49 protein-coding genes (2 of these 49 cut by a window edge) are annotated in these 57,671 nt (G+C 38.5%); 19 read left to right on the plus strand and 30 right to left on the minus strand.

The features are described from left to right. The 4 genes in view from creC to aroE are tightly spaced (at most 53 nt apart) and all read right to left on the minus strand, a layout consistent with a single transcriptional unit that may run on beyond the window. On the minus strand, positions 1-1,482 hold the 5' portion of the coding sequence (gene creC / locus ACZBKJ_RS01345) for a two-component system sensor histidine kinase CreC (RefSeq protein ID WP_463199118.1). The gene continues 60 nt to the left of window position 1, outside the view; the window shows 1,482 of its 1,542 coding nt (coding positions 1-1,482); its start codon is at positions 1,480-1,482; the stop codon falls past the left edge of the window. Beyond that, positions 1,476-2,240: a response regulator gene (locus tag ACZBKJ_RS01350; RefSeq protein WP_463199119.1), complete on the minus strand. Its 765-nt coding sequence runs from the start codon at positions 2,238-2,240 to the stop codon at positions 1,476-1,478. The genes creC and ACZBKJ_RS01350 overlap by 7 nt, the downstream gene beginning before the upstream one ends. A gap of 1 nt (position 2,241) precedes the next feature. Next, positions 2,242-3,108, minus strand: a complete 867-nt coding sequence (locus ACZBKJ_RS01355) for a hypothetical protein (protein WP_463199120.1) — start codon at positions 3,106-3,108, stop codon at positions 2,242-2,244. A 53-nt stretch (positions 3,109-3,161) separates the two neighbouring features. Further along, complete coding sequence (aroE, locus tag ACZBKJ_RS01360; RefSeq protein WP_463199267.1) at positions 3,162-3,992, minus strand: shikimate dehydrogenase; 831 nt, start codon at positions 3,990-3,992, stop codon at positions 3,162-3,164. A gap of 25 nt (positions 3,993-4,017) precedes the next feature. Between aroE and ACZBKJ_RS01365 the strand changes: the two genes are divergently transcribed. Then, positions 4,018-4,656 carry a hypothetical protein gene (locus ACZBKJ_RS01365; protein WP_463199271.1) on the plus strand — a complete coding sequence of 213 codons (639 nt, stop codon included), beginning with the start codon at positions 4,018-4,020 and terminating at the stop codon, positions 4,654-4,656. Here the strand turns inward: ACZBKJ_RS01365 and ACZBKJ_RS01370 are convergent. Further along, on the minus strand, positions 4,631-5,056 hold the full coding sequence (locus tag ACZBKJ_RS01370; RefSeq protein WP_463199121.1) for a DUF2799 domain-containing protein: 426 nt from the start codon (positions 5,054-5,056) through the stop codon (positions 4,631-4,633). The genes ACZBKJ_RS01365 and ACZBKJ_RS01370 overlap by 26 nt on opposite strands. An 87-nt stretch (positions 5,057-5,143) precedes the next feature. Next, the gene (locus ACZBKJ_RS01375; RefSeq protein WP_463199122.1) at positions 5,144-7,996 is read right to left on the minus strand and encodes an ATP-binding protein; all 2,853 of its coding nucleotides are present in this window, start codon (positions 7,994-7,996) and stop codon (positions 5,144-5,146) included. A 124-nt stretch (positions 7,997-8,120) separates the two neighbouring features. Here ACZBKJ_RS01375 and cysM point away from each other — a divergent pair, with 124 nt between their 5' ends. Together cysM and ACZBKJ_RS01385 are read left to right on the plus strand one after the other, a co-directional pair. After that, a complete protein-coding gene (gene cysM, locus ACZBKJ_RS01380) occupies positions 8,121-9,002 on the plus strand; it encodes a cysteine synthase CysM (RefSeq protein WP_463199124.1) in 882 nt (293 codons plus the stop codon). Positions 9,003-9,062: 60 nt separating this feature from the next. Further along, a complete protein-coding gene (locus ACZBKJ_RS01385; RefSeq protein ID WP_463199125.1) occupies positions 9,063-9,578 on the plus strand; it encodes a hypothetical protein in 516 nt (171 codons plus the stop codon). Here ACZBKJ_RS01385 and ACZBKJ_RS01390 read toward each other — a convergent pair. Then, complete coding sequence (locus ACZBKJ_RS01390; protein WP_463199126.1) at positions 9,562-10,233, minus strand: phosphoglycolate phosphatase; 672 nt, start codon at positions 10,231-10,233, stop codon at positions 9,562-9,564. The two genes, ACZBKJ_RS01385 and ACZBKJ_RS01390, sit on opposite strands and share 17 nt — an antisense overlap. Positions 10,234-10,546: 313 nt before the next feature. Here ACZBKJ_RS01390 and ACZBKJ_RS01395 point away from each other — a divergent pair, with 313 nt between their 5' ends. Then, positions 10,547-11,098, plus strand: a complete 552-nt coding sequence (locus tag ACZBKJ_RS01395; RefSeq protein ID WP_463199128.1) for an outer membrane beta-barrel protein — start codon at positions 10,547-10,549, stop codon at positions 11,096-11,098. An 84-nt stretch (positions 11,099-11,182) separates the two neighbouring features. Here the strand turns inward: ACZBKJ_RS01395 and ACZBKJ_RS01400 are convergent, their stop codons facing one another. Beyond that, positions 11,183-11,866: a hypothetical protein gene (locus tag ACZBKJ_RS01400; protein ID WP_463199129.1), complete on the minus strand. Its 684-nt coding sequence runs from the start codon at positions 11,864-11,866 to the stop codon at positions 11,183-11,185. Between the two features lie 210 nt (positions 11,867-12,076). On the opposite strand from ACZBKJ_RS01400, the gene argA reads away from it, so the two are divergent. Continuing rightward, entirely contained in the window at positions 12,077-13,369 is a 1,293-nt protein-coding gene (gene argA / locus ACZBKJ_RS01405; protein WP_463199131.1) for an amino-acid N-acetyltransferase, read from the plus strand. A 91-nt stretch (positions 13,370-13,460) separates the two neighbouring features. Then, entirely contained in the window at positions 13,461-15,206 is a 1,746-nt protein-coding gene (locus tag ACZBKJ_RS01410) for an autotransporter domain-containing protein (RefSeq protein ID WP_463199132.1), read from the plus strand. Positions 15,207-15,406: 200 nt separating this feature from the next. Here ACZBKJ_RS01410 and ACZBKJ_RS01415 read toward each other — a convergent pair whose 3' ends face one another. Continuing rightward, the gene (locus ACZBKJ_RS01415; protein ID WP_463199134.1) at positions 15,407-16,207 is read right to left on the minus strand and encodes a sulfite exporter TauE/SafE family protein; all 801 of its coding nucleotides are present in this window, start codon (positions 16,205-16,207) and stop codon (positions 15,407-15,409) included. Positions 16,208-16,276: 69 nt separating this feature from the next. On the opposite strand from ACZBKJ_RS01415, the gene ACZBKJ_RS01420 reads away from it, so the two are divergent. The 5 genes from ACZBKJ_RS01420 to ACZBKJ_RS01440 all read left to right on the plus strand — a co-directional run bounded on the left by ACZBKJ_RS01420 (position 16,277) and on the right by ACZBKJ_RS01440 (position 20,808). Beyond that, positions 16,277-17,149, plus strand: a complete 873-nt coding sequence (locus ACZBKJ_RS01420; protein ID WP_463199135.1) for a biotin--[acetyl-CoA-carboxylase] ligase — start codon at positions 16,277-16,279, stop codon at positions 17,147-17,149. After that, positions 17,142-17,906 (plus strand): type III pantothenate kinase, encoded by a 765-nt coding sequence (locus ACZBKJ_RS01425; protein WP_463199137.1) that lies wholly within the window; start codon positions 17,142-17,144, stop codon positions 17,904-17,906. Before ACZBKJ_RS01420 ends, ACZBKJ_RS01425 begins: the two co-directional genes overlap by 8 nt. Positions 17,907-17,963: 57 nt before the next feature. Continuing rightward, complete coding sequence (locus ACZBKJ_RS01430; protein ID WP_463199138.1) at positions 17,964-18,791, plus strand: DsbC family protein; 828 nt, start codon at positions 17,964-17,966, stop codon at positions 18,789-18,791. Between the two features lie 120 nt (positions 18,792-18,911). Continuing rightward, a complete protein-coding gene (locus ACZBKJ_RS01435) occupies positions 18,912-20,216 on the plus strand; it encodes a homoserine dehydrogenase (protein ID WP_463199139.1) in 1,305 nt (434 codons plus the stop codon). Between the two features lie 130 nt (positions 20,217-20,346). Continuing rightward, complete coding sequence (locus tag ACZBKJ_RS01440; protein ID WP_463199140.1) at positions 20,347-20,808, plus strand: hypothetical protein; 462 nt, start codon at positions 20,347-20,349, stop codon at positions 20,806-20,808. 89 nt (positions 20,809-20,897) lie between these two features. Here ACZBKJ_RS01440 and ACZBKJ_RS01445 read toward each other — a convergent pair whose 3' ends face one another. Together ACZBKJ_RS01445 and argS are read right to left on the minus strand one after the other, a co-directional pair. After that, positions 20,898-21,656 (minus strand): SPOR domain-containing protein, encoded by a 759-nt coding sequence (locus tag ACZBKJ_RS01445; protein WP_463199141.1) that lies wholly within the window; start codon positions 21,654-21,656, stop codon positions 20,898-20,900. A 9-nt stretch (positions 21,657-21,665) separates the two neighbouring features. Beyond that, positions 21,666-23,507, minus strand: coding sequence for an arginine--tRNA ligase (argS, locus tag ACZBKJ_RS01450; RefSeq protein WP_463199142.1), 1,842 nt, complete (start codon positions 23,505-23,507; stop codon positions 21,666-21,668). Positions 23,508-23,819: 312 nt separating this feature from the next. Here argS and ACZBKJ_RS01455 point away from each other — a divergent pair, with 312 nt between their 5' ends. Further along, positions 23,820-24,041 carry a DUF2788 domain-containing protein gene (locus ACZBKJ_RS01455; protein WP_463199143.1) on the plus strand — a complete coding sequence of 74 codons (222 nt, stop codon included), beginning with the start codon at positions 23,820-23,822 and terminating at the stop codon, positions 24,039-24,041. Positions 24,042-24,060: 19 nt separating this feature from the next. On the opposite strand, the gene cmoB is transcribed toward ACZBKJ_RS01455, so the two are convergent. Then, positions 24,061-25,065 carry a tRNA 5-methoxyuridine(34)/uridine 5-oxyacetic acid(34) synthase CmoB gene (gene cmoB / locus ACZBKJ_RS01460; protein ID WP_463199144.1) on the minus strand — a complete coding sequence of 335 codons (1,005 nt, stop codon included), beginning with the start codon at positions 25,063-25,065 and terminating at the stop codon, positions 24,061-24,063. Positions 25,066-25,094: 29 nt separating this feature from the next. After that, complete coding sequence (gene cmoA / locus ACZBKJ_RS01465; protein ID WP_463199145.1) at positions 25,095-25,844, minus strand: carboxy-S-adenosyl-L-methionine synthase CmoA; 750 nt, start codon at positions 25,842-25,844, stop codon at positions 25,095-25,097. 168 nt (positions 25,845-26,012) lie between these two features. Between cmoA and ACZBKJ_RS01470 the strand changes: the two genes are divergently transcribed. Beyond that, positions 26,013-27,440, plus strand: coding sequence for a lytic murein transglycosylase (locus ACZBKJ_RS01470; protein WP_463199146.1), 1,428 nt, complete (start codon positions 26,013-26,015; stop codon positions 27,438-27,440). Positions 27,441-27,493: 53 nt separating this feature from the next. On the opposite strand, the gene ACZBKJ_RS01475 is transcribed toward ACZBKJ_RS01470, so the two are convergent. Continuing rightward, a complete protein-coding gene (locus tag ACZBKJ_RS01475) occupies positions 27,494-29,344 on the minus strand; it encodes a DUF7840 domain-containing protein (RefSeq protein ID WP_463199147.1) in 1,851 nt (616 codons plus the stop codon). 105 nt (positions 29,345-29,449) lie between these two features. Between ACZBKJ_RS01475 and ampD the strand changes: the two genes are divergently transcribed. Further along, the gene (ampD, locus tag ACZBKJ_RS01480) at positions 29,450-30,055 is read left to right on the plus strand and encodes a 1,6-anhydro-N-acetylmuramyl-L-alanine amidase AmpD (protein WP_463199148.1); all 606 of its coding nucleotides are present in this window, start codon (positions 29,450-29,452) and stop codon (positions 30,053-30,055) included. Between the two features lie 45 nt (positions 30,056-30,100). Continuing rightward, on the plus strand, positions 30,101-31,651 hold the full coding sequence (murJ, locus tag ACZBKJ_RS01485; protein ID WP_463199149.1) for a murein biosynthesis integral membrane protein MurJ: 1,551 nt from the start codon (positions 30,101-30,103) through the stop codon (positions 31,649-31,651). Between the two features lie 74 nt (positions 31,652-31,725). Here the strand turns inward: murJ and dnaK are convergent, their stop codons facing one another. The 3 genes from dnaK to grpE all read right to left on the minus strand — a co-directional run bounded on the left by dnaK (position 31,726) and on the right by grpE (position 34,873). Then, a complete protein-coding gene (gene dnaK / locus ACZBKJ_RS01490; RefSeq protein ID WP_463199150.1) occupies positions 31,726-33,663 on the minus strand; it encodes a molecular chaperone DnaK in 1,938 nt (645 codons plus the stop codon). Positions 33,664-33,853: 190 nt separating this feature from the next. After that, positions 33,854-34,345: a hypothetical protein gene (locus tag ACZBKJ_RS01495; protein ID WP_463199151.1), complete on the minus strand. Its 492-nt coding sequence runs from the start codon at positions 34,343-34,345 to the stop codon at positions 33,854-33,856. Further along, positions 34,346-34,873, minus strand: a complete 528-nt coding sequence (grpE, locus tag ACZBKJ_RS01500; RefSeq protein WP_463199152.1) for a nucleotide exchange factor GrpE — start codon at positions 34,871-34,873, stop codon at positions 34,346-34,348. 123 nt (positions 34,874-34,996) lie between these two features. Between grpE and rlmB the strand changes: the two genes are divergently transcribed. After that, the gene (rlmB, locus tag ACZBKJ_RS01505) at positions 34,997-35,779 is read left to right on the plus strand and encodes a 23S rRNA (guanosine(2251)-2'-O)-methyltransferase RlmB (RefSeq protein ID WP_463199153.1); all 783 of its coding nucleotides are present in this window, start codon (positions 34,997-34,999) and stop codon (positions 35,777-35,779) included. A gap of 6 nt (positions 35,780-35,785) precedes the next feature. Here the strand turns inward: rlmB and ACZBKJ_RS01510 are convergent, their stop codons facing one another. After that, entirely contained in the window at positions 35,786-36,469 is a 684-nt protein-coding gene (locus ACZBKJ_RS01510) for an HAD family hydrolase (protein WP_463199268.1), read from the minus strand. 36 nt (positions 36,470-36,505) lie between these two features. Beyond that, a complete protein-coding gene (gene ubiG, locus ACZBKJ_RS01515; protein ID WP_463199154.1) occupies positions 36,506-37,279 on the minus strand; it encodes a bifunctional 2-polyprenyl-6-hydroxyphenol methylase/3-demethylubiquinol 3-O-methyltransferase UbiG in 774 nt (257 codons plus the stop codon). 284 nt (positions 37,280-37,563) lie between these two features. On the opposite strand from ubiG, the gene ACZBKJ_RS01520 reads away from it, so the two are divergent. Beyond that, the gene (locus tag ACZBKJ_RS01520; RefSeq protein ID WP_463199155.1) at positions 37,564-38,184 is read left to right on the plus strand and encodes a thiol:disulfide interchange protein DsbA/DsbL; all 621 of its coding nucleotides are present in this window, start codon (positions 37,564-37,566) and stop codon (positions 38,182-38,184) included. 91 nt (positions 38,185-38,275) lie between these two features. On the opposite strand, the gene ACZBKJ_RS01525 is transcribed toward ACZBKJ_RS01520, so the two are convergent. The 3 genes from ACZBKJ_RS01525 to ACZBKJ_RS01535 all read right to left on the minus strand — a co-directional run bounded on the left by ACZBKJ_RS01525 (position 38,276) and on the right by ACZBKJ_RS01535 (position 41,954). Further along, entirely contained in the window at positions 38,276-39,211 is a 936-nt protein-coding gene (locus tag ACZBKJ_RS01525; protein ID WP_463199156.1) for an OmpA family protein, read from the minus strand. Positions 39,212-39,443: 232 nt separating this feature from the next. Next, positions 39,444-40,817, minus strand: a complete 1,374-nt coding sequence (locus ACZBKJ_RS01530) for an FAD-dependent oxidoreductase (RefSeq protein WP_463199157.1) — start codon at positions 40,815-40,817, stop codon at positions 39,444-39,446. 12 nt (positions 40,818-40,829) lie between these two features. Beyond that, a complete protein-coding gene (locus ACZBKJ_RS01535; protein WP_463199158.1) occupies positions 40,830-41,954 on the minus strand; it encodes an acyl-CoA dehydrogenase family protein in 1,125 nt (374 codons plus the stop codon). Positions 41,955-42,331: 377 nt separating this feature from the next. On the opposite strand from ACZBKJ_RS01535, the gene crcB reads away from it, so the two are divergent. Then, positions 42,332-42,715 (plus strand): fluoride efflux transporter CrcB, encoded by a 384-nt coding sequence (gene crcB / locus ACZBKJ_RS01540; RefSeq protein WP_463199159.1) that lies wholly within the window; start codon positions 42,332-42,334, stop codon positions 42,713-42,715. Between the two features lie 101 nt (positions 42,716-42,816). On the opposite strand, the gene ribB is transcribed toward crcB, so the two are convergent. The 8 genes from ribB to pilG form a co-directional block, all read right to left on the minus strand. Then, positions 42,817-43,905, minus strand: a complete 1,089-nt coding sequence (ribB, locus tag ACZBKJ_RS01545) for a 3,4-dihydroxy-2-butanone-4-phosphate synthase (RefSeq protein ID WP_463199160.1) — start codon at positions 43,903-43,905, stop codon at positions 42,817-42,819. A gap of 130 nt (positions 43,906-44,035) precedes the next feature. Next, positions 44,036-44,545 (minus strand): hypothetical protein, encoded by a 510-nt coding sequence (locus ACZBKJ_RS01550; RefSeq protein WP_463199161.1) that lies wholly within the window; start codon positions 44,543-44,545, stop codon positions 44,036-44,038. 54 nt (positions 44,546-44,599) lie between these two features. Next, complete coding sequence (locus ACZBKJ_RS01555) at positions 44,600-45,550, minus strand: chemotaxis protein CheB (RefSeq protein WP_463199162.1); 951 nt, start codon at positions 45,548-45,550, stop codon at positions 44,600-44,602. 4 nt (positions 45,551-45,554) lie between these two features. Next, on the minus strand, positions 45,555-53,063 hold the full coding sequence (locus ACZBKJ_RS01560) for an Hpt domain-containing protein (RefSeq protein WP_463199163.1): 7,509 nt from the start codon (positions 53,061-53,063) through the stop codon (positions 45,555-45,557). 390 nt (positions 53,064-53,453) lie between these two features. Beyond that, entirely contained in the window at positions 53,454-55,532 is a 2,079-nt protein-coding gene (locus ACZBKJ_RS01565) for a methyl-accepting chemotaxis protein (protein WP_463199164.1), read from the minus strand. Between the two features lie 116 nt (positions 55,533-55,648). Beyond that, positions 55,649-56,179: a chemotaxis protein CheW gene (locus ACZBKJ_RS01570; protein ID WP_463199165.1), complete on the minus strand. Its 531-nt coding sequence runs from the start codon at positions 56,177-56,179 to the stop codon at positions 55,649-55,651. 2 nt (positions 56,180-56,181) lie between these two features. After that, positions 56,182-56,544, minus strand: a complete 363-nt coding sequence (locus ACZBKJ_RS01575) for a response regulator (RefSeq protein ID WP_463199166.1) — start codon at positions 56,542-56,544, stop codon at positions 56,182-56,184. A gap of 44 nt (positions 56,545-56,588) precedes the next feature. After that, positions 56,589-56,963, minus strand: a complete 375-nt coding sequence (gene pilG / locus ACZBKJ_RS01580; protein ID WP_463199167.1) for a twitching motility response regulator PilG — start codon at positions 56,961-56,963, stop codon at positions 56,589-56,591. Between the two features lie 360 nt (positions 56,964-57,323). Here pilG and ACZBKJ_RS01585 point away from each other — a divergent pair, with 360 nt between their 5' ends. Continuing rightward, positions 57,324-57,671: the beginning of an efflux RND transporter periplasmic adaptor subunit gene (locus tag ACZBKJ_RS01585; RefSeq protein ID WP_463199168.1), read on the plus strand. It continues 798 nt past the right edge of the window; the window shows 348 of its 1,146 coding nt (coding positions 1-348); the start codon lies at positions 57,324-57,326; the stop codon falls past the right edge of the window.

A 57,671-nucleotide genomic window follows, 5' to 3' on the forward strand; every position in this document is an offset into this window, starting at 1 on the left:
ATATTGATTTTTTAATTCATGAGCGGAAACTTGCATAAATTCAACTGATGCTTGGTGTAATTGAGCAACTTGTTTTACCAAAGTCAGTCCCAACCCCGTTCCTTTTTTTTGATGAATGTTTGGCAAGCTAAAATAACGTTCAAATGCTCGCTCACCAACATACTCTGGTAATTTCTGACTGTCATTGATAACAATAATTTTGGTTTGTTTCCTAGACTGTATCACCTGAACAAATACCGATGAAAGCCCATAATAAATGGCGTTATCCAGTATATTTTGAAAAGCTTGCGCCAGCCAAAATTCATCTGCCATGATATAAACATCTTGGGGTATATAATCAATGTTTTTGTGAAGTTTGGTACAAAGTGCTGATAATTGGGCGATTTGGCTGCTGATAATTTGACCAATATTACAGGAAGTTTGGTTTAATTTAAAACTGGGTTGTTCTATTTTTGCCAGTGTTAATAGCTGATTTACCAAAACAGTGAGTTTATCTGCTTGCTCAGTAATGATGGCACTAAACCGTTGTCGCTCCTCATCATTCAAATCCCAAGCTAAAAGTTCACCACTGGCACGAATGGCAGTTAAAGGTGATTTTAATTCATGGGTTAGTGTATGAACATACTCGGTAACGTAGGCTTTATTTTCAATGATATTTTTCATATCATAAATATTATGTGTCAGTTCATTTAATTCTTTGCCTAGATAAAAATGAGGTGGCATTTGCTGAGCTAGATTTTTTGTATAAAGATTAACCATAGCAATGCTATGCCGAAGCCACCATGCCATCAATATGGATAATGCCAATGCTGAAATCATAATCGTTAAGATGATTTTAATAACTTCTTCTTGGCTTTTTTTGATGTATGGTAAAAGTGTTGGGGTGGGCTTGCCAACAGATACAACACCCAAGATTTTACCATCTTTGACAATAGCACTAGCCACATACATTACGCCATAATAGGCATCTTTGCCACTTTTGTCTCTAGGCTGATAATCCTTACAATGTCCCAATCTATTGCTACTTCTTGCCCCATATTTTCCCTGCAAAGTCAAACGTACATCATTCCAGCGACTAAAGTCAGCGCCTACATCCTTATGACAACTATCATAAATTACTTTACCAACGTCATTGGTGATATAAATATGGAATTGGCTTTTGTTTTTTTGGTCGTACCAAAAAAGTACTTGGCTGCCATCATCAAAAGCTTGCGATAATTTATTGCTCATTTTATGACCAAAATCATCGCCCATTTGAGCCATATCATCAGCAACCAATGCTGACAAAAGTCGTGCTGTATCTGCCAAATCATCTTCAACTACCCGTTTAGCAGAAGGGCGTAATGTTTTTTGGGTGTAATACAAAGCAAAACTACACGCCACAATAATGAGTACGGCAAAGGTTAGCCAAATACGAAAAAATATGCTAAAACTAATTTGTTTTTTAAAGATTTTATCCAAAAACTGATGAAATGTCAGCATAGACTATAGCCCAAACCACGATGTGTTAAAATAATTTCATCGGCTGAAATGCACGCAAGTTTTTGTCTTAATGTTTTAATATGGCTATCAATAGTACGCGCTAAACGGTGTTCAGGATGCTGACTGATATGGTTTAAAATTTGTTCGCGGGTTAAAATACGTTCAGGGTTTTGTAAAAGTGTCAGCATAATTGCTAATTCGGTTTTACTAAGCGCAATTGCTGTATTATTTAGCATCAAAGAATAATCGCTTTGCTGATATGTCCAAACGCCTACTTGGGTATGACGCACAAAATCGCCAACCGATGACAACAAATTGGGCAAATCCGCAGGCTGAGAATTTGTTTTTGCAGCAACAGACTGTATTTTTTGACTGCCAGGAATGTAATTTTGTCGCCGCCAAATGGCTTTAATTCTGGCAATTAATTCTCGAGAACTAAATGGCTTAGCAATATAATCATCCGCCCCCATCTCAAGCCCGATAATAGTATCCACTTCATCATCTCTAGCAGTCAAAAATAAAATGGGTACAAAGGGGCATAAATCCCCCTGCCGAATCATTTTACATACATCAAAGCCGCTGCCATCAGGCAAGCCAATGTCTAAAATCACTGCATCAATATTTTGATGATGTTTTAATAAAGGAAGAACTTTGGCAACCATATCCGCCCAAAGAACTTGCCAGCCCTCTCGTTGCAAGGAAAATTGCAGTGTTGCAGCAATGGCTGGGTCATCTTCTAATAACAAAATTGTAGTCATATCAACTGCCATATTTGCCATAACGCTGATAATCAGAAAAATATAACACCGCAACCACTTTGCCATCAATCTGATATGGGTAAAGCATTTCATAACGCCCATCAGATGCACTAAAATAAGGTTCAGTGAAATTTTTACTAAACACTTTATCCAAATATTCTCTTTGCACTGCATCTGCTTTATAGATAAAATCTATTTTTTGCAAATAAATCGTAGTTGGCTGGCTGCCTTCGGTAGTGGTAACGCCAATCATATCGCCTATTGCTAAAGATTTTGCATCTTGAGCAGCCTGTTTGTTCAAATAATTATCAGAAAAACCCAAATAAGCATCTTTACCATCAATGGTATCAGGTACAATCACCATAGCATAATTAATCCCATTACTGGTATTTTGCAAATATCGAATGGTTTTGGCAATTTGCCCGATAAATTCTGAATCAAACTTATATTTAGTCAATTCATCCAAAGGTTCTTTGTAAGTTTGTGCGATGGTTTGAGCTGAGTCGAGCAAATACTGCTTTTTTCGCTGGCTACTTAGATAATCGCCATAAAATAATAAACCCGTTAATACTGGAAAAATCATCAAAAGAATAACCGATATCAATTTTCCATGTTTAAAAATTATTTTATCATCTTCGTTTCTTTGGGCAATGCGTGTTAGGTTTAGCATAATATTAACAATCAGTGAACTTGCCAATATTGCCAAAATGCCCAAAATACTAAAACCAAAAATTTCTGTAATATTCTCACGGAAAATTTTGATACCAAAAACGACTGCGATAATAAAAATAAACACCCAATACACAAGCAAAATAATGCTGATGAGTGCAATGATATTACTTATCTTAACCAGTTGCTTGATATTCATATTGTAAAACTCTTTTTATTTACTGTATTTGCTCATCATTTAACACAAAAAAACTATTTTTTATTAAACAGTAAACCATTTGTATTTATCTGGGTTAAGTCCACAGCCGCCCCCGTCCAAAGCTCAAAAGCAAGCTTAGCTTGCTGAATCAACATGCCAAAACCATCAAAGGTTTGGCTATTTTGCTGGCAAAAATATTTTAAAAACTCTGTTTTTTGACCATACATCATATCATAGGCAGTATTAGCAATTATATCTGACTGCGCCAGTGGCAGGGTTTGACCTGTGGCGCTCACCGATGTTGCGTTAATCACAATATCAAAATAGCCTGTTAAATTATCTGCACTCAGTTCATAAGCAGATAAACTTTGATTATTTTTTAGATGATTTTGAAATTCTTGCACCAACATTTGAGCTTTTGATAATGTGCGATTAAAAATCGCTATATTTGCCCCTTGATTTAATAAAGGTAAAATCGCCCCACGGGCTGCACCGCCCGCCCCTAAAATGGCAATGTTTTTACCCACCAAACAAACATCCTTATCTAAAAAATCAGCAACCAATCCGCGACCATCGGTGTTGTCGCCATATAATTTGCCATTTTTTAAAAAAAGCGTATTAACTGCTTTTGCTGCAAAAGCATCATCGCTTAACTCATCGCACAGTTCAAACGCCCACTCCTTAAAAGGTAAAGTAACATTTATACCACGTCCGCCACCTGCAAAAAACGCTTCAATCACCGCGGTCAAGCTTTTTTTATCATTTGGACAAAATTGTCTTTGATAACAAATATCTATTCCAGTTTGAGCAGCAAAAGCCTGATGAATTTGGGGGCTTTTTGAATGAGCGATTGGGTTGCCGATGACGATAAAATGATACATAATATGCCTTTTGTAATTTGTTGTGATGATGATGACCCCAAAAAAGCCATTAGATAAAAAAAATCTTATCAAGCCATTGATTTGGGCTGTTTTTTTGCTATTTTTGGTGGTAATTGGAATAAATTTAAGTTCTTTTGTTAGTTATTTTTTTAACAAAAAAGTCACAGCTGAAAAAATATCCACGCCAAAAATCTATGAACCAGTCGTTTACCCCATCCAAGATTGGCAAAGCAGTAAAAAAGCTAACCGACTGTACACTGATGAACTCATCCATTTAATCGGACAAAATCCCACTACGGATAAGACTTTGGATTTTTATGGTAATGAAGCCGTATTGCACCGATTTTCAACATTATCTGAGCCTGAACTGTCTTTAGCTAATAGCGACGATATATTGGAATTAAGCTGGTATTTTGCCCACCCAAAAGACAATGAAACTGATAAAAATTTAAGTGTTCGTTACGCTCAAAAAGCCTACTTATTAGCCAGCCATATCTATGGTAAAGATGGTAAAACGCTAATCAATGCAATGCTGAACAAAAAATCCAACCCCAAACTAATGGGTTTGTTATTAGCGCAGTGCCAAGGGTACATCTGCAAACTTATTTTAGATAAAAAAGCTTTACACATTCGTGATAAATCTACCACCAAATCCACCAAGGATTAAAATACCCATAACGATAATAATCCAAACGCTGACCCATTTCATACTGCTCAAGACCAAGCATATTAGCATGGTGCAGTTCTTCAAAATTATCATCACACACAGGATTTAACGCATAACCCATACGACCTAAATGGTAAGCGTTTGATTTGGTGCAATAGTGTTTTAAACCAATTTGCCGACCAGTTTCCCATAATGCCTTATCAGGAACGCTTTTACCTTGACAGGTTTTGATGTGTTTTAGAATTTTTTGGCTATCTGACCCTTGTTTTCCATCCAAAATACCCACTTCTTGCCAATTAGCGTTTTGGCAATCACCCTTTTTTAGTGTTGATAAAGACACGCAGCTACACAACGTCAAAATCAATAATAATAATGACAACAATCGCATACCACCATTCATTATGCCTCCTATTTATGTTCTAGCTGATGATTTTATTGTATCATTTTTGAATGGACTATGGTTTATCTTAGTGCTATATGCGCAAAACTATGATAAATCCGTTTGTATCACATATTCATCCAAATTTACATCGCAAAGTTCTTGTAAGGCAACAATAAAACGATGATAGCTTGTCTTTAAAACCACCATGCTCTTTTGATTATCAAGACAGTCTTTTTCTAACATCTCAGCAGCAAAACGCAATTTGGGTGTACCTGCATATCTTGCCCCACCAATCAATTTATGAGTAATATCGCTCAATGTTTTTTTATCTTGCTGTTGCCATGCTTTTTGTAGTGCTGCTCGTTCTTTTTTGGCATCGCAAATCATCATTTTTAATAATTTTATTGCCAAATCCGCCTTATAAGATGACAGTTGCAGGGCTTCTTGCCAATCAATCACAGGCAATTGAGCAAAATCTGCTGGGGCGCAATTTTTGGATAAATCATCTACTATGGGTGCAGACAATTGATTGTGAGTTAGCCATTTTTGAAGTATCTGAATGAGTTGATTGTAAGCAATGGGTTTACTAATATAGCCATTTAATCCAGACGACATCAGTAAATCTTTTTCATCTGCCAAACCATGAGCTGTCAATGCAATGATTGGGATGGGTGTGCTGTTATGGGTTTCTTCAATTTTACGAATCTGTGTAGCAGCTTCAAATCCTGACATTTTTGGCATTTGGATGTCCATAAAAATCAGGTTAATTGGCTCATCCTGCCCTGTAATGGCGAGCGTGGTGCGATGAATGGCATCAAAACCATTTTTGGCGGTAACTGCGTCTACATTTAGCTCTGCTAAAAATGCCTGCATTACCAAAATATTAGGCAAATGGTCATCCACCACAAGCACTCTAAAACCTGAAAAGCTAACTTTATCGTCTTTTTTTGGAGCAGTTTGATTGGCAAGCATTGCCAAAAGTTGCCGACTATCCATTGGCTCATACAATGCATAAGTCTGATAAGTGGTTAGCAAGCTATTATCCATGCTCACCTGATAACCATAAGTGGCTAAATTTCCCTGATAACGCTGACGAATTTGCCGTAAAATTGCAGGGATATCATCTTGAGCAGCGTCTTGTCCAAAATAGTCCACCATTACCCAATTAAAACCGTGGTTGGGTTTATCCAATTGTTCTAATAAATCAGCAAGTCCGATGGTGATGTAAATTTTAGCTTGTATGTGGTTTAAACTTGCTTTTAATGCTTGAATAGCAGGCGGGTGATTAATCCATACCAAAATATTGATTGGCTGAGCTGGTATTTGTCTGGGCAAATCATCCAACATTGCGCCTTTTGTTGGCAGTTCAAACCAAAATGTTGCTCCTTGTTTAGCAATATTTTGACGGCTGTTATCAAAAAAACCAATTTTACCGCCCAGTAGCGTTATCAATTTTTTTGAAATCACCAAACCCAAGCCTGTTCCACCGTAACGACGCGTTACCGATAAATCGCCTTGGCTAAAACTTTGAAATAATTGAGCCTCATCGGCTTGACTAATACCCTTACCAGTATCTTCTACCAAAATACGAATTGCATCGTCTTCATCGCTCAGTCGCACCTGAACAACAACCGAGCCTGAATCGGTAAATTTGATGGCATTGCCTACCAAATTGGTTAAAATTTGTTTTATTCGCAAACCATCACTTTGAATGTGCATTGGCACATCATGATAAAACAGCACCGATAGGCGCAAATGTTTTTCTGATGCCACAGGCGACAACATATCCACAACATCATAGATAGCGGCATACAAATCAAATTTGTGATTATCCAGCACCAGTTTTCCAGCTTCTATCTTGGAAAAATCCAGCACATCATTAATCAATGCCAAAAGATGGGCAGATGATTTTTTGATGGTTTGAACGTATAAGTTTTGCTTGTCAGATAAGTCTTCATCTCGTGATAACAAATTAATAAAACCATCAATGCTATTTAAAGGAGTTCTTAATTCATGACTGATATTCGCCAAAAACGCTGATTTTGCTGTGCTGTTACTCACCACAATATCATAATTGCTGCGAATCTCAATATTTCGCATTTCCATCTCGTCCATGGACTGTCTTAAATCCGCCTCAGTTTCTGCAGCGTGATTTTTTAAATCATCCATGCTATTTTTTAAACGACCAATGGCTTTTGATAAATCGTTTTGCAATAATAAAAATTCACCCTCTGTTAAATGGTGCATGCTTTTATCTAAATTATCAACAGTCAATCCTTGTAGATAAAGACGCATTTCGTAAATGGGGGCAACCCAACGTTTAGCATAGATATTTAATACCAAAAGCAGCAATAAAAGTGTAATCAACCCTGTAACAGCCAGTGCCAATGCCACTCGGTAGTAGGTAATAATTAAAGGCTTATTATCCATCTGCACCACCAGCCAAAACTCCCCAAGTTCGGCGGCGATAGGCATACCATACAGAGTGTGCTCATAAGTATAGAGCTGCCAAAATTTTTTATTAGAAATTTCCCATTGAGGTAATTTTTGTGATTTGCTCATGGTGCTATCTAATAGCACATTACCTACTTTATCCACCACCATAACTTTTTGTAGCCATTCTTCACGTGATAAAGTATGGGCGTGTAAAAACCCCCAAAACCCTTTTCCAATATCAGTTGGTTGGTTGGTAGAATCAATAATGTTTTTATCATTATTCAGATAAGTTTGATAATCTTTTGGTTTGCCAGCCATGTTGTCTAAAAGCATTGGACGCATGACAGGCTCATAACGAATCAGCAAAGCCTGAGCAAAGGCTTCTTGTTCAAAACGTGTTGATTTTCTAACTTCTGAAAAAACCAAATAACCACCAACTGCCGCCAACAAAACAATTGGCAAAAATACCAACAAAATCAATTGTCCATAAACACTTTTTCGGCTAAAAATTGATTGTTTCATAGTTTATATTATGTTAGAAGAAACAGCAGTGTAGCATGATTGCCCAAAAAAACAAGCCGTCTTGGGCGGTTTTAGGCAAGTATGCTATAATTTAGACATTATTAATTATTTTATCAGTTGTTTTATGAATAAAATTAAAAAATTAGCTGATTATGTTGGCAATACGCCTTTAGTGTGTTTAAACCATTTGCCAAATAATCGCAATAAAATTTTTGCTAAATTAGAAGGAAATAATCCAGCAGGTTCAGTTAAAGATAGACCCGCTTTAAATATGATACGTCAAGCCCAGATGCGAGGCGATATTAAAAAAGGCGACAAACTCATAGAAGCCACCAGTGGCAATACAGGAATTGCATTGGCAATGGCTGCTGCGATTGAAGGCTATCACATGACACTTATCATGCCCAAAAACTCCACTCAGGAACGAAAAGATGCCATGCGAGCGTATGGGGCAACCTTGATAGAGGCTGAAAATATGGAAGTGGCACGCGATTTAGCTCTAAAAATGCAGCAAAATGGCGAAGGTTTGGTATTGGACCAATTTAATAATCCTGATAATAAAAACGCTCATTATCACAGTACCGCCCCTGAAATTTGGCAACAAACTCAAGGTAAAATCACGCATTTTGTCAGCAGTATGGGAACCACAGGCACCATTACAGGAGTTGCTAAATTTTTAAAAGAAAAAAATCCTGATATTCAAATCATTGGACTTCAGCCTAGTGATGGTTCTAACATTGCAGGCATTCGTCGCTGGTCAAAAGCTTACCTTCCAAAAATTTTTGAGCCTGAGCTGGTGGACACCATTATGGATGTTCACCAAGCAGATGCTGAGAACTATACTCGCAAACTCGCCAAAGAAGAGGGAATTTTTTGTGGGGTGTCATCAGGAGGCGCAGCATGGGCGGCTTACCAAATCGCTCAAACCACTTCTGATGCCAATATCGTATTTATTGTTTGTGATAGAGGCGATAGGTATTTATCAACGGGACTGTTTAGTTTATAATCATCATGATTAATAATTAATCAGATAAAACTTCAATTTTGTTGATACATTGGAAAATTTATGAAATTATTCGCTCCACTCATAGCTTTGAGTATAACCCTAGTTATGTGCACAACTGCTTTTGCGGGTGCTTCGTATTATGAAAATGCCCAAATGCACTGTATGATTCTTAAAGATGGCACAATCAAAAAACAAACCGATTGTCAAGCTGATGGTATAGAATATGGCGGGGCAGGTTATGGCGGAGGCATTGATTGGACTTTTGATGAAATCAAAGGGTTTGGAGTGTTTGTAGTCAGTCGAGGCTTGATGTTTGCTCAAGACCAAGGTGGCGACATACTGGTGGATGAAAATGGTTACGCCAAACTTAGCCGTGAATGGCTTACCCTAAATGATAAGCCTGCATTGATGTTTCATAGATTTCCCAATAATCATCAGCGATTTACTGACAGCCAAGAACAGCTTTATCATGCCAACAAATTACTTGACGTCAAAGGCAATGCTATTGCGCCCTATCACTGTTTGGCATATACTCAAAACCCAGACATTGAATTTTGCTTTAATGGTAAGTTTTAAGAATAAAATTCGTCAATTCATCAAAATCATCAAACACCCCATCAGGATTACTATGACTGATGGGAGTGTCATAATTATAGCCATAAGTCAAAGCCAAAGTGATAATATGAGCGCTTTTCCCGGCTTCAACATCATTTTTTGAATCACCTATCATAATGGCTTGATTTGTGCTAATACCTAGTTTTTCACAAATATGCAGCAGTGGCAGCGGGTCAGGTTTTTTAACTGGTAAGCTGTTACCGCCCAAAACCAACTGAAATTTATCTTGCCAACCAAGCCCCACCAAAATATCAGGCACAAACTCCACAGGTTTATTGGTCGCGATGTTTAAACAAAAACCTGCTTGGATTAATTTATCTAAATTTTTGGTAACGTTGGGATATTCTTTGGTTTGGTTAAACACATTTTCCCGATAATAGTCCAAAAAAACTCTATGCGCTGCCTCAATCTCATCAGGCGTTCTTGGTAAATTCGCCCAATCCAAAGCTCGCTGAACCAATTTTAATGAACCATTGCCCACCCAAGTACGAACATCGTTTTCACTTGGAATTTTATCAGATAAAGTCTGCATCATTTTTTTGACTGAAATGGCAATATCAGGCACACTATCAATTAACGTACCATCTAAATCAAAAATGATTGTATTTTTTTTCATGGTTTTTCTCACGTTGTCAATCTTGGATTGTTAATTGTAATTTATGGTTATCATAGCCCAAAACTATCAGCAAAAAAACCTTTATCAATAAATTTTGGCGATATTTGTAACAATTAAGTTACGCAAATTGGCAAAAAATTTAAGTAAAAGCAATATATTATCCTTATTTTAAATCATTCTATCCCAAGTCAATATTTTTTTGCAAAAGTTTACAAAACACACCATAAACCATGCACATTCTTTTAGAAATAATTTGTTACTATAAAACCATCAAGGTTGTTAAGCAAACAGCCAAATTCGTTGGAGAAATTTTATGAAAACATCAATCAAAACATTATTAGCCGTTGCTGTTGCGTCTTTATTTGCTATCAATGCCAATGCTGGCGTTAGCTATGGCTCAGCGGCAGGTTCTGTATCGCCTTATATTGGTGTTAAAGCGGGTCAATTTAATCCAGGAATTGACAAGGCAAAAGGTGCAACTGTTTATGGCGTATATGGCGGGGTGAATTTTGACCAAAATTTTGGGGTTGAAGGTGAGTACGCCAGCACTGAAGACAAAGATTACACCAACACTCAAGGGATAGCCCGTAATTACAAAGCAAAAACTTATGGTTTGTATGGTACTTATCGTTATAACTTTGTTAGTACGCCTGTCTATGCTAAAGCCAAACTTGGGCTAGCTAAAACAGAAGTTACTGATAAAGCCAAAGTTGGCATCAACACCAAAGAAACCGATAAAACCAGCATCGCAGGTGGTGTCGGCATTGGCGTCAAAGCAACCGATAATTTTGGTGTCGAAGCCACTTACAACTACCTAAATGGTGATGACAAAATGTGGGGTGTTGGGGCGCACGTCAATTTTTAATCAAAACCATCGTAAAACCAGAAAGACGCAATTTTGCGTCTTTTTGTTGTTTTGATTTAAATTTTTTAATTTTTTGATGGGTGTTTATTTAATCTTGGCACGATATTTCACAACTGCTGTTCCACCAAGCCCCACATCTTCAACCGTCCAACGCAATGCTTTGTAGCTACCAAAAGCCAAATTTTGTACTTGACCACCAACATTAATGCGAATTGGCATATTAACAAAACGCTGACCATCAGCGCTGCCTTTGGCAGTTTTTGGACTTAAAAATCCCGTAAATTCAGCATCATTAGAAATGGTTAAAGTAACTTCCATTGTGCGAATGCGGTCGCCATTATTAGTAAATAAACCTTGATATTCTAAAACATCTCCTGATTTGACCGCAGTACCAACATTAACAGGAATTAAATTTTCTTTACCAGCGGCATCTGTTTTAACAATAAATGCATTTACAACTGTACTGATATTTTCCTGACCAGTTGATTGAGGTTGATTTAGCATTGCTGGAGTCAAGGTCGTTGTTGTGCTGGCAACCGCTGTGGCTGTTTGTGTGGTTGTAACTGGAGCTATGCTAGCAGTATTGACAGTCATGGCTTGCGCTTTAGGCAATTGGTTAAGTGTTGGAGCACCCGGTTTACTGCTTGGTTTGGCAGTGAATGTAATCATGCCCGTATTATCTTGAGTAGTTTGGTTTGGAGTTGGTAGCATCGCATAAGCAGACGTTGCACAGCCACCTAGTAGCAGCATCATTGATAAATAACGCATGGTTTTTCCTTATTGCAATAAATTAAATCGTTTTAAATCAAATGGATTGTTTGGCGTGAGCTTTTACCATTGTTTTAACTCATATCAAACTCAATTCACACCAAACTTAATCAAAAGCGGTAATCATAACACGGAAAATTAATTCTTTTATTAATCATCCGTTTATTTATGGTAAAATTTGCTTTTTGCATTTTAATAAATAGAGCCTTCATGAACACGCCCCCCATTGATTGGTTTCGCCGCTGCACTCCCTACATTAACGCCCATCAAGGCAAAACCTTTGTGATTATGTTTGATGGTGATGCCTTGACAAGTGATAATTTTGATAAGCTAATTCATGATTTTGTGCTTTTACACAGCTTGGGAATTCGTTTGGTCTTGGTGTATGGAGCTCGCACACAGATTAATCAAGCCTTAAAAAATGCCAATATTAACAGTATCTTTTATCAAGACGTTCGCGTTACCGCCAAAGACAGCATGGAACATATTTTATCTGTGGTTGGCAAAACTCGTTTGCAAATCGAAGCAGAATTTTGCAAAGGACTGGCAAACACGCCCATGCTTGGAACAAAAGTGAGTACAATATCAGGAAATTTTATCACCGCCAAACCTTTTGGGGTCAGAAATGGTGTTGATCATCAACTCACCGGAGAAGTTCGGCGCATTGATGCTGCCGCCATTAAACACAATCTAGACTGTCGTCATGTGGTTATTTTAGACTCTTTGGGATTTTCAGTATCAGGAGAAATTTTTAATCTACAATCTTACGAAATTGCCATTAAAACTGCCATTGCCCTAAAAGCAGATAAACTGGTTTTTCTGGGTCAAACCGATGGAATTTTTGATAATGGCGTATTGATTCGCGAGATGACCGTTGATGCTGCACAAAATTTTTTACAAAAACATCCTAAAAATACTGTTTTAAAAAATGCCATTATCGCCTGTCAAGAAGGTATCAAACGCGTACATTTGTTAAGTTATAAACAAGATGGAGCGATTTTAGAAGAATTATTTACTACTGACGGGCAAGGCACGCTTATCAGTCAAAATCAATTTGACAACATCCGAGAAGCGACCAGTGATGATATTTTGGGCATCATGACGCTGATTAAACCGTTGGAACAAAAAGGCATTTTGATTGAGCGCAGTCGCCAAAGACTAGAAGAAGAAATTGATTTTTTTGTGGTGATTGAACGTGATGGCAAAATTATTGGTTGTGCCGCCTTATACCCTTTAGATGATATAAGTGGAGAAATTGCCAGTATCGCCATCGACCCTGATTATCAAAATGGACAGCGTGGTAGTGATTTATTAACTTTTATCCAAAATCGCGCCAAAACTTTTGGTTTAACGCGGTTATTTGCTTTAACCACTCGCACTCTACACTGGTTTATAGAACACGGTTTTAATCAAACCACTCCAAACGCCCTACCCAAAAAAAGACTGCAACAATATCATAATGGGCGAAATTCTAAGGTACTGATAAAAAGTTTATCAGACTAAAAAACACCTTTTATCGTGAATTATTTTCTGTTATAGTAAACATTTGTTATTATATACATGATTTTGTAACATATTTTATAAGAGAGTAAACATGCATTTTAAAAAATCGTTGCTTGCCAGTGGCATTTTTTTTGGTAGTTTTTGTCATGCAGCAGACATCAATCAAAGCGTATTTTTTGGCGATAGTTTAACTGACAGTGGCTATTATACCCAAGTCAATGCCAATATTGGTAAATTTACCACCAACCCAGATAAAGTTTGGTCGGAAGTTTTGGCAGACCATTTGGGAGCAACTGCCAATCCTAGCAATAATGGACAAAATGGCACAAATTACGCTGTTGGCGGCGCAAAATCAGCTGAAGATACGGTGAACTTTGGGATTTCTGTGCCATCCGCACAAAGTCAAGTACAAAATTATTTAACCAACCATCAAATCAATCCCAATGCTTTATACACTGTATGGATTGGTGCTAATGATTTATTGGCGGTTGCTCAAAATCCTGCTAATGCCACATCAGTGATAACAGCCGCCGCCCAAAATACGGTAGGCACAGTAAAAACCTTGCATGATAATGGCGCAAAGGTTATTTTAGTGCCAAATTTACCCGATGTTGGTCTAACCCCGCAAGCCACAGCTCTGGGTATCAACGCCCAAGCCACAGCTGCCACTCAGCTTTATAATAGCAGCATTTATAATGGGCTTTTGACAACTTCTGCTAATGTTGTGCCATTAGATACCTTTAGCTTGTTACAAGAGGTCGCTCAAAACCCAAGTATTTATGGTTTTAGCAACACCACCAGCACAGCATGCACGGGCTCATCAGCAATTTGTACTGATAAAGGTGGCTCAGATTATCTATTTGCTGATGGCATTCACCCCACAGGAAAAGCCCATAAAGTAGTTGGCGATTACGCTTATGGCGTTCTGTCTGCGCCCGTTCAAATTGGTCAAATCAGCCAAAGCCTAATAACCCATGGACAAAATAAAGGGAATTTTTTACATCAACGACTGCATAGCGACCGTCAACATCAACAAAATTTTTGGGCAACAGGGACGCTGACTCAGCAAAAAAACACACAAGGCAAAAGTAGCAATAAAACTGATAATATCAACAGCAACATCCAAGTTGGCATTGATACCAGCAAGAATAACTATACTCTTGGTGCTTATCTAAATTACCAAAACCATGACCAAAAATGGCAACAAGGCGGCAAATTTGATGTAGACAGCATGGGACTTGGTATTTACCATCAGCAGCGCTTTGGTAAAATGCATTTAAACACCCAAATAGGCATGGATAAACTTACCATTAATACCCACCGTCAAATCGCATTAGGGCAAACCATTCGCAGCCACAAAGCTCGCGCCAATGGTCATCATATGTTTGTTGATATGCAAGCAGGTTTTAATATGGGGAATTTTACGCCGTATTTGGGCGTTAATGCTCAGCACGTTAAAATTGGTCAGTTATTGGAAAACGACAAAACCGCTACATCCATGCAGTTTGACAAACACACCCAAAAAGAGATTTTTGCCAAAGCTGGTGTAATGGGGCAACTACCCATTAGTCAAAATTGGCAAGTGTTTGGAGATTTGGGCGTTTCACATCGCTTAGTTAATGATGAATTGGCTGTCAAAAGTCGTTTACAATCCATCAATACGCCCAATCGTTTTAGCTTAACAACCCCAAAAGCAGATAAAACCTCAGTATATGGCTCAGTTGGGGTTAAGACTGCAATTGGTAAAGCTGACCTATATGCCAACCTGCAAGGACAAACATCTGGCAGTGATAATACAGATGTTTCGGGACTGATTGGGGTCAGCTATGGATTTTAATTAAAATTTGATAGGTTTTTACTTTTTTTGTTTATTCAAAGTATAAATCGGGTTTTAATTTTATTATCATCAAGCTGTTAATAAGAAAATAGGTTAAATAATACAAGGTTTTGTCATCACAAAACCTTGTATCAATTGCGTCATTAAAATCGGTTGACTTAGACGTTATATAATAAAAACTGGTAATTTAAGAATCAAAATCATCTTAAGCCACTCCATACAAGCTGACAGCCTACTACTAGTAGCAAACAGCCAAACGCCCGTTTTAAAACTTGAGCAGGCAGTACATGAGCCAATCTTGCTCCTACTTTTGCCATCATAAAACTCATGATACTAACGCAAATAAACGCCCCAACATGCACAAATCCAATCGTCTGTGGTATTTTAAGCCCAGTAGTTGCTGTTTGACCAAACCACATAAAACCGATTGCTCCAGCTACCGCAATAGGAAATCCACATGCTGCCGACGTTCCAACCGCCTGTTTCATTGGTACGCCATTATAGCTTAGATATGGTACCGTCAAACTTCCTCCACCAATGCCAAAAATTGCTGACAGCAAACCAATCACCATGCCCGCCAATGTTTGGGTGTGATTTTTAGGTAAAGGTTTATCAAGGTTCTCTTTATTGGGGAAAAATAACATTTTAATTGCCATCAGCACCGCCCCTATGCCGATAATAGCCTGTAAAGCATCACCTTTTATCAATGTTGCTATCCATGCACCCAAAAGACTGCCTAGCACCAATCCTTTACTCATATTTTTAAAAATATCCCAACGCACGCCGCCTCGTTTATGGTGAGCAGACATTGAGCTGATGGATGTTAAAATAATGGTTGCCAGAGCCGTCCCTACCGCTACATGAGCCACAACATCATTTGGCATACCGTAAGCGGTAAAAATCCATACCAAAGCTGGCACAATAATCAATCCACCGCCGACCCCAAAAAGCCCAGCACACACGCCTGCTATCGTGCCTGCCAACATAAACCATAAATACATTTATTCGTCCTAATTTTTACTTTGTGTTATTATAACGGCAAATCTGCCAAATTCCCAATTTTACCAGTCATGAAGCAAACGATTCAAATTTTAAATACTCCAATTCACCATCACCACTTTGACACGATAGACAGCACCAACACCCAGCTCATTTTAGACATCACCCACACTTTGAATTTTAACCAATTACATGTCTATACTGCAAGCCATCAATACCGTGGACGCGGGCAACATGGTCGAACTTGGGAGCATGGCGATGATAACGTGTTTTTATCGTTTTATACGCCCATCAAAAACAATCAACAAACTTTTGGGCTTACGCAACTGTCAGGGATTTTATCGCTTGTGGTTGGTTTTTATTTATACAAATTACCCATTATTGAACACATCAATCGTCAAAGGCATGCCAACAATCTATCACCAATAGGGGTAAAATGGGCAAATGATGTGGGTTATTTTGATAAAACACACAACCGATTTTATAAACTCATTGGCATTTTAATTGAACCTGTATTTGTTAAACTAGGCAATAAAAGCACACAAGTGGGTGTGGTGATTGGTGTTGGTCTTAATGTAAAAACCACGCCTACCATCAAAGACGGTTTGTATCAAGCTACAAGTCTACACGCTTTAGAACAAACCCAGCTCAGCGCCAAAGACTGTTATGAACCGATTTGTCATGCCATTTATCAGGCGATATTATCTGCAAATGATTTTTATCAAAACCCAGCTTCATTCATTTCTTTTCAGCATGCCTTTAATCAAGCCCATGTATTAAACAATCAATGTGTGAATATCTACACCCAAAACAACACTCAAACCCCAAGCGATAGCGGTATTTGTCTTGGCATTAATCAACATGGGGCATTGCTACTACAAAATGACCAAGGCACAAACGCCATTTTTGCAGGGATGGCAAGCATTGCATTGACTCATGGATAATCATTCACGCAATAACGAGAAAACTATGACAACATTATGGCTGGATTTGGGTAATACACGTTTAAAATATTGGCTTACAGATAATAACAACACCATTTTAGACCATGATGCTAAACTTCATCTGCAAGCACCCGCCGAACTTTTAATGGGGCTTAGTGATAAATTCATCCGTTTAAACCCAGATTTCATTGGTATTTCATCAGTTTTAGGTCAAAAAATTAATCAGCAAATCATAAAAACGCTGACTCACACCCAAATTCCTTTTGAATTTGCCAAAGTTTCACACCAAAACTCGTTATTACAAAGCCATTATCAATCCACACAATTAGGTGTGGATCGATGGCTTCAAATGCTTGGAGCAAGTCAAATTGGTCAAAATCTATGTGTGGTTGGCTGTGGCACGGCAATGACAGTTGATATTATTCACGATGGTGTGCATTTAGGCGGTTTTATTTTTGCCAATGCACGCCTGCAACGTGAAGCCTTATACGCAGGCACCCGTCAAATTGATGTCACTGATGGCGATTTGGCAAGCCTTGAACTAGCAACCAATACCACTGATGCGGTCAATCATGGTATTTTGCTATCCATCACAGGAGCAATTAATCAAGTTTTACGCCAATATCCAACCCATCAGCTTGTTATGACTGGTGGCGATGCTAAAAGAATCGCTCAACATTTATTTGCCAACGCCATTATTGAAAAAAATCTTTTATTAATTGGGCTGCAAAAATATTTTAATCTCACTAAAAATTGATTGTCGCTTTATAAAAAATTTGCCATAATAAACAGTTTTTCACTATCTAAAAATATTATGCAATTTTTTAAAAATACTTTAACTATCAGTTTCATCAGTGTTATTTTATTAGCAGGCTGCAATCAAAACAGTACTGCCAAACCCACCCAACTTGATAAAACAGCCAACAATGATACAAAATCATTGCACAATACTGCCGCTCAAAGCAGTGACCCCAATAATAATGCTGAAGTAGCCAATGCCCTACAAGCCAATCTAAACGCATCTGGTGTGGATGTGCATGTATTATCTGCCGTACCTAGTGGTGTGCCTGATTTATTTTGGGTAACACTAAATGGTTCTGAATCCATCTTTACTGACAAAACTGGTAAATATATTTTTCAAGGCAGTGTTGTTGAATTAGGCGGTGAAAAACCAGTGGACATCAGCGCCAAACTGCATTCTAAAAATGCTAAACAAGCCTTACAAAGCGTTGATAAATCCACAATGATAGTTTTTCCTGCCCAAGGAACACCCAAAGCGGCTATTTATGTATTTTCTGACCCTACTTGTCATTATTGCCAAAAACTACATAGCGAAATCAACGAAACCACCAAAGCTGGTATTGAGGTACGTTATTTAGCGTGGCCTCGTGGCGAACAAATGCTGCCTTTAACCGAAGCTATCTGGTGTAGCAAAGACCGTAATGACGCAATGACCCGCGCCAAAAAAGGCGAAAAAATCACCTCCGATGCTTGCGCCACTCCCATCAAAGAGCACTTAGCCTTAGGTTACAGTTTAGGTGTATCGGGCACGCCTGCGGTTTTTGCTGAAAATGGCGTACAACTAGGTGGCTATCTACCACCTGCTGAACTGGCAAAAATGGCAATTGCTAACAAGCAATAACTTGACACGATTTAGCCGACAAATCATCTGGTTTTGTCATAAAAACTATGCTAATTTAGTCGGTTCATATTTTTTTAAATAGTTTAATTTAATAATAGACAATTATTTATGGGGAATTTTGTGAATCAATCCATCAATCTTGCCATTTTGGGGTTAGGTACTGTTGGCACGGGCATCGTCAATCTGCTAAAAGATAATGCCAAAGAACTTTCTCGCCGCAGTGGTTATGATATTAATATCACACACGTTGGCACAAGGCGTCATAGAAATGACATTGACCAAAATATCAAACAAAGCGATGATTTATTTGCCATCGCTCAAGCTGATAATGTTGATATTGTCATTGAAGTGATTGGCGGAACAGACATTGCCAAAGATGTTATTATTCACGCCATCAAACACAAAAAACACGTTGTTACCGCCAATAAAGCCCTACTTGCCAAACATGGTAATGAAATTTTTGCATTAGCGGATGAATATGGTGTGCAGGTGCGTTATGAAGCCGCGGTTGCAGGCGGGATTCCAATCATTAAAATCATTCGTGAGGCTCTTGCTGCCAATAAAATTGACTGGATAGCAGGAATTATTAATGGTACGGGTAATTTTATCCTATCTGAAATGCAGTCTAAAAATCGCAAATTTGGTGACGTATTAGCAGAAGCCCAGGCGCTAGGCTATGCCGAAGCTGACCCAACATTTGATGTTGAAGGTATTGATGCCGCTCATAAACTATCTTTGCTTGCTTCCATTGCTTTTGGCATTCCATTACAATTTGATAAAGTCTACTGTGAAGGCATTACCAAAATCAGCTTACAAGATGTGATTTATGCCAAAGAATTGGGGTATACTATCAAACATTTGGGTTTTGCATTTCGCCGTGAAACTGGATTTGAGCTTCGTGTACACCCAACCTTAATCCCAAACAGCACCTTACTTGCCAACGTCAATGGGGTAAAAAATGCGGTTATGGTAGATGCTCACCCATTAGGACAATCTTTGTATTATGGTGATGGTGCAGGTGGCGGTGCAACAGCATCTGCTGTAATGGCAGATGTAATGGATTTGATTTATGTTATTAAAGCAACCACCCCAAGTGATGTTCCCCATCTTGCCTTTATTCCTGAAGAGTTATCTGATACCAAAGTACTATCTAGTGATGAAATGACCTCAGGTTATTATCTGCGTTTAACTGTAAAAGATGAATTGGGCGTTTTGGCAGATACCACACGCATTTTAAGCGATAACGGCATTAATATTGATGCCATCATGCAACGAGATGCTCATAAATCAGGACTTGTGCCTATTATCATCCTAACTCTACCTGTTTTAGAAAAACAGATGAATACTGCCATTTCCCAAATTGAAGCGCTTTCAGCAGTGGTTGAACCTGTCATTCGTATTCGCCTTGAAAGCTTAGATGAATAAACCAGTGAACAGTTAAATTAATAATGATATAATAACTTTATTAAATTTTGCTGGTTTTGGGGTTATTCCCAACAAACTTGGATTATACCGCCCTATAAAAAGGTGGCATTTTAACCATTAAGGATTTTTAATGAAAAAATTATCTTTAAGCCTAGCTGTTGCTAGCATCGCCTTTGCCCTAACCGCTTGCGGTGGTCACGAAGAACACCCACACGCTGTTGATAAAGTAGCTGAAGCAGAAGCTGCCGCCAAAGCCAAAGCACCACAAGCAGAAGAAGTCAAATTTGCTGACCATGGTGCTGAAACCATTGGTGGTGTTGGTGGAACCAACCCAAAACCTGCTGCAACTAGCGATGCTAAAGCCAACGACCAAGCAAAATCAGAAGAAAAAACTGATAATGCTGCTGACGCTAAAGCTGATGAAAAAGCACAGACTGATGATAAAAAATCAGAAGAAAAAACAGAAAATACCGCTGAAGCAAAAGCTGACGATAAAAAAACTGAGGAAGCGGCTGCCAAAGCTAAAGAAACCAAAACTGATGATAAAGAGACTGAAGACAAAAAAGCCGAAGATACTAAAAAAGCTGAATAATTTATACATTCAAAATTTATACATTAATCAGCCGATTGGGTCAATGCTAAAAAAATACCGCCAATGGCGGTATTTTTATAAAATTTACATTAGTACCTTTGCTCTACTATCAATGCATCGATACCGCTTTCACTTAACTGACGCTCTGCCTCAATAGCAGCGGCACGACTATTCATAGGTGTAGAAATTACCCGATACAATTCAACACCTGATGGGTCTTTAGTCCGAATTACTTGGGCTTCTATCCCAGCCATCAAAACCTCAGCACGTTTTTTGTCTGCTTCTTCAGCATTTTTATAACTGCGAATTTGCAAAATATAAGAAACTTTATTAGCACTTATTTGAATTTTATCAATTTCTTTATCGGCATCTTCTGTTTTACTGGTTTTAGAACGTGTTTTTTGAGCCACTACTCTCTCATCACCATTATCACCGTCGTAAGTATCATCGCCCTCAACGATTGTAATATCGGCATCTTCTGCTGATTTTTTTGCTGAAACAACCACATCAGGTGATGATTTCTGAGCAGGTCTGGGTTGCACTTCAAGCTCTTCAGGTTCATCACCTAAACCCGATTCACTACCTTGAAATTTTCTTTTGGGTAAGATGTCATAAAATTCATAATCCTTACCAGCTTTAGCATCTGAGTCATTGGCTATTGGTTCAACTTTTACTTCAGGATTAACATCAACTTTACGGTAGCCTTCAAACAGCGGTGATAAATATAAAAACACCCCTATCATCACCGCAATGATTGCCCCAATAAACATCCACAAAAGACTCATCACACCTGTATTGGTGCGCTCTTTGACTTTGCGACTGATTGGTTGTTTATACTCTTTAGACATCATAACCCCTTACATGGCGTCTGGTGTGGACAAACCTAGTAACGTCAAACCATTAGCTAAAACTTGCTTTACTGCCAAAGACAGACGTAGGCGCACCTGCATGATGGCAAGCTCTTCATCTGTTGCGGTATTATCTGTCAAGCCTTTGGGTAGAATGCGACTGGTATCATACCAACCATGAAACTGCGCTGCTAGGTCTTTTAGATAATTGGTTAAAATATGCGGTTCACGAGCATTTGCCGCACGCAAAATCACGTCAGGATAAGCGGATAGCACTTTAATAAGTTCGCTTTCTTTGGCATCAAATTTATCTTCATTTTGTTTGCCAATCTCTAAATTTACCAACAAACCAAACTCTGATAATTTTTCCAAAACACGACAGATTCGAGCATAGGCATATTGAATGTAATAAACAGCATTATCTTTGCTTTGAGATTTAGCAAGATTTAAATCAAAATCCATATGAATGTTTGGCGTGCGTGCTACATAATAAAAACGTGCCGCATCATTACCCACTTCTTCGCGCAGCTGACGCAAGGTTACAAATTGACCAGAACGGCTAGACATTTGCACTTTTTCATCACCACGATACAATGCCACAAACTGCACCAACATCACTTCCAAGCGATTTGGGTCAATACCTAATGCCGAAAGTCCTGCTTTGACACGGGGAATGTAACCGTGATGGTCTGCTCCCCATACATTAATCACTGTATCAAATCCACGTTCAAACTTATCTTTATGATAAGCAATATCCGATGCAAAATAGGTTAAAAGCCCATTAGCACGTTTAACAACACGGTCTTTTTCATCACCAAACAAAGTGGATTTAAACCAAATATTACCTTCTTTTTCGTATAGATAACCATTTTTATCCAAAACTGCCAAAGCATTTTCTATTTTGTCGCCCAGTGATTTTTCAGAATACCAATTTTCAAACGTAACGCCAAATTCTGCCAAATCTTCTTTAATATCATCTAAAATATTATTTAGAGCAAATTGCAAAAACACATCATAATCTTTACCTAATAAACGTTTGGAATTAGCAATCAAACCATCAATATGGGCTTCTTTATCGCCTGAAAGCTGAATTTTTTCGCCGTTTTGTTCAGTAAATACAGCGTCATCTGGTACATTTTTGATGACTTCTTCAAAACTATGACGGTATTTTTCACCAAATTCATCCAACAATGCCTGACCAAAGTCTGCCACATAATCGCCCTGATAGGCATTAACGGGAAATACGATGGGTTCGCCACATTTTTCCAAATAACGTAAATACGTTGATGTCGCTAAAATGTCCATTTGCCGACCTGCGTCATTGACGTAATATTCGCGGCACACATCAAACCCCGTTGCTTCTAATAAATTAGCAACGCTCATACCATACGCTGCGCCACGACCATGACCAACATGTAGGCTTGATGTTGGATTAGCCGAAACAAATTCTACCTGAACCCTTTTACCTTTGTGGGTGTCTGATGTGCCAAAATTCTGCTTTTTTTGCAAAATTTCATCTAAAACAGCAAATTTAATTTGTTTATTTAAAAAAACATTAATAAATCCAGCACCTGCTACTTCCGCTCTTTCTATCAATCCACTTTTAGGTAGAGCATCTAAAATCACCTGAGCCAGCTCTCTGGGGTTTTTGCCAACTTTTTTTGCGCCCATCAATGCGATATTGCACGCAAAATCACCGTGAGCAGGATCTTTGGTTCGTGTTAATTGAACTGGAACAATAAAATCTTCAGCCAGCACGCCTTTTTGTTTTAATGAGTGGATAGCAGTGTCAAATAATTGACATAAATCGGATAACTGTGAGTCAATTTGTTGCAAATTTGAAGCATTCATATTATATCTTTTAAAAGAGTAAGGTGTTTAATTGTATCAGCTTTTATGGGCTTTTTCATTAATTATTCAGTAGTAAAATAACTGTTATTATCATTATTCTTACTAGATTAAACAATTTATTTGAATTCAACATTAAAATATCAATTCAGTGAATAATCAGTAACTAAACTTTTTAATGTTGCAATATCGCCAAATATTGATTGGCTGTATTGGTTTTTTATATTTTTGATAAACAAATCTGTTATAATCTAAATAAAGTTTTGTAATAATCAATGTAAATAAAAAGAAGCCACACAGATTTTGGGGATAATTATGATTTTTGCCATTTCTGAAGCCATGATTGTAAAAATTGGTCTTTATGGATTGTTACCGCTATTTATTGGTTTTTTATTTTTTATTATGTGGGATATCGCCAAAAAATCCAAAGCAGGTAAGGCAGGAACTTTTTGGATTTTTGTGGCGCTAGGAACTGGCTGTGTAGGGTTTTTGGCAAAAGGATTGATTGAGGTTGCCATTGAGTGGTTTTTAAAATAACTTTCAAATTAAATCGTGTTTATTTTTTTGCGAGGATGACCGCTCGTTTTGGGGCAGGATGACCTTCTACAGTTAAGTTAGGGTCTTTTTTGTCTAAAAAATCCGCCAAAGAATGATAAGTCATCCAATCGGTTGCGCGTTGCTCTTTGATGCTTGTTTGGTCAATATCCACGCATGTTATCTCATAAAATCCTGTCTTTTTTAGCCAGATTTTAAGTGCTGATACAGATGGCAAAAAATAAACATTATTCATTTGAGCGTAGCGATTTTGTGGCACAAGCACAGTGTTATTATCACCATCCACTACCAAAGTCTCAAGAACCAAAGTTCCGCCTTTTTTTAACTGGCTTTTTAGCTGTTCTAAATGCTCAAAAGGCGACATTCGGTGATACAAAACTCCCATACTAAACACTGTATCAAAAAATTCTGATGCAGGAAGCTGCTCAAGTGCTACTGGTAAAAAATGGATATTTTGTTCACCAGAGAAATGTTTGATTGCCATAAATTGATGATAGAATAAGCAGGACGGGTCAATAACTACCACCGATTTTGCGCCCGCCCCCATCATGCGAAAACCGTGATAACCCGAACCGCCACCAACATCCAAAATTCGTTTACCTACCAAATCCAAATGAGCTGATACTCTATTCCACTTAAAATCACTGCGCCATTCAGTATCTATATGCATGTGTTTGTCTATACCATCGCCAATAAAAAAAGGACCCTTTCGCCACGGCATTAGATTTTTTAGTAAGTTTTGAGCTTTTTTAAAATCGCTATCCTGCCAATCGCCTATGATTTCTACCTTGTCTATAAAATTTACTTTAACAGTTTGCAGTCTGGGCAGTTTTTCAATTATAGAGGCATAAAATGGCGCATGCGCATAACGGCTTTTATCTTTAATGGCAAGCAGCCAAGATGGCAATTTTTCAAGCCACAAATTGGCATTTGATTGATGTTTGGCAAGCTGTAATAAGTATAAATAGACAGCGGTTTCGGCTTGATGGATGGTATTATTTTTCATGGTATCAAATAAATATTGGGAATTAAACACTATTTAAATGCAATCATTGACGTAAAATTTAAAAAACTAAACCATGATAAAACACGTTCAAACCCTGCTTGATGTAATCTTTGATAATGAGTATCTTTGGTATCAGTAATCAGTACATTTTCTAAAGCGTTTCTTTTGCCACTAATTTCCAATTCACTGTAGCCATTGGCGCGTTTAAAATCATAGTAACGCTCAACTTGCCAAGCATCATCTTCTTCGTTTTGCAAATGTATTTTTTCTGTTAGAATTAAAATGCCACCTTTTGCCAGTGATTGATGGCATTTTTGCAATAACTCAAGTCGAGTATCAGGCGGTAAAAATTGCAAGGTTAAATTCAGTACAATCATATCACATTCTTGCAATTGCACTTGATTGATGTCTTGTTCTATGATGGTAATGTGATGATGTGGATAATGTTCTTTTAACAGTGCACGCGCTTTATTGGTCATTGGTTTAGAAATATCCACACCAATCAAATCCAAATCATCAGGACAAAATTCAGCCGCTAAACTAAACAGCACTGCCCCCAAAGACGTTCCCAAATCATAAATTCTGCTTACCTTTTTATCACCAAGCATTTGACGAAATCCCAAATGGCGACGAGCAAAAATTGGCAACATCGATAAAACTTGACCATAACCGGGAACACTACGGCGAATCATATCAGGAAAACATGCCACCACTTGTTCATCAAACGAAAAGCGAGCATCTTTATCCAAGGGGGTAGTAAATAAAATATCGGGTTTCATGGTATTTTAACAAAAGCGGCATTTTAACATTTTTTATCTTATTTTGGAAAAAGCCATTTGAAATAATCTTACCAAATTCTTACATAAATGTAGTTTTTCACGTTTTCGCCTTGTAATTATCCAAGAATTTTGTACCATTAGTTTTTAATCTTATAATTTATGTTGATGATGATGAAAAATACCTCTAAATTTCTTAGTTTACTATTGATTAGTCTTTCTACACCTGCTTTAGCGGATGATTTACCAAATTTATCAAACAGTCATTTCCAATCTTGTTTGACGGGACTAAAAAACTCTGCCACCTTTAAAGGGGTATCAAGCTCAATGTTTGAACAATATCGCCCAAGTCAGCCCGACCCAACGGTGATTCGTTCACTCAATTATCAGCCAGAATTTAAAAAAGCCGTTTGGGACTATCACGCATCTTTAGTGGATAGTGAGCGTGTCGCTGATGGTCTAAAAGCTAAAGCCGAACAAGCCGAAGTCTTGCGTCGCATTGAAGCTCATTTTGGCGTAAAACCTGAACACGTTTTAGGCGTTTGGGGAGTTGAATCTAATTTTGGTCAAACTTTAGGCAAAAAAAATCTATTTGATAGCTTGGCAACTTTATCTTGCTTTGACCGTCGCCAATCTTATTTTCGCAGTGAATATGCTGCCGCCTTAAAAATCGTTCAAAATGGCGATATTCGCCCCCAAGATATGACAGGTTCATGGGCGGGTGCTTTTGGTCAAACCCAGTTTATGCCAAGCACTTTTTTACGTTTGGCGGTTGATTTTGATGGCGATGGTCGCAAAGATTTAGTCAACAGCAAAGCAGACGCTTTGGCTAGCACCGCTAACTTTTTAGTCAAAAGCGGTTATAAATCTGGGGAACCTTGGGGTTATGAAGTTAAATTAAATGGCTACAGTGGCGCAAGTGGTCGTACAAACAAAAAAACTATAGATTACTGGCGAAATATGGGCATTACCCTACCCGATGGCAGTCGCCTGCCAAGCAATATGTCTCAAGCTGGACTGCTATTACCAGCAGGCAAACATGGACCTGCTTTTTTGGTAGGGAAAAATTTTGATACGTTTTATTCTTATAATGCATCCGAAAGCTATGCGCTTGCCATTGCTCATCTATCCACGTTATTAGAAACCAACAGCACCAATACTGATTTTGCTACCCCATGGCCTACAGACGATGCGGGTATTGGACGACGTGAAACCAAAGAAATTCAGCAAGCGCTTATTAATGCTGGCTATGATATTGGTAATGTCGATGGCATTATTGGCGATGGCACCCGAAAAGCAATTATGGACTATCAGCGCAAAATTGGTATGCCTGCTGATGGGCGTGCTGGACAAAAATTTTACCGCTTAATCATGGGAAATAAGGCACCAAATAATGGTGCAAACGTACATTTATCTGCAGCGCCAGAAATGCCAAGTACCCAAACCACCACCATCAGCACCACAAAAACCGTTCAGCCTGTTATCAGTATTACTCGGGGGTCTCTTAATCAAAACAGCCCTAATAATTCTGACAATCAGCCTGCTGTGTATCGTCGTGTACAAAATGCGGATGGCTCAACGTCGCTAATTAAAAAATAAATCCAATCAACCAAAAATTCCCCCATTCAAAAAATAAATGGGGGATTTTTTTATTAAAAATACTTCATATAATGCAGTTTTACATCGGTTTGATTATCATCATGATTTTTTTGAATGTTTGTGGTTAAACGCAGAGCATTTTTAGTATTAAAATCATACTGCACACCTAAAGCAAGCGACGGCTGAAGATAGCCCGAACGATTATTTGCTTTATCATAATGATACCAATACGGCAAATCAAGCTCCCCAATCACTCGAAGATTATCATTAACATAGCGCACACAGCCCAAATTTGCACCAGCACCAACGCGATAACCTTGATTTAATTTTCCAAACTGCCCGCCTGCTCCTAAAAATGTATAACACAAAGTATCCGCCAAATCACCTGAATTGTCAGAAGCTTGTCCAATTGTCCAAGATTTGCCCTTTTCTAAACGGGTATTTAAAACCAAATGATGGTCGTTATTTTTGCTGCTGGCATCGGTAACTTGCAATAAATTTAAATGCAGTCCCCAAGCCGGTACAGGTTTATTGTTTTTTTTAGGATTTGGGTTGTTTTTGGCGCTGTTACTTGGATTGTAGCTTCGTGTAGAAAAAATGGTTAATTTATCCAAATGCAGCTTATCCTTATCATTAAAAGTTGCATCAAAACTCATCAATTCAACATCCAAAAATTTACGCACGCCCTTGGGGCTATCTAATAAATCCTGATACGCTGAACGCACCGATACGCCATAAATTGCACCATCATGATTGTTGTTGTGGTCATAACCAATCATTGCTGAAATTCTATGAGTTGGCGCCGCATTTATTGGGTTATTTTGATTGGGCTGTAATTTATAAAAATCAAAATCAGCGCCATTATTTAGCTTAGCTTGACGTAGTGTGGCATTTGATGGAACAAAAATAGTTTGGCTAATCATGTCATGATTTGCTAAAATTTTAGCAATTTTTGATGGAACCACAATTTTTCCCATATCTTTGGCAATGTCTTTATCCTCACGAACAACGTCAATCAAACGCACAATTTCAGTAGCACAATTATCATGAGTAAAAAAATATTTGCGTTTGATGGCTTTAGTTTCCCATAAATGACGGATAATCTGGTCTAGCTCATCTTGGCTTAATTTAATTTGATATTGCCAAATATCGCGCTCTCCTTTGACAATATATTCATCCTTTTTTGTTTGGTAATCAAAAAACTCAAGTCCACTATCATATTTACCAAACATCGATTTAACTGCCATCATTGCGCCATTTGAGGTATCATTTGGACGCAAACTGCTGTAATTAATTGCAATGGCATCTTTTTCTTGTTGGCTTGTGATGCTTTTGGCGGTATCTAATTTTAAAAAAGCGTGAGCAAAAGCCGACCCTAAAGAATTTGGATGTTCTTCTGCAAAAATTAGTGATAACCCACGCCCTGATAAGTTGTCTTTCCAAGCAACAAAATCACTACAGCGGTTTTCATCAAAACCTGATACAATGCCCAGCTTAGCAAGCTGCTTATCCAAAAAATGTGCTCGAGCAACAAAACGACAGACCTGTTTGTCATCACCTTGTTGCATGGCATTTAACATTGCAATCAATTCGTTTTTTGGGTTTTGTTGTCCATCTTTAGCTAAAAAAAATTGGCTATCCTTGATTTTACTTTGACCGTTGTTTGCCAACAACAATCGTTTCCAAATAATGTGTTGGCTTAAATTTTCAAGCTGGCTATCGGTCAGCCCAAACTGCATCTGACTTTGTGGTAAGATTTGATTTGATTTTGCCAGTTTTAAAATTTCAGGATTTAGCGCCAAACCATCTGTTAAACCATGAGCGGTGGGTTGAGCATTTGTCAACATAGGCAAAGACAGCAGCAAAATAGCCAATGGTTTTTTAGCAAATGTGATAACAGTCATCAATCTTCCTTTTTTGGTTGCAACATAAGCCAGCTTTGATAAAATAACAATCTTTTATCAATTTCACCATTTTATCAATACAATACAAACAATATCTACTGACCAATGAAACATTTTACCATCAAAAACGGTCGCTTAGCTGAAGCAACCTACATCGCTTCACCCAATTTTAACCAAAGACCTACAAAAAATAACGCACCAGAAATCAGTGGCATCGTCATTCATAATATCAGCCTACCGCCCAGTCAATTTGGGCAAAATGATAAAAATGGCACACATTATGTTAAGGCTTTTTTTCAAAATCAGCTGAACCCAAACGACCACACTTATTTTAAAACCATCAAAGATTTGCAGGTATCTGCTCATTTATTCATAGAAAGAGATGGCAATATCACTCAATTTGTTAATTTTAATGATAGAGCATGGCACGCTGGTCAATCCAGTTACTTGGGTCGACAAAATTGCAATGATTTTACCATTGGTATTGAACTTGAAGGGGATGATTATACACCTTTTGAAGAATGCCAGTATCAAACACTAGCTTTAGCAATTGTTGCCATTTATCAAGAATATCCAGCCACTTATCGACACCTAATGGGACATAGCGACATTGCTCCAGCTCGCAAAACTGACCCGGGACAATATTTTGACTGGCAAAAACTGCGTCTATTGATTGATAAACTACTCAAAAACACCAATCCAATGGATTGATTTTTATATTATTTATTGATTTTAAGATTTTTTTAAGAATTTTTTATGGCTAAATCTCGGCTTTTTCGTTCTACTTTTATTGTCAGCGCTATGACTATGCTGTCGCGAATTTTAGGTCTGGTGCGTGATGTGGTATTGATGAGCGTTTTTGGTGCAGGCGGCTTGATGGATGCGTTTTTGGTCGCCTTTAAAATCCCCAATTTTCTGCGTCGTCTATTTGCTGAAGGTGCATTTTCTCAAGCATTTGTGCCTGTGTTATCCCAATATAAAGAAACCAAAAATCTAGCTCAAGTACAAATTTTAATCAGCTGTGTTTCAGGTGTATTAAGTTTAATTTTGCTGATTTTAACAGTTGCAGTGATTGCCATTGCTCCTTGGGTCATACAAGTATTTGCCCCCGGATTTATTGATGATAACCAAAAATTTGAAGCGGCAACCGAACTTTTACGACTTACCTTTCCATATTTATTTTTCATTTCTATGACGGCATTCTTTGGCAGTATTTTACAAAGCTATGGTAAATTTGCACCGCCTGCCTTTGCGCCTGTCTTGCTAAACATATCAATGATTATTGGAGCGCTGATTTTGGCGCCAATGCTGGATAAGCCTATTATGGCTCTAGGCTATGCGGTTGCAGTTTCAGGGATTTTACAGCTGGTGATTCAGCTTCCCGATTTATACCGTCAAAAACTTCTGGTTGCTCCAAAAATCAATTTTCAACACGAAGGGGTAAAACGCATTTTAACATTAATGCTGCCCGCAATTTTTGGGGTTTCGGTTACCCAAATCAACCTATTATTAAATACCATTTTTGCCAGTAAAATGGTCAATGGTTCAGTATCATGGTTATACGCGGCCGAACGTTTGAGCGAACTGCCCTTAGGTTTGATTGGCGTTGCAATCGGCACAGTCATTCTACCAAGTTTATCAGCCAGCTGCGCCAAAGCTGACCATCAAGAATTTACCAAGACGCTTGATTGGGCGGCTCGATTAATTATTCTTATTGGACTGCCTGCCAGTTTTGCAATGTTTGTTCTGTCAGATGTTTTAATGAATGCCTTGTTTGTACGTGGCGAATTTAGCCATACTGATGCCATCAACAGCGGGCTTGCCCTAAAAAGCATGGCGGGCGGTATTTTAGGATTTATGTTGATTAAAATATTTGCACCTGCTTTTTTTGCTCGTCAAGACACCAAAACACCTGTAAAAATTGGCATTATTGCTGTTTTTGCCAATATGATTTTTAGTGTCATTTTTATTGGTGTTTTTTATTTGGCAAATTTACCTTTGCATGGCGGTTTAGCACTTGGAGCAACGGCTGCCAGTTTTGTGAACGCTGGACTACTATATTACTGCTTACACAAAAATAATATTTGGCAATTTGGCAGACACTGGCGAAAGATGGGGATGCAATTTGCGGCGGCAACAACCGCTATGGTTGCTAGTTTGTACGCTGCATTGCCTTTTTATCCAGAAACGGGAACAATTTGGATAAAAATTGCTGTATTATCTGCTTTGTGCGTTCTTGGTGCGGCGGTTTATGCCATAGTGCTTTTGGCAACGGGATTTCGTCCACGTCAATTAAAACATGGTTAATCCCAAACCTGAGTTTAAAAACCTCATAAAATAATCAACATAAAAAAACACCGCTCAATGGCGGTGTTTTTTAATCACTGATGATTATTTTTATCATCTTTTACTTCAGTAAACTCGGCATCTACTACGCCATCATCGGCTTTTTGAGTATTTGCTTGTGCGCCTGCTTGTCCAGCAAAATCAGCAGGGTTTGCACCTTCTTGACTATAAATCTTAGATGCAACTGGTAAGAATGCATTATCTAAAGCTTCTAGTTTAGTTTTGATAGCTTCTACATCATCTTCTTTAGTAGCAAGCTCAAGCTCTTTAATGGCATTTTCTACCGCTTGTTTTGCATATTCAGTAACTTTATCATCATTTTCTTTTAACGCTTTTTGTACTGCTGCGATGCGCCCATCAGCTTCATTGCGCGAATTTGCCAATTCTGCAAATTTCTTATCAGCTTCAGCGTTAGCTTCGGCATCACGCACCATTTGTTCAATCTCTTCATCTGACAAACCGCTATCAGCTTTGATTTGAATGGATTGTGACTTACCCGTACCTTTGTCTTTAGCAGAAATATTCATAATGCCATCAGCATTAATATCAAAGGTTACTTCAATCTGTGGCACACCGCGCGGCGCTGGTGGAATATCTGTCAAGTCAAAGTTGCCCAAAAGTTTATTTTGGTTGGCAATTTTACGCTCACCTTGGTACACCTGAATTGATACAGCAGGTTGGTTATCCGCAGCCGTTGAGAACACCTGAGATTTTTTGGTTGGAATCATGGTGTTTTTCTCAATGATGGCAGTCATCACCCCACCCATGGTTTCAATACCTAAAGTTAGTGGCGTTACATCAAGCAACAGCACGTCTTTTTTATCACCTGACAACACCGCACCTTGAATAGCTGCACCCATTGCAACAGCTTCATCAGGGTTCACGTCTTTTCTTGGCTCTTTGCCAAAGAATTCTTGTACTTTTTGTTGGACAAGTGGCATACGGCTTTGACCACCTACCAAAATCACATCGTCAATTTCAGATGCTGATAAACCTGCATCTGATAAAGCAATTTTACAAGGAGCAATGGTACGCGCAACCAATTCTTCAGTCAATGCTTCTAATTTAGCACGACTAATATTAATCACCAAATGTTTTGGACCCGTTGCATCTGCGGTAATATAAGGTAAGTTTATCTCAGTGCTGGTTGCTGATGACAGCTCAATTTTAGCTTTTTCAGCAGCTTCTTTTAGGCGCTGCATCGCTAGCGGGTCGCCTTTTAAATTAACATCTTGTTCTTTTTTGAATTCTTCTACCAAGTAATCAATTAAAGCAATGTCAAAATCTTCACCGCCCAAGAAGGTATCACCATTGGTGGATAATACTTCAAATTGTTGCTCACCATCAACATCAGCAATCTCAATGATGGATACGTCAAATGTACCGCCACCTAAGTCATAAACAGCAATGGTACGGTCGCCTTCTTTTTTATCCATACCAAACGCAAGTGCAGCAGCGGTTGGTTCGTTGATGATACGTTTTACGTCCAAACCTGCAATACGACCTGCATCTTTAGTAGCTTGACGTTGGCTGTCATTGAAGTAGGCAGGCACGGTAACCACAGCTTCTGTCACTGTCTCACCTAAATAATCTTCTGCAGTTTTTTTCATTTTTTTCAAAACTTCAGCAGAGATTTGCGGTGGCGCTTGTTTTTTACCATTTACTTCAACCCACGCATCACCGTTATCAGCTTTAACAATTTTGTAAGGCACAAGACCGATGTCTTTTTGCACTGCCTGCTCATCATAACGGCGACCAATTAAGCGTTTTACTGCAAATAACGTATTTTGAGGATTGGTTACAGCTTGACGTTTTGCTGCTTGACCGACCAAAATCTCACCATCTTTAAAAGCAACGATTGACGGGGTGGTTCTAGCACCTTCTGAGTTTTCAATTACTTTAACATTGCCATTTTCCAGTACAGATACGCAAGAGTTGGTTGTACCTAAGTCAATACCAATTACTTTACCCATAATCTTTCTCCAGTTTGTTCAATTGTTTGTAAATTTAGAACTTGACAAATTTATTTATTTGTGAAGCTAAATTATTTATTATTTGCTATATTTGTGTGATTTTGTGCTTTTCAAGAGAATTTTTAAAGTTTTTTAAAAAAATTTTTATTCATACCAATCACTTGAAATTTAACAACAAAACCTCAAGGGTTTATTTACATGCCTTACCTTCGTATTCAAAACGATGATGCTGATAAATTTTGCCATTGTAACGTAGTACCGAAAAACAAAAACCTGGACCGCCCAATTCTATATCGGGATAACCGTTTTTACCTTTGGTTTTTAATAATTTTGGAATGGCAATCTCACTTGCAATCTCACGAAAACCTGACTTGTCTTGAGATAACAGCGTAAACGCCTGCCCTGTATTGCCATACGCGTAGATAGTTTGAGCCTCATCAATAATCAAGGCTTCTTTTTTACCGTCGCCATTGATGTCTTTATAAAACTCAATGCGAGCAACCGTGCAATGTTTTTCATTATCAAGCATTTCACAACTTGTGCTGGTCAAATTTTTGGGGTTAAATTTACCTGTATATTGACCTGCTTTAAAAATCTGTAAAGCCTGAGTTTGTGTAATTGATGGTTTGGCATCAACTGATGTACACAGCAAAACAAACGTAAATAAAGCGAGTCTTTTCATTTATGCCCCCACCATCACCATTGCAGGACGAAGCGTACGTTCGTTTAAGGTATAGCCTTTTTGTAAAACTTGCCCAATAACATCTTTTTCAGCATCTGGGAAAATACCCACTGCTTCGTGTACATCAGGATTAAAGGGGTCACCCACTTGACCAACTGCTACCACGCCATTTTTTTCCAACACACCAAGTAATGACTTATGGGTAAGTTCAACACCTTCTTTAGCGGCATCGTCAGTAATACTAGCAATAGCACGCTCCAGGTTATCCACCACATCCAAAAGTTCTTTGGCAAATTTTTGTAACGCAAATTTTTTAGCCTTATCAGTTTCTTGCTCCATACGGCGCTGAGCATTATAGCTTTCAGCGTTAGCACGAGCAGCACTTTCTTTGGCGTCTTTAACATCTTGTTCAAGCTTTTCAATGGTACTAATCAGTGCCTGCAATTGGCTTTCTTCTGTAGTTTGCTCATTTAGCTCCAAAGGTTCATTTTGAGTGCTGACCGTTTCATTTGGCGTTGGCTCTGACATGGTTTTCTCCAATAATAGCTTTTTTAAATTAAAATCCCTACCTTGATAAAGGTTAAAAGCAAATTTTCAAGATAAATGGTTAAATTTTCTTTATAATAGGTAAAATTTTTATGATAGTTAGCCATGACACACAAACCATCTTCCAAAAAAAATAAATCAGGTACTTTTTTTTATGGCATTCATGCTGTCAAAGCCATTTTAGAGAACCGCCCCCAAGACGCCTTAACTTTATTTGTCCAAATCGCTCATGACAATCAGCAAAAAAGCCATGATGAAATTGTGGACTTAGCCAAAAATATGGGGGTTGCGATTCAAAACACCCAAAAAGATAAATTAACCGAACTTTGTACATCCAATCAACATCAAGGTGTGGTATTGTCTGCTCGCACAAAAGCCACTTTAACCGATGAGCATTTAGAAGCGTATCTAAAACAAGATAATGTACTTTTTTTAATTTTAGACCAAATCACTGACCCGCATAACCTAGGGGCGTGCTTACGAACAGCAGCGGCTTTAGGAGTGTCAGCAGTCATCATTCCTCGCCATCAAAGCGTAGGATTGTCGCCTGTGGTCGCTAAAGTATCGGTTGGTGGTTCTGAAGCAATTGATGTGATTACAGTCACTAATTTAGCTCGTACACTTAGCATATTAAAAGATGCTGGCGTGTTCATATTTGGTACGGCACTCGATGAAACAGCCAAACCACTGCATTGCTGTGATTTAACTGGCAAAGTTGCCATCGTGATGGGTTCTGAAGGCGATGGTATGCGACGACTTACTCGCGAACATTGTGATGTATTGGTTTACATTCCTATGAGTGATAATCCGCACCGCCCTCAAAGCCTTAACGTCAGCGTAGCAACTGGCATGGTGCTTTATGAGGCGATGAGACAAAGACAGTCGTAATTTGGATTAAATTTGGGATAAAATAAACTCACTTAATTCCTTTGGGGTGTCAATCACATAATCAGCACCCCAATCTTCTATCGTTTCACCAGGAACAATATAACCAAATTTCACAGCAACCGTTTGCATATTTGCCGCATTTCCCGCCATAATATCACGCACATGGTCGCCTATATACAGACAGTTTTGGCTAGCAATGCCAAGTTTTTGGCTGGCTAGTAGCATAGGTTCTGGGTCAGGCTTGGTGTTTTTAACATCATCAGGACATACAAGTACACTGCATCTTGTGTGTAAATTTAACTTAGATAATAACTGTTGTGCCAGATATCTGGGTTTATTCGTAACAATTCCCCATGGAATGTCTTGATTTTCTAGAGTGGTTAATAACTCATCAAAACCATCAAATAACCGACTGTCTACACAAATATCGGCTTCATATAAATCCAAAAATTCCTGACGATAGGCTAAAAGTTTAGGGTCTTCATCACTGACTTTGGCAAGTTCTTCGCCAAACATCAGTTTGACCATGGCTCTTGCCCCAGCTGATACCTGACTACGAATCTCTTCATTGGTTGGACAGTTATGATTATACTTTATACACATCAATTGAATGATACGGATAAAATCAGCTGCCGTATCAATCAATGTGCCATCTAAATCAAATAATACTGCTTGAATTTTACGCGACATAGTTGTATTCATATTTACTATAAATCCACAAATCTATTAATTGGTTTTCTGAAATGCCATCATGTAATTAACATCGACATTACGATTGGACAGCCAGTAATGTTTGGTTATAGGGTTGTAATGCAATCCTGTCATATCCATGCGTTTAAACCCACAGTCAACCGCCATTTTATCCAGTTCAGCAGGTGTGATAAATTTGTGAAAATCGTGCGTACCTTTATCCACAAGTCTCAACACATATTCAGCACCTATGATGGCAAATAAATACGATTTTGGATTACGGTTAATAGTAGACATGACACAAATGCCGTTTGGCTTTAAAAGCTCAAAACACGCCTTGATAATTGCATTAGGGTTGGGAACATGCTCAAGCATTTCCATACATGTAACCACATCAAAGCTGCCCGCTTGTTCTTTTGCCAGCTGTTCTATTGGAATATGACGAAACTGTAGTGTTTTATCCAGTCCTGTTTTTTTGGCATAGATTTCAGCTGCTTTGAGATTTTCAAGCCCCAAATCCACACCCAAAACCGATGCCCCTTTTTCTGCCATGGCATGCGATAAAATACCACCGCCACAACCCACATCAACAATTTTTTTATCGGCAAAGGTAGTGCCAAAAAAATGACTGATATTTTGTTCAATCCAACCTAAACGCAATGGATTGATATCATGTAATGACTTAAATGCACCATTTTTATCCCACCATTCATCAGCCAAACGGGTAAATTTGCCAATTTCATCAGAATCAGCATTAGCAGCAGAGGCAATATCATCAGCCTGAACGGTTTGGGTGGTTTGATTTTTCATAAAAATCCCAAGAATTACAAATTGATAAATTTGTCCATCTTACCACTTTCACTAACTTTTGACCACCAAAACCAACCAACAACAATTCATTATGATTTTTATGGCAAGAAAAAAGTTACATAATACAACGCTTTATTAAGAATTCTATTACCACAAAACCAAAAAAATACGGTAAACTATGCTTTGCTTAAAATTTGGCTCAAAAAATGCATAAAAATTGCATGGTAATCACACAATTTGTAGATTGTTAGTTTGGCGCTTGCGTCTTATTAGGAAATTGTTATATGAAACACACTTTTAAAATTGCAACATTGACATTGATGGTTGGTTTGAGTTCGTCTGTTTTTGCAGCCGATTTTGTAGAAGGCAAAGATTATAAAGTCGTTGCCAATCCTGAAAATATCGCCGGTGATGTGATTGTAGTGCGTGAATTTTTTTGGTATGGTTGCCCACACTGCTACAATTTAGAATCGCACATGCAAAAATGGGCAAAAACCCGAGCCAAAGATGTGGCTTTTTTCCGCACGCCTGCGGTAATGAATCCAGTTTGGGAAGTTCCCGGTCGCGGATTTTATGCTGCTCAATTAATGGGCTATGAAGAAAAAACGCATCAAGCCTTATTTGACACAATCCAAAAAGAAAACAAACGTGTAGACAAATCCCAAGAAACTTTGGCAGACTGGTATGCCTCATATGGTGTGGATAAAGCCAAATTTAACAGCCTATACAATTCATTTGCCGTAACAACCAAAATTGAACGTGCCAAACAAGGTGCAAAACGCTATCAATTAACCGGCGTGCCTGCAATTGTGGTGCATGGCAAATACGTTGTTCAAGGCGAAGATGAAAAAGTGACTCAAGTAGTGGATTATCTGATTAAAAAGATTCGAGAAGAAAAGAAATAATGCTTTATCTCTTGAACCAATCCTTGGTTTGATTTTACCAAAACGGCTTTAATTATTTATAAAGCCGTTTTTTTTGAGCCAACCTCAAGGTTTATTGTGGTGGAATAACAACCATAACACGGCGGTTAGTGTAACGCCCTTCTGGTGTGGCATTATTAGCAATTGGACGACTCTCCCCATAACCGACCGCACGTAAACGGCTTGGATTAACACCATGGTCACGAATCAGTGCCTCACGAACAGTATTGGCACGACGTTGAGATAAACCAATATTATATTGGTCAGTACCATTGCTGTCGGTATGCCCCTCAATGATAGCGTCCATACCCGGGTATTTTGCCAAAAATTGAGCTGCTTTGACAATTTCGCCTTTAAACTCAGGTTTAATATTGTGCTTATCATGGTCAAAATGGATATCCAAACGCAATGTTGGCACTTCTTCACGAACTGGTGGCGGGTTATTTACTTGAGGTGGTGGCGTATAAACAGGTGGTGGCGCAATAACAGGCTCTGGACAGTTGTTGACGTCAACACGGCTAATTTGATGACCTTGACGATATGTATTTTGCAGCAGACTACGGGCGGTATTGGCATCCACTTGTTGCAAGATTGGACGATAGTCGCTGTCAGTACTTATCATAAAATACAACACTTGTCGAGGCTGCACTGTCACCAATACAGGGTCAGCAGACAAATCATTAATATGAATGCCTGTTGAAACCGCACTTAATTGCACTGCTCCTGCACACACCGCACTAGATGTATAATGCCCATCTTGAACACTTACCAAAAAACGGTCATCAATAGCGACATTGGTACTGGACTCTTTGGCGCGCTGATTGTTGCTAGATGGACGAATAAACACCATGCCACCGGCTCTATTGTCATATGTTAAGTTGCGAAATTCATCAATACTGCCTGATGCTGATTTATTCCATACTACGTTGCCTACGCGCACCGTTTCAGCATGAGCGCTGACAGTCAGAACCAAAGCCAAAAAGGCTTGGGCAATTTTTTTGAGTTGCATAACTTTACCCTTATAACGATACTTCTATTTTAACAATCATATTGTGGTAGTTTTGACCAATAATTTGTTAAATTTCAGCCAATTAACTCCACCAAACCCACATTGGGTCATTTTTACATTATTACACAAAGTTTGCTAGCAATACAATAAAATGCGCCAAATGGATAAAATTCAATGACTGCCAGCAAGTTTTTTATTTGACAACGTTTTAATGAACAAATTTTCAACTGTTTTAATTTTCAACTGTTTTAATGGTTACCTTAGCAACCACTTCGCCATGATGGCGCATTTGCATCACAAGTTCATTCGCTGTCTCGTTCTCCACTTGCCAATCACCAGTAGCTTTTGGATTACCATTGGCGGTTACATTAATACTTTTATTTTTTAGGCGAATCATTGGAATGGTGTGTTTATAACCAGCGTGAGCCATACCAAGTATTTCGTGAGCAATTGCTAAAGCCTGGGCGCGATGTGGAGCGACATAACGGCAAGGCACGCCATCGATGCTAATACAATCACCAAGCGCGTAAATATGCGGAACGCTGGTTTGTAACGTTTCTGGATTGACTGCAATGCCAGTATGTTTGCTAAAAGCAACACCTGCGCGCACGGGCAATCTTTCATCCACCACAAGTCCAGTTGCGACAACCACCTCGTCAAAAATTAGGTTGTTTAGGGTTTGAGTTTGGCAATCTAGTAAACTGATTTGGTAGCCTTGTTTGGTCTGAATCAGCTCTTTAACCATGCTAGAGCCAAACCAATCCACACCAATTTTTGTAATTGCTTGCAAAACTTTTTCACCTGCAATTTTTGGCAATAAGCTCGCCAATGGTCTTGGATGTATATCAATTAAACTTACATGATGTCCAGCTTTAACCAAATCTTCAGCAAATTCAGTACCAATCATACCCGCCCCAATGATGGCAATATTTTTCTTACCATTGGTTAGGCAGTCTTGCAAGCCTGCAAATCGGCTTAAATGATTGATGTGCCACGCCATCTCTTTAGCGATAACATCAGGATAGGCAGGATTTGCCCCGATTGCCAAAACCAAATCATCATAACCAATATTGCCACGAGTGGTATGTACACTTTTGGCATTACTATCAATTGTAGTTACATAGGTGTGGGCAATCAGCTTGACTTTGTTATCAATTGCAGACTGCATACCACTGATGCGCACCAAATCAGCAGGTGTTTTATTTTGACTAATAGCAACTGACAACATTGGTTTATGATAACGATCGCCACTATCAGCACAAATCAACGTAATAGGAATTTCTTTATCTAAAACGCGAATGGCATCAACTACACTCCAGCCAGCAAGTCCAGCTCCAATGATAACCACGCCTTTTTTGTTGTGCTGAAAAAAAACTGTATTGGCAACGGATGCTGTCTTATCTTCTTCATAAGGTTCAAAATCGCTTTTTTTCACTCCACAAAGTGGGCAAACCCAATCATCAGCAATATCGTCAAAACGTGTTCCTGCAGGTATGCCATCTTCAGGGTCACCTGTTTCTTCATTATAAATATAACCACACGCGCGACAAATAAATTTGCGCCATGCTCCACGTCCATCAGCTGGTAAATTAGTTGTTATTGTCATGATTGTGCCTTATTAAATATGAAATTCTAAATCGCTTTTTACTGCTGGCTCGCCCATTATCTGATGCGACAAATAACGCAAATGTTTGATTGCAGGGGTAACGATGGCAACAAACTGGGCTTCTCGCAGGCGTCTTTGTGGGGCTGCGGTCATTACATAACCCTTTGCTCCTTGGTGTAGTAATGCCGCTTGTGTGGCTCTTAGTGCTAGCATTGCTCCTTGTGTGCGCACATCCAAAACATCCAAAAAGAAATCTTTATCAGTGGCAAATGGTGTTTTAGCAAGACCTAATACCTTATTGACCAGCACATCAAATTCAAGCATTAAATTACCTGCCTGATCTTCCAAAAATGCGTTGCTGACTGCCGCTGACTGCTTAATATCATCAATTGCTCCCAAAATAATTCCCGCACCAATTCCCATTTGCATCAACACAAAGGCTCCCCGAATCCGTTCAATAAATTCCTTGCAAGGACTTGCAATTACTTCGGATACATCCACTGGATAATTCTCAAGCTCAATTCGCCATGTACTTGAACCTTCCATTCCTAAAAAGGTTGGACACTGATGAAGTTGCCACTTACTCGCTCTTTCTTGGTCAAATTTTAATAAGAAAAACACCTGCTCATTTGTGCCTTCAACGCTAGCAACCGCGCCGCAGTATTGATTGGGAGCAATGTGGCTAATCCAAGGCAATGTGCCTGATACTTGATAGTTTTTACCGTCCTTTTTGGCGCGAAAAATCATGGGCTCAATATTTGCCCAAGACTTCATTGGATTGGACAACGCCGTGCCGCCAAATGTATTAGCCAGAGTGTGATTGTTTAAAAATTCGCCCTTTAAAAGTGCATTATCTGATTGGTCTAAATACAAGCCGCACACCTGATGACACCACGTCAAAAATGCACTCGTACCACACACACGCCCGACTTCAGCATTTGCTAAAATCGCTAAATCCAAACGGTTGCCATACTGATTTAGATGCGGAGCAAATACCCCAACTTGACCCAATTTTTGCATTTGGGCCAAAGGATAATAGCCCTGGTCAATTTCCAAAACTTTTGGGGTAAATTCTGTTTGAGCGACCTGACCAACTGTGTTTAAAAACTGAACATCATCAACAAATGAAAAAGACATAACCATCTCACTTTTTAAGATAAAAGTTCATTATAAACACTAAACACCCATTATCAAACGCCCATTTTTACAAATCATTAGGTAAAAATGGAATAATTGAATTATTATAAATATCAATTTTGGCATAATCTAATGGCTAGTTTAGCCATGGATTCAAAATATTAAAAGCAGACATTTGTAAATTAGATATAATAGTTGGTTAAATTTTAACTAAATTTTATTATTATTGTTTATTTTTTAATCTAAAAAACTGCAAAATAAACTTTTATTGCAGTTTATCGGTATTTTTGTTGTTACTTCTAGTAACAAAGTGTTATGATATGTAAACACATTATCGATAACATTGAAAATATCTAATTATTATTTATTACTAAAGAATGAATACACAACTTATTTTAATTGCTTTAGGTGGATTAATTGGCGCAGTAGCGCGGTTTGGTCTATCTTTACTGTTTGTATCCGCATCAGGGCAGTTTCCCTACGCAACTTTGATTGCAAATTTAGTGGGCTGTTTTTTGGCAGGCGTATTGCTTGCCATTAACCAAAAAACTGGAGTGCTAAACCATGAATGGCGGGCGTTTTTGGTAACTGGCGTTTTAGGTGGTTTTACTACCTTTTCAGCTTTTGGCATAGAAACGTTTTCATTTTTACAGCAAGGGCTTATTTATCAGGCGGTTTTATACATTAGTTTAACCGTTGTTGGTGGTTTATTAACTTTAAGCCTTGCTCATCTTTTAACCACTGGATTTTTAAGTAAATAAATATTTTTACTCAAAATAAATTATTAAAACGCATTTAAATATTCGTATAATCAATAATAAAAGCCACCTAAATAAAGTGGCTTTATTTAATTAACATTTAGTTATACCGCACACACTGATTCAATAATATTTAAATCAAAACCTGATACATTAAATTTAGCGGGACTGGATAATAAGCGCATATCACGAACATCAAGCAGTTTTAAGATTTGGGCGCCCACGCCAATACTGCGATAAGGTTCACTTGCGTCATGAATGTTTGGCTGGGTATTTTGTTTGCTTAAAGCGCGATTTAAATCAATAGGCTGACCATTATCTATCCACACAAACACCCCATGTTCACTTTTAGCAATTTCTGCCAATGCTGATTGGATGCTCCAACCTTGTTTTTCGGTTTTTGCGGCAAACAAATCTTTTAATGGATTTAAACTGTGCACACGCACAGTAGCAATATTGTCTTTGGGTGCACCTTTGACTAATGCAAAATGAGTTTCACTGGCGCCATATTCTTGAAAACGATACAGTTTAAAAGTTCCAAAATCACTGTCAAAATCACAACAGTCCAACAATTCAACTGTTTGCTCATTAGTCATGCGATAATGAATTAAATCAGCAATCGTGCCAATTTTTAATCCATGTTCTTTGGCAAATACTTCCAAATCATCACGTCGCGCCATCTCGCCATCTTCTTTGATAATTTCGCAAATCACCGCGGCAGGTTCAAGCCCTGCCAGCCTTGCCAAATCACAACCGGCTTCGGTGTGTCCTGCTCTGTGCAGCACACCACCTTTTTTTGCCATAATTGGAAAAATATGTCCCGGCTGAACAATATCACTAGGTTTGGCGTAAGGCGCAACTGCCGCCTGAACAGTTCTGGCTCTATCGGCTGCTGAAATGCCTGTGGAGACGCCTTCAGCTGCTTCAATAGATAAAGTAAAATTGGTGCTAAACTTCGCTCCATTTTTATCACTCATCAGCGGCAAATTTAGCTGCTGACAACGTGCTTCAGACAACGTCAAACACACCAAGCCACGCGCATGAGTAATCATAAAATTAATATCTGATGGCTTGACGTGAACTGCTGCCATCACAATATCACCTTCATTCTCGCGGTCTTCATCATCCATTAAAATAACCATTTTACCAGCTTTAATGTCGTCAATGATTTCTTGGATTGTGTTAAATGTCATGACTATGCCTTAACCTTAATGAATAAATTTTTAAAAACTGTAAAATAACGCTGCTTGTATGGGGTCAATTTGGCATATTATAAGGGTTTTTAATAAATTAATTATTGATTTGATGGATTTTTACCATCAATCATTCATCGCCAAAAAGCTGATGACTAATCAAATCCAAATTTGGCACAACCAAAAGCTCATCGCCAATCTTTACTGCTTGATACACATAATCTTCATCATCATGTTTATTTGCCAAAATCTTTGGCAAGGCATTTTTGATATTAGCTCGCTCCTCTTCATCCAGCTCGCAGTCTTTTACATCGGAAATTTTAACTCTCAAAGTAGTAATTTCTCCTGTTGTCTGAAGTGCCAAACGATGTTTATCGCTATTACCCTCCAAAATAACTAAAAACTGCGCCTCAACTTCTTGCGGAATCAAATGATACACTAGCAAATCTTGGCGAACGTCGTCATGCACCCAAGTATAAGTATCAATTCTTGCAGTTTGTGGCAAAGTTTGTAAAATCAAGCAAGTTGGCAAAACCCAATTTGGCTGCCCAAGCGTTGGAATTATGCTGACTTCTAATGTGCCATTTTCTGGCGTTAATAGACTAACCGCTTCAAATTGATGTTTTTTAACATTTTTCATAAAAATCCCCAGATAATACGCTAAAGTTTTATTGATTTTATCATCCAATCTTGTTTAATGTGATGCATTAACCACAGTGATAACTTGATTGGCAAGCTCAATGGGTGTACCAACAAATTGACAATATCCTGAATCAATGATTGCCTTTGGCTGACTAATACAGCTACTACTGGCAAGACTTTGCGCCCAAATATGGCTTGAATTAGACCTTGTTTCAGATAAATATTTTGAGCCATCATCACCCATGCCCGAAAAAATAATGCTAATAAGTTCATTGTTGTACACATCACTCATATTTTTTAAGATGGCACTGATATTAGGCTGATAACCATCACCCCAATCCTGATTTTGTAAAAAAATTCGCCCATTGCTATCAAAGATAATTTTACGGTCAATCGGTACAATTAAGCAGCTGCCAGAACGTAAACTTTGATTTGTTGTAATCACCTGACAATGCCAATCGTTATTTTGGGTAAGTGTTTTTGGCAGTGTATGAATCATTTTGGCATCAAAATGATACGCCACCACAATTGCTACAGGCATTTGGGCGGGCAAATGTGATAAAAAATCTTTTAACGCTGAAATTCCGCCCATGGACGCACCCAAAAGCAACACATAACGCCATGGTTTTGGAGTGGTTTGTTGGATTTTTTGAATCTGGGGCAAATTAAGACGCTGACGCAACTGGCGAATCAGTGCGTTTTGCCATTTTTGATAGGCTTGAAGATTACTTAAACTGGGCGCAGGAGTAAATCCCACCAAGACCAAATACGGCTGATTACTATCAACTGCATCTTGTAACTCACCATCAAAATGCACATCAATCAGCCAAATTAAATGTTTGGGCAGATTGGCAGTTTTCCCGTTTAATACCTGCTCGGCACTAAAACAGCCGAGCAATTTTAAACCAAATTCATGCAGTGTATCATCAAAAGCAAAAAACTGACTTCGGTCATCGCACACCACCACAACCAAAGGTCTGTTTTTGCTAGAAGCATCGAGCATTTAATCAATCCGCATCGTCTTGCAAGTCTAAAATATGATGAATACGTGCCAGCAAGTCCGCCTCTTGGAAAGGTTTGCCCATATAGTCATTCACACCAATATCAAACGCACGTTCTCGATGTTTTTCGCCAGTTCTTGATGTAATCATGACAATGGGTAGATTTTTTAGGCGGTCACTGTTTCTAATTTGGGTTGCCACCTCAAAGCCATCCATACGCGGCATTTCAATATCCAAAAGCATCAAATCAGGCAAGGTGTCTTGGAGTTTTTCCACCGCATCCACACCATCTTTAGCAACCACCACATCAAAGCCATGACGCTCTAAGAAGCGAGAAGTTACTTTACGCACTGTAACCGAATCATCCACCACCATAATCAGGTCTCTATGGCTAGCTTTAACAACTTTTTTGCTGATATCTCGACGTTGACGTGATACTCGCATTAGTGCTAATAAATCTAGAATCAACATTACTGAACCATCGCCCATGATGGTTGCTGCCGAAATCCCTGATAAATGCGATAACTGACGACCTAAGGGCTTAACCACTACTTCGGTGCGTGAGCCAACAATCTCATCAACCTGTAAAGCCAGATGCTGACCAACACGGTTTTTAATGATAATAACTGGCAAACTAGACTCTGAATCGTTGCTAAAATCATTATTATTTAAAATTTCATCAAGATAACGCAATCGATATGGTTTATCTTCAATTATAATCGCGTCTTTATTCCAGCGATAATAGGTTTTTAATTCTTGAAGGTCTACTTGTACCACTCTATCAATCTGAATCAAAGGAATGGCATATTGACGGTCGCCAACACGAACAACCAAAGTATCTGACATCGCCACTGTCAAAGGCACACGGATAATAAATTTAGAACCTTTGCCACGCTCTGATTCAATAGCAACTGTACCACCAAGTTCACGTACTTGGGCGCGTACCACATCCATACCAACGCCACGACCTGAAATCTGAGTAACTTTATTGGTTGTAGATAAGCCGGCATTGAAAATGTACTGCATGATGTCGTTATCGCTCAAACGTTCATCTGGACGAATCAGTCCTTGAGCGATTGCTTTTTTACGAACCGCTTCCACATCAACGCCCGCACCATCATCTGACAATAAAATCACCACTTCATTGCCTTCGCGTTGAACTTCTAAAACCACCTGACCTGTTGCTGATTTACCAATCTCACTGCGATAATCGGGATATTCAATACCGTGGTCTATCGCGTTTCGTAACATATGTTCTAGTGGTGAAGTAATGCGGTCTAGGATATTTCTATCCATTTCATCGTCTGCGTTAATAACGGTTAATTCCACATTCTTACCAAGTTCGCCCGCCGTTTGACGAACAATGCGTTGTAGACGTGGGGTCAGTCGAGAAAACGGCACCATACGCGAATTCATCAAATTGTCTTGCAATTTTGCTTGGGTGCGTGCTAATTGTAATAACAAATTTTCACTGTCGCGAGTTTTTTCAAGCAATGTTGTTTTAATATCCAAAATGTCCGATGCAGATTCTGCAAGCGATTTGGATAATTGATTTAGAGAAGAATATTGGTCCATCTCCAACGGGTCAAAACCTGCGTCCAATTCTTGCTCATCCAGCTGAGCAATGATTTGAGCTTCAAGTTCAATATCCATACGGCGAAGTTGGTCAGACAAACGTTGAGCGGTTGCCCCCATCTCTTCAATGTTACCTGTCAAGCTCACCATGTTCATCTCAATACGAGCACGGTTGATTGCTGCTTCACCAGACAAGTTAATCATCTCTTCCATTAAAGGTGCTGAAATACGAATCATCTCAGCAGCAGTCGTACTTTCAGTTTGCTCACCAAACACACCTTTCATTGGTGGCATTTTTTCAATGCTGTAGGAAGATTCCTCTTCTTCTGCCTGATAATCTACATCTAAAACAGGTTTGGCTGTTAAAGTTTCTAAATCACGCTCTAATGAAACTTGTGGAACATGGGTTAAACTGTCAGGATTTTGGATAAATTGATGCAGCGCCTCAATCAGTTCTGTTGGCCGTGGTGGATTGTATTGCTGTTCCAAAAGCCCAACAGCGGCACTAATCCAGTCATGGCAAGCATACAGAAGCTGGGTTATCATCGGTGTAACAGGTTTGCGTCCATGACCCAAATCTTCATAGATGGTTTCCATTTCATGCGCCAAGTCCGCCATGCCATTGGCAGATACCATTCTAGCACCACCTTTGATGGTATGCAGTTTGCGCTGAAGCGAATGCAGTGTTTGGCTATCGGTGGTATCATTGCGAAATACTCCAAACTCTTCACTGCTGCTTTCTGCTAGGTCTTTTGCTTCTTCTAAAAATACTTCCAAAATATCCATGTCAGGTACATTACCCTGCCATGAATCTTCAATTAATTTTTTAACATCAACCAAAGCAGGCTGACTTTGGGTAGCTTCATTACCTGTTTGATCGTCATCAATGAATTCATCTTCTTCCGATTCGTCAGTTTCTTCAATGACAGGTGCATAAACCGCTGCATCATCTGGGACTGCCACCATGGATAAATATTGATGTAGTTCACTGATGGTGCGCTCAGCAAAAAATGACTGTTTTTTACTATTAATCATTTCAAGTTGTAACGACAACACATCCATCAATTGACTAATGATTGTAACCCAACCTGCGCTGGCAATGATTTTTTTATCCAGCAATTTTTGAAAAACTGCTTCAATCTCATCTGCCAAATCACCCACACTCATAATGCCAGCGAGTCTTGCACCGCCTTGGATGGTATGTACATAGCGATACAATGATTGAACATACTGATTATTCTTAGGATTTTGATGCCAATCAACAACTACTTGGGTCATTGACTCATCTAAAGACAAAGCTTCATCTAAGAAAATTTGCAGTAACTCATCATCCGTATAAATATTTTCAAAAATTAGCGTTTCTTCGGTTTGTTGCGGTTTATCCAAAATCTCTGAAACTTGGTTTTCTAATTGAGCCGTTTCTTTTAAATGTTCTTGACGATGATAATCGACCGTATGTTTTACAACATTATCATTGAGCGCCTGAAGCACCTCATCATCCAAATGCAGCGACATACTGCCCGCCAATGAGTCAAACAATCCAATTAATTGATGATGCACATTTAATAGCTGCTCCACAAATTCATCGTGCATACATGCTGGGTATTGTTGTGCAAGTTGATAGGTTTCTCTTAACGCAGATAGCACACGTTGAAATTTGCGACGATTTTGAGTTCGCGCTGACAAAACCTCAATTTCGGCAAGCTGCTGATTGGCATACACCACAATATCACTATCGGTTGCAATGGATGATTTTAGGTCAATTTCAGCATCAATCAGTGTATCAATTCCTTGAATTAACTCACTAACGCCAAGTTCTTTTTGGTCATCCTTAGGCAGTAACAGTTGTAAAAGCTGTTTATCTTCTTCCATTTGCTGATGTGACTGGTCTTCTTCGGGGTTTTCATAAGCCGCCAAATGCGCCTCGATAAGCAAAACCGCCTCATGCAGCGCTGATAGATGAGTTTGGGTCATTGGCGTTTCGTGCTGCTGCAAATCTTGCAATACTCGCTCAATGATTGCTCCAACTTCGCCCACACCCGTCAAAGGTACTAACCCAGAAGCCCCGCGTAAAGTATGGAACACTCGCACAATCTTATCATTAACTGGCACACTAACGGCATTTTTATTTTCCTCTAAAAATGCTTTGACCTGCGCTAAAAGTTCTTTACCTTCTTCAATAAAGATGCCACAAAGCATTTCTTCTTCTTCACTTTCGGCACTGCCTGCAGGGGCGTTTTGGATAAGCTCACCTATTTGCTGTAAAGAACTAAGTGCTTGTAAACTGGATTTGGTTCTAAGTTCGGCAATTTCGGGTTTTTCAAAACCATCATCAAGCTGCCAATCAGCAATCACATAATCGGCATTAGCAAACACTCTATAGTCAAATTTATTGGCAAGTCCTTTGCTGTAAGCATGGCAAGCTGCACGCCATAAAAGCATTTTTTCTGGATAAGAATCTTTATGGTGTTCAAAAATTGCAACTAACCCTGAAAATTCAGCTAAAACTTCATAAATCAGGGTGCACATGCCTTCATTAAGCGTGATTGTCTCATCTAAGATGCGGTTCATCATATTTTCAACCGCCCAAGCCAGCTCTCCTAGTTCCATTGCGCCAACCATGCGTCCAGAACCTTTTAAGGTATGAAAGCCTCGGCGTACATCCATCAAAAGTCGGGCTTGACTGCGGTCAGCCAGATACGATTTAAACATTGGAACAATATCATCTAAAACTTCATGAGCTTCCTCAATGAAAATTTCTTTAATATCATCGTCAACATCACCCAGCGTTGATACCAAAGGTTTTTGAGCCTCTTCCATAAATGGCAATAGTACGCCTAAATCGCCACTTTCGTTTTGGTCAGATTTATTGGCAATATCTGGAGAAGTATCAGAAGGTTTTTCTGATATAGTGATTAAATTTTCAGCGCCAAGATTTTCATCCATCAAATCTGCTGTTTCAGAAAATTCATCAAGTAAAATGTCAGATTGAGTTTGGTTGTTTCGTAAGCCGACCTCATCGTCATTGGCTGACAAATCATCTGTTTGTTTAATATCTTCTTGTATTGGCAAATCTGTGTTTATTAAAGCTTCATCTTCGGCGCTTAAGGTTTGTATATCAAAAATTGCCGCGTCAAAGTCTGCTTCAAGTACGGTATCTGATGTGGTATTCTCATCCAATGTATTTTTTTGAATATCTAAATCATTGGTAGTTAAGTTGTTGTCGTCAAGCTGCTCATCAGGTGCAGCACTTTTGACATTTTCTTTGGTTGTCAATAATTCTTCGGCTATGGTATCTGCCACAACGGTCACCGCATCTTTAGTGAAGTCATTACTCACTAAAACTTCAGTATCCACTTCTACCTGGATGGCTGGCTGATTAAGAGACTGTTTTGTTGGCAACCCTTCTTTTAAAGGACGGCCTTTAAGCAGGTTTTGAGCTTGGGCAATGATAGCAAGGTTATCAACACTGGGCGGGTTTCCAGCGGCAAAATCCTGCACCATTATTGGCATAATATCGGTTGCATCCACCACCAAACCAACCATTTCCTGACTGGAGTTGATGCTGTGGTCTAATACTCGATTGAGCATATTTTCAATAGACCAAGCTGTTTCACCAACATTGTAAGCACCCACCATACGCCCCGAACCTTTTAAGGTATGGTAGCCACGACGAATTTCTTTTAAAGATGGCAAATCGTTGACACCCTTTTTATTTAGGGTAGCCAAATGAACGTGAATTTCATCAATAACTTCGTCCGCTTCTTCTACAAAGATTTCTCTAAATTCTGCATCAAAACTAAAATCATCAGCTTTTATATTTGCTTTGATGGTATCATAAAGCAGATTTTGACTGTTAGAAACGGACGAATTTGGTGATTCTGACGTGTTGTTCTTTGTATCATCTGACCCAACCAAATTCATGGCTTTGACAGCGTCATTTGCCAAGTGATTATTGTTATTATCACCATCTGACAAACTGATGCTTGGTAAAGATAAAATATCTGTTAGCAAAATATCGTGGCTTTTGCTTTCATCATTTAGTAGTGTATCACTGGCGGTTTTAATCTCAGGTTGATAATTGGTTTGAAAATGTGGAACTGTGGTAATGCTGGTAATAGCTGAATCGCCTGAATGTATGAATTTTTGAATCATAGGTTTGGGCTTAGATTCAACAAAAATTACATCTTCAACATCATCAGTATCTCTATAACTGCCTGGATTTAGAGTGTAAGTATGTATCACTTCGCCCGATACTGGCTGTTTTTCACCGTTATCGTCATATAAGATAGTATTTTCGTGGGATTTAAGCAGTTTAACATAAATGTCAAACAGTTCTAATACATCCTCATTTTTGTCTTCTAAGTCATTAATGATCGCAAATGATGCATCTATGCTTTCTTGGGTTTTAATTAGTAGTGCATCATCAAAAACCTGCCTGGATAAATTATCCAAAAACATCTCAAACAAAGCCAGCCCATCAGCAATGTCATGAGCAAGCTGCCAGCTAATACGTGTGGGAGCTTTTTGAGCTAGTGTTGAAAACATATTACCCAAATGACGGCTTACTTCCGCCACTTTGGTTAATTTCATTTCTTCAAAATAGTAATTTAGCTGCTCTAAGCTATCGTTATCGGGTAAGTCATTTAAGTTTTTGGTATCAAGATAGGTAATAAAGCTGTTTTTAATTTCTTCCAAAGCAATAGAAACCATGCCCAAAGAACTGTCTGAATTCACCTCATTAAAGCCATTGGTTTGGATAGCCTGATGTGTTTTTTCAATGGTACCAATCAGTTTGGTAATTCTTTGAACAAGATTTTCTTTGATAACGTCAAAACTTTCTTCGCTGATATTAGCGCCTGTTGCATAATCTATCACATCTTCTAATTCACGAGCATAAAAAGTCCAACCGCGACTTTCTAGACGCTTGTGTAATTTATTTAGAATGTCAAAGCAAATTCTGTCTTCATCAAGCGCTTTAATTGTTTGTTGTAATGAATCAACCGCATAAGTAAACAACGTCTGCTCTAAAATCACTCCATCATCAATGTTGTTTAGTAATTTTTGAGCAGCTTTGTCTTTTTTGGGTAAGCTTGCTAAATTGATATACAAATCAATAAACGCATTTTCCAACCATAATACATCTAAAATTGGCAAATCTTGACTAAAATCCAAATGAAATGCTCGTTCAAGTTTTAGCAAAATATATCGGTCATCTTCACGCAATGTGCCTGTTGTTGCATCATTAACGTTTGTATTAGCACTTAAATTATTAGCAATATTATCAATTAAAATCAGTGAAAATAGCCATAATTTTTTCAAGATTCCAGAACTTACCTGGGTTAGACGCAGCGTAATTGTTCGCAAACCTGTCAAAATCAGTGTAATGTTTTGCTGATGGTCTAATAGTTTTTCTGCCAATGCATGCCAATCATTATTTAATCTTTCAAATTCGCCATCAGTTAATGAATCAGATGCGGTTAAATCATCAAATTCTACTTGCTCGCTAAATTTTATATCTCGGGCTGCCTGCCAAATATTTTCTGGCGGAACATCGATACCCATCTGCACCATAACCAGCTGCAAATAATGCGCACGTAAATTTAGTAAGTTGTAACGCAAATATCCAGATTTAATAAAGTGATTAAATTCATATTGTAAAAGCTTACTGGCGTGCAAAACCACAGGTAAAAACAAAGTGGCTACTTCTTTATTAGCGACCTGTTCTGCCACAAACGAGATGGTTGCCGCTAACCGCTCAAACTCTGGAACTTTTGCAATTGTAAACACACGGCGGATATTTTTGTACTCAGCACTAATGTACAGCAAATATTCATTGACGTCAGTAAAGGAATAGTCATATATTGCGTTCAGCTGCTGACTTAGTGGTGCGTTCAACCACTCCAAGGTAGTTAAATTATTGGACTGTGTGATATGCATATTGTTCTCGCATGGCAAAATGCCAAGTTAGCGTATAAAATCGAATTACTTTTCAATACATTTTGTAAATATATTTATTAAAATATATCTTGACAGATAAATCGTGCAAAATATCGTATCTTTTTTATTTTGTCAAATACCCAATTGTGTAAATTGCGGTCATAATAACAGGTTATTCTGCAAATTTTTAGGGGGTCTAGATAAAATTTTTGTACTGAGCATTCACAAATAATGCTTGACAAAATAAAAAAATATCAAACTTTTCTCATTGATAATTTTACATGTTGATTTAGACTGGTGCAAAAACTATACCCATAAGCCAATCTAAAAACATTTTCAAAAACAAAAAAGCCAAACCAAGTCAAAGACTTGGTTGGCTAACCATCTCAATTACAATGTAAGAGTTGCAATTTCCTCATCATTAGATAATTTAAAACCTGATACTGATTTTTGTAATTCGGCTGCCATTTCATTTAGACGACCCACTGAACGAGCAGTTGCCATTGTTCCAGATGATGTTTGAGAAGTAATGTCTTGAATCACACCCATGGTATTTGAAATGTGGCTAGCTGAAGTTGCTTGCTGACGGGCAGCGTTAGAAATATTTTCAATCAAATCAGCCAATGTATGCGATACGTTTTGCACTTCATCAAGAGCCTCCCCTGCGTCTTTGGCAAGTTTTGCTCCTTTTACCACTTCAGATGTGGTTGACTCCATAGATGAAACCGCTTCATTGGTATCTGCCTGAATGGTTTTTACCAAAAGTTCAATCTGACGTGTTGCAGCCGCTGAACGCTCCGCCAAGCGCTGAACCTCATCAGCAACCACCGCAAAACCACGACCAGCCTCGCCTGCCATCGATGCCTGAATAGCAGCATTTAGTGCCAAAATATTGGTTTGTTCAGCAATGTCATTAATCAAGTTTACGATATTACCAATCTCTTGTGATGATTCGCCCAAACGTTTAATACGTTTTGATGTTTCTTGAATTTGGTCGCGAATAATATTCATACCCTCAATAGAACGGTGTACCGCTTCTGCTCCATTGTGAGCAATCGCAACCGAACGCTGGGCAACGTTGGCAGATTCTAAGGCGTTACTAGAAACTTGGTCAATAGATACCGCCATTTGACTGATTGCTGCAGATACACCAGCAATTTCTTGGGCTTGCTGCTCTGATGCATCAGCAAGCTCTACAGCGGTCATCTGGGTCTGCTGGGACGATTGAGCGATACGGTCTGAAGTATCATTAATGGCAAGCACCAGTTTTCGCAATTGGTCAATGGCAAAGTTTACTGAGTCGGCGATTGCTCCTGTAAATTCTTCAGTTACTGTAGCACTAACGGTCAAATCCCCTTCCGCCAAATCACCCAATTCATCCAGCAAACGCAAAATCGCCGCTTGTGAATTTTTTTGCTGTATTTCCATGCGCTGGACACGGTCAGATTCTAAGCGAGCAAGTTCGGCTTCAGTTTCCATTGCTTGACGCTGGCGCATTGCTTCTTTTTCAAGCACCATACGTTCGGTACGGCTACGATTTTTAAATAATTGTACCAGTGCATACATTGCTAAAAGCAATGTTAAAATTGCTAAAATTGCAGGAACTGAAATGGTTTTTTGTGAAACAATACCACGTTCTACACTCAACAATTTTTCTTGCGTGGTTGCCGCCAAATCATTCAAATCTTGAGCGGATTGACGAGCTTGGATTGCAGGACTGCTAAGATTATTGATGCTTGATACCACAGGTAAAATCATGCGTTCATGAATGGCATGAATGTTTTGTAATTCTTGAGCAGCTTGCGGATAGCTGGTTTGCTGGTTTGCTAAGCGAGTACCAAAATCACTCACTAATTGTTTAAATGTTTCTGGGCTTGTGCTGACCGTACTCACCAGTCCTGTCATGGATTCGCCAATACGCTCAAGCGCGATGATTTGCAACTGAATATCACGCACCGTATTGGCTGGCATACCTGATGTTATGGCTTGTTCTGACAACTGCATATATAAAGACTGCATCTGAGTGGTGGCGTCTTTCACTTGTTTTTGTAAGTCTTGCAATGCATTGATGTCATTTTGATGCTCAATCACATAAGTGGCGCTTTGTTTTTTAGCTTGCCAATTTTCACTTAATTCATTAAATAAAGACTGATGCCCAATTAAACTGTTTTTTTGTAAATGTGCTAATGTAGTTTCATAAGATTGAACATCATTAGCCAATCTAGTATAAGCTTGACTACTAAGCTCATAATCTTTGGAAAATGTTGCATCATTAACATCACGTACAATATTGGTTGCACTAACTTCTAAACGACTAACATCGCCCAAATAATCTGTAATTCGAGATAGAGAATAAATCAGCCAGATAAAACTAATGACTGAAATTGCACCACAAACAACCAATGCCACCCACCATTTTTTTTCATTCACTGTAATGGGCGCAACCAAGACTGATTCAGTATCGCTCATGATACTTTCCCTCTAAATAATAAATACTATACAAAATTACAGACAAAAGACCCCAAACACATTAAAAAATGCATTTTTTATTTATTAGGCGAATTTATTTTTTTAGTCAGCTTAGTTTAACTTGCCGCTGCATTTAAATAATCTGCACTGGCACACAATAAAGATGGCATCATAACAAACCATTCTTTATTGTCTTTCACAAAGACCCCATGATTGTAGGGTGCAAAAGGCGAATCTTCATTAATCGCTCTTGCCTGATAATGACTTTCTGAAAATTGTAAAATTCCTAATACCTGGTCTACCAAAATTCCTGAAAATACGCCTTCTTCATCTATTACCAAAACTTTACGGCTTTTTAGACGTTCATGGCTTTGAAGTCCTAAAAATTTAGCAAAATCCACTAACGGTAAAAGCCGACCGCGTACATTCGCGACACCCATTAACCAAGGTTTGGTTAGGGGGATTGGCACCACATCAGGTAGTGCCAAAATCTCAGAAATTTCACCCATTGGTGCGACTAATTTTTGTCCTGCTACTTCAAAAGCGATGCCCGTCCACTGGTGCGTATCATTATCATGACGACCTGTCGTACGCGCTTTAGCCAAGTCAGCAAGACGAAGTAATTCAATAAAACCTACAGAAGCCACATTTACCCCAATACTGAATGAATGACGTTAATAAGTTCGTCTTCTTTAATTGGTTTTACCAAATACTCTTTAGCACCTTGACGTTTTCCCCATACGCGGTCAGTTTCTTGGTCTTTGGTACTGACAATAATCACAGGAATATGTGATGTGGCAGCGTCACGGGTAATTTTACGGGTTGCCTGAAAACCATTCATCTCAGGCATCACAATATCCATCAAAATTGCATCTGGCTGATACTCTAAAGCTTTTGTGCAACCTTCTTCGCCATTAAATGCTTCTATTACTTCAAAGTTATGTTTACCCAAAATTTCCCGAAATCTTGCCATTTCTAGCGGGGAATCATCTACGACCAATATTTTTGCCATCACAAATCTCCAGGTTGACTAGGTTATTAAGTGAAATGGCAAGTTTAACGGTAACGGCTGATGGTTGCAAATAAATCTTCTTTACTAAAAGGCTTGGTGAGATATTCATTTGAACCTACAATGCGACCACGAGCCTTGTCAAACAAACCATCCTTTGATGATAACATGATTACAGGTTTAGATGAATACTCTGGGTGATTTTTAATCATAGTACACGTCTGATAGCCGTCCAAACGAGGCATCATAATATCCACAAAAATAATATCGGGGTTAGTTTCAACGATTTTAGACAATGCATCAAAACCATCGACAGCAGTAATGACTTCGCAACCTTCTTTTTGTAATAGGGCTTCAGCTGTGCGTCTGATGGTTTTTGAGTCGTCAATAATCATTACTTTTAAGCCAGCGAAATTACTCATGGGGCATTTTCCTTATTTGGTGAAATAACACCAAAAAATATTAAACAAATAATCAAAATCTTTAAAATAATTCATCGGCGCTGAAATAATGCCAATAAATAACCAGAATAACATTTTTATCACATTTAATAAAAATTTTCTAGCACTTTTTAATAATATGAAGGTTTAATTACAAAAAAGTAAAAATTTAGAAATATCAGTGGCTTTAAATACTTTATTATCAATGAATTATCAACAATTTATTATTGTACAAATTATGTATAAATAATACACAATTATGAAATATTTTGGTTAAAAACAAACCTTTTTAATCTTAAACAAATATGTTATTATGCAGCATCATCAATTAAATATATTTAAATGAATGCTTATCTCGCTGTACTGCTTATAAGTACCATATTAGCTGTAATAGTCAGTTTATTTGCTTTTGAAGTTTCTTATCATAATAATCACACTTTATTTTTTGACGTTCATAAAACCCCAAAACCCAGTGCTGCTGACAATGCCAAAATTCATATTGACGCCCGCACCATCACCCTAACCAAAACTCATCTTGCTGAGATAAAAACCGAACTGTATCAACCTAGTTTTCGTTTAGAAGGCGTTGTAGATGCCCATCAATACATCACTTTACATCTGCCTGATGATGGCAAACTAAGCACCATTCAAGTTAAAATTGGTCAGCGCGTTAGCCCCGGTGATGTCATC

The sequence above is a fragment of the Moraxella sp. I5G genome, assembly GCF_055193055.1.

What these genes read in the sequence shown, in the direction of transcription:
- pilG (WP_463199167.1), bottom strand. Translation starts at nt 56,963, where the DNA reads ATGAGTAATTTCGCTGGCTTAAAAGTAATGATTATTGACGACTCAAAA.
- rlmB (WP_463199153.1), top strand. Translation starts at nt 34,997, where the DNA reads ATGACACACAAACCATCTTCCAAAAAAAATAAATCAGGTACTTTTTTT.
- ACZBKJ_RS01370 (WP_463199121.1), bottom strand. Translation starts at nt 5,056, where the DNA reads ATGAATGGTGGTATGCGATTGTTGTCATTATTATTATTGATTTTGACG.
- ACZBKJ_RS01495 (WP_463199151.1), bottom strand. Translation starts at nt 34,345, where the DNA reads ATGAAAAGACTCGCTTTATTTACGTTTGTTTTGCTGTGTACATCAGTT.
- cysM (WP_463199124.1), top strand. Translation starts at nt 8,121, where the DNA reads ATGAATAAAATTAAAAAATTAGCTGATTATGTTGGCAATACGCCTTTA.
- cmoB (WP_463199144.1), bottom strand. Translation starts at nt 25,065, where the DNA reads ATGAAAAATAATACCATCCATCAAGCCGAAACCGCTGTCTATTTATAC.
- ACZBKJ_RS01355 (WP_463199120.1), bottom strand. Translation starts at nt 3,108, where the DNA reads ATGAATATCAAGCAACTGGTTAAGATAAGTAATATCATTGCACTCATC.
- ACZBKJ_RS01575 (WP_463199166.1), bottom strand. Translation starts at nt 56,544, where the DNA reads ATGGCAAAAATATTGGTCGTAGATGATTCCCCGCTAGAAATGGCAAGA.
- ACZBKJ_RS01565 (WP_463199164.1), bottom strand. Translation starts at nt 55,532, where the DNA reads ATGAGCGATACTGAATCAGTCTTGGTTGCGCCCATTACAGTGAATGAA.
- ACZBKJ_RS01525 (WP_463199156.1), bottom strand. Translation starts at nt 39,211, where the DNA reads ATGCAACTCAAAAAAATTGCCCAAGCCTTTTTGGCTTTGGTTCTGACT.
- ACZBKJ_RS01445 (WP_463199141.1), bottom strand. Translation starts at nt 21,656, where the DNA reads ATGTCTAAAGAGTATAAACAACCAATCAGTCGCAAAGTCAAAGAGCGC.
- ACZBKJ_RS01425 (WP_463199137.1), top strand. Translation starts at nt 17,142, where the DNA reads ATGGATAATCATTCACGCAATAACGAGAAAACTATGACAACATTATGG.
- ribB (WP_463199160.1), bottom strand. Translation starts at nt 43,905, where the DNA reads ATGACATTTAACACAATCCAAGAAATCATTGACGACATTAAAGCTGGT.
- ACZBKJ_RS01420 (WP_463199135.1), top strand. Translation starts at nt 16,277, where the DNA reads ATGAAGCAAACGATTCAAATTTTAAATACTCCAATTCACCATCACCAC.
- murJ (WP_463199149.1), top strand. Translation starts at nt 30,101, where the DNA reads ATGGCTAAATCTCGGCTTTTTCGTTCTACTTTTATTGTCAGCGCTATG.
- ACZBKJ_RS01510 (WP_463199268.1), bottom strand. Translation starts at nt 36,469, where the DNA reads ATGTCGCGTAAAATTCAAGCAGTATTATTTGATTTAGATGGCACATTG.
- ACZBKJ_RS01455 (WP_463199143.1), top strand. Translation starts at nt 23,820, where the DNA reads ATGATTTTTGCCATTTCTGAAGCCATGATTGTAAAAATTGGTCTTTAT.
- ACZBKJ_RS01535 (WP_463199158.1), bottom strand. Translation starts at nt 41,954, where the DNA reads ATGTCTTTTTCATTTGTTGATGATGTTCAGTTTTTAAACACAGTTGGT.
- ACZBKJ_RS01520 (WP_463199155.1), top strand. Translation starts at nt 37,564, where the DNA reads ATGAAACACACTTTTAAAATTGCAACATTGACATTGATGGTTGGTTTG.
- ampD (WP_463199148.1), top strand. Translation starts at nt 29,450, where the DNA reads ATGAAACATTTTACCATCAAAAACGGTCGCTTAGCTGAAGCAACCTAC.
- ACZBKJ_RS01395 (WP_463199128.1), top strand. Translation starts at nt 10,547, where the DNA reads ATGAAAACATCAATCAAAACATTATTAGCCGTTGCTGTTGCGTCTTTA.
- ACZBKJ_RS01385 (WP_463199125.1), top strand. Translation starts at nt 9,063, where the DNA reads ATGAAATTATTCGCTCCACTCATAGCTTTGAGTATAACCCTAGTTATG.
- ACZBKJ_RS01415 (WP_463199134.1), bottom strand. Translation starts at nt 16,207, where the DNA reads ATGTATTTATGGTTTATGTTGGCAGGCACGATAGCAGGCGTGTGTGCT.
- argS (WP_463199142.1), bottom strand. Translation starts at nt 23,507, where the DNA reads ATGAATGCTTCAAATTTGCAACAAATTGACTCACAGTTATCCGATTTA.
- dnaK (WP_463199150.1), bottom strand. Translation starts at nt 33,663, where the DNA reads ATGGGTAAAGTAATTGGTATTGACTTAGGTACAACCAACTCTTGCGTA.
- ACZBKJ_RS01440 (WP_463199140.1), top strand. Translation starts at nt 20,347, where the DNA reads ATGAAAAAATTATCTTTAAGCCTAGCTGTTGCTAGCATCGCCTTTGCC.
- ACZBKJ_RS01550 (WP_463199161.1), bottom strand. Translation starts at nt 44,545, where the DNA reads ATGAAAAATGTTAAAAAACATCAATTTGAAGCGGTTAGTCTATTAACG.
- ACZBKJ_RS01375 (WP_463199122.1), bottom strand. Translation starts at nt 7,996, where the DNA reads ATGAAACAATCAATTTTTAGCCGAAAAAGTGTTTATGGACAATTGATT.
- ubiG (WP_463199154.1), bottom strand. Translation starts at nt 37,279, where the DNA reads ATGAAAAATCAAACCACCCAAACCGTTCAGGCTGATGATATTGCCTCT.
- ACZBKJ_RS01555 (WP_463199162.1), bottom strand. Translation starts at nt 45,550, where the DNA reads ATGCTCGATGCTTCTAGCAAAAACAGACCTTTGGTTGTGGTGGTGTGC.
- crcB (WP_463199159.1), top strand. Translation starts at nt 42,332, where the DNA reads ATGAATACACAACTTATTTTAATTGCTTTAGGTGGATTAATTGGCGCA.
- ACZBKJ_RS01475 (WP_463199147.1), bottom strand. Translation starts at nt 29,344, where the DNA reads ATGACTGTTATCACATTTGCTAAAAAACCATTGGCTATTTTGCTGCTG.
- ACZBKJ_RS01560 (WP_463199163.1), bottom strand. Translation starts at nt 53,063, where the DNA reads ATGCATATCACACAGTCCAATAATTTAACTACCTTGGAGTGGTTGAAC.
- ACZBKJ_RS01410 (WP_463199132.1), top strand. Translation starts at nt 13,461, where the DNA reads ATGCATTTTAAAAAATCGTTGCTTGCCAGTGGCATTTTTTTTGGTAGT.
- cmoA (WP_463199145.1), bottom strand. Translation starts at nt 25,844, where the DNA reads ATGAAACCCGATATTTTATTTACTACCCCCTTGGATAAAGATGCTCGC.
- ACZBKJ_RS01390 (WP_463199126.1), bottom strand. Translation starts at nt 10,233, where the DNA reads ATGAAAAAAAATACAATCATTTTTGATTTAGATGGTACGTTAATTGAT.
- ACZBKJ_RS01530 (WP_463199157.1), bottom strand. Translation starts at nt 40,817, where the DNA reads ATGACAATAACAACTAATTTACCAGCTGATGGACGTGGAGCATGGCGC.
- ACZBKJ_RS01470 (WP_463199146.1), top strand. Translation starts at nt 26,013, where the DNA reads ATGATGAAAAATACCTCTAAATTTCTTAGTTTACTATTGATTAGTCTT.
- argA (WP_463199131.1), top strand. Translation starts at nt 12,077, where the DNA reads ATGAACACGCCCCCCATTGATTGGTTTCGCCGCTGCACTCCCTACATT.
- grpE (WP_463199152.1), bottom strand. Translation starts at nt 34,873, where the DNA reads ATGTCAGAGCCAACGCCAAATGAAACGGTCAGCACTCAAAATGAACCT.
- ACZBKJ_RS01350 (WP_463199119.1), bottom strand. Translation starts at nt 2,240, where the DNA reads ATGACTACAATTTTGTTATTAGAAGATGACCCAGCCATTGCTGCAACA.
- ACZBKJ_RS01365 (WP_463199271.1), top strand. Translation starts at nt 4,018, where the DNA reads ATGATGACCCCAAAAAAGCCATTAGATAAAAAAAATCTTATCAAGCCA.
- ACZBKJ_RS01400 (WP_463199129.1), bottom strand. Translation starts at nt 11,866, where the DNA reads ATGCGTTATTTATCAATGATGCTGCTACTAGGTGGCTGTGCAACGTCT.
- ACZBKJ_RS01430 (WP_463199138.1), top strand. Translation starts at nt 17,964, where the DNA reads ATGCAATTTTTTAAAAATACTTTAACTATCAGTTTCATCAGTGTTATT.